The organism is Salinisphaera orenii subsp. halophila YIM 95161 (genome assembly GCF_003732545.1).
Lineage (GTDB): Bacteria > Pseudomonadota > Gammaproteobacteria > Nevskiales > Salinisphaeraceae > Salinisphaera > Salinisphaera orenii_A.
In genome coordinates this window covers 1-57671 of the sequence record NZ_AYKF01000063.1, presented here as the reverse complement: position 1 = coordinate 57671, position 57671 = coordinate 1, and the positions used below count along the sequence as shown (strand labels likewise).

The following is a 57671-nucleotide window of genomic DNA, read 5'->3' as shown; positions in this document are numbered from 1 at the left end:
GTACGCGCGGCGTCACCGCATCGACGAGATCGTGGTGACCATGGACGATCGTCGGCACCAGTTTCCGTCGGACGATCTCATCGACTGCCGTATCGCCGGCGTCAATATTGTCGACACGCTGACGTTTTACGAGCGCCAGACCGGCAAGGTGAAGACCGAGCTGCTGCAGCCGAGCTGGATCATCTTCTCGCACGGTTTCCGGCGCAGTTTCGCGCAGGATGCGGTCAAGCGTCTGCTCGATCTGGCCGTCGCCTCGGTGCTGCTCGCGATCGTCTGGCCGATCATGCTCGCTACCGCAATCGCGATTCTCGTCGAGGACGGGCTGCGCCAGCCCGTGTTGTTTCGGCAACGACGCGTCGGCCTGAACGGCGGGATCTACTGGATATACAAATTCCGGAGCATGCGCACCGATGCCGAGACGCCCGGCGTGGCCCAATGGGCCAGCGTCGACGACCCGCGGGTGACGCGCGTCGGCTTCTACATTCGCAAATATCGGCTCGACGAACTGCCGCAGCTGTGGAACGTCTTCAAGGGCGACATGAGCCTGGTGGGCCCGCGGCCGGAGCGCCCCGAGTTCGTCGATCAGCTGGCCGATACGCTGCCTTACTATCGAGTGCGCGAATGCGTCAAACCGGGCATTACCGGGTGGGCGCAGCTCGGTTATCCCTACGGCGCCTCGGAAGAGGATGCCAACGGCAAGCTCCAGCACGATCTCTACTACGTCAAGAATCGCAGCTTCTTCCTCGACCTGCTCATCCTGATGAACACGGTCGAAGTCGTGCTTTTCCGCAAGGGCGGACGCTAGCGTCCGCCGGCGGCCCCGATCGCGCTGCCTACATCCGTGTTTCCCGAGCTGACCTCGATCGAGCTGTGGGTGGTATCCAACGGTATCGGGGCCGTTGCCTTCGCCCTGCTCACGCTGTTTCTGGTGCTTATCGAGCCGCATCATTCGGCCGTGCGGCCGCTGGCGGCGGCCTGCGGCGTCAACACACTGTGGCTCGGCCTGCTCGCCGCGGCGCCGCTCATCGGTGCCGGCGGGCCGGTGCTCGATCTGGCGGAGACGACCCGCAACGGCATGTGGCTGGTGCTGGCCTCCTCGCTGCTGCCGAGCTTTCCGGGGCGGGCGACGCGGCCGCTGCTGATCGGTGTCGCGCTCGGGTTACCCCTGCTTCTGCTGGTCTACCTCGCCTGGCGCCTTGCCTCGACGAGTGTCGTGGGCTCGCCGATGTCCGGCCACAGCTTCCTCTTCGCAGTCGGTGCCACGCTCACGAGTTTCTGGGCGCTGGTGCTCGTGGAGCAGACCTGGCGCGTCGGCGGCACGGATCGGCGCTGGGCCATCAAGTATCTGTGTCTGGCGCTGATGACCTTGTTCGTCTACGACTTTCTGATGTATTCGTTCGCGCTAGTCTACGCGCATATCGATATCAACGTCTGGGACGCGCGCGGTGCGGTCAACGCGCTCGCCGCGCCCATGATCGCGATCGCGGCGATGCGCCATGCGAGCTGGTCGGCTCGCGTGGGCATGTCGCACCAGGCGGTCTTTCGCTCGGGCACGGTGCTCGCGGTCGGGGTCTATCTCGTGATCGTCGCACTCGGCAGCTATTACATCCGTCGATTCGGCGGCAGCTGGGGTTCGGTGGCCGCGGTCTTCTTTCTCGCGGCCACCACGATCGGCCTGTTCGTACTGCTCGCCTCCGCCCAGATCCGCGCACACCTGCGCGTGTTCATCAACAAGCATCTGTTCAGCTACAAGTACGATTATCGCGAGGAATGGCTGGCACTCACGCGACGCCTGAGCCACCAGGAGGCGGGCGTGGACCCTTACGGGCGCGCGATCCGCGCGGTGGCCCAGCTCCTCGATAGTCCGGCGGGGGCGCTATGGCTCGATCGCGATGACCGTTTCGTGGTCGTCGCCGAGTGGAACCTGCTCAAGGCGACGGAGATCGAACTGCCGGTGGATTCGGAACTCGCGACCTTTTTGCATGAAAGTGGCTGGATCGTCGATTTCCGGGAGTCGGGCGACGTCTCCGCAGCCGCGTCGGCGCTGGCTCTGACGCGGCCGTTCCGAGAGCTGCCGCGGGCACGGCTGCTGCTGCCGTTGTTCGCCGAAGAGCGCCTGCTCGGATTCATGGTGCTGGCCGAGCCCCGCGCGCAGTATCGTCTGGGCTGGGAGGAGCTGGATCTGCTCAAGACGCTCGGACGCCAGGTCGGCGTGTTCCTGGATCAGCAGGAGAGCAATCAGGCATTGACCCAGGCCCGTCAGTTCGAGGCGTTCAATCAGCTCACGGCGTTTCTCATGCACGATCTGAAGAACATCGCGGGCCAGCAGTCCCTGATTCTCCAGAACGCCGAACGCCACAAGCACAATCCCGCATTCGTCGACGACATGATTCTCACGGTCGACAATTCCGTTGCGCGGATGCAGGAGGTTCTGCGCCAGCTCGAGCGCGTCTCCGCCGGACCGCGCCAGGGCGGACGCGTGGCCATCGACGCGCTGGTGGCGGAGGTCCTGGACAACCTCGCCGGGACGTCGCCCGTGCCCGAGCGCCAGGACGACGGCTGCGAAGCGATCGTGATCGCCGATCGCGAACGCTTTGCCATGGTGCTGCGGCACGTCATAAAGAACGCGCAGGATGCGACGGGGCGTGACGGCTGGGTGGGGGTGCGCGCGACCGTCGAGGTCGGAACGGTGGCGATCGCTGTCAGCGACAACGGCGAGGGAATGACGCCCGCGTTCATTCGTGATTCTCTGTTCAAACCGTTCTTCAGCACGAAGTCGGCGCGGGGCATGGGGATCGGCGCGTATCAGGCCCGGGATTTCGCGCGGGGGGCCGGCGGCGATGTCGCCGTCGACAGTACGCCGGGCGTCGGCACGGTGTTTACACTGCGTCTACCGGTGGCCGAATCGGAGCATGGACCAAACGGCGAGTTGAACGGGGATACGGGGGGAGCGCAGCAGCCATGAAGACTCAAACCGAGCGTCTGCTCGTCGTGGAGGACGATCCGGGGCTGGCACGTCAGCTCCGCTGGTCGTTCGACCGCTACGAGCTGCTTTTCGCCGAGGACAGGGAGGGCGCCATAACGCACCTGCGCCGCAACGAACCGCAGGTGGTGCTGCTCGATCTCGGCCTGCCGCCGGAGGCCGACGGCGTCGGCGAGGGCATGAACGCGCTGGCCGAGATCCAGCGGCTGGCGCCGGGCACGAAAGTCATCGTGGTCACCGGGAACGGCGACGAAGACAATGCCCTCCGCGCCATCGGCATGGGCGCCTACGATTTCTATCAGAAACCGGTCGACACCGAGATTCTCGGTCTGATCATCGATCGCGCGTTTCACATCTGGCGTCTCGAGGCGCAGAACCGCGCCCTGCGACAGGACATCGCGCGCCCCCTCGAGGGGGTCATCGCGACCAGCGAACCGATGCTTCGCGTGGTCCGCCAGATCGAGAAGGTCGCCCCCACGAACGCGACCACGCTGCTGCTGGGCGACACCGGTTCCGGCAAGGAGGTCATGGCGCGCGCGCTCCACGGTCTGAGCAGTCGCGCCGAGGCGCGCTTCGTGGCGATCAACTGCGCCGCGATCCCCGAGCAGCTGCTCGAAAGCGAGCTGTTCGGCTACGAGAAGGGCGCCTTCACCGGCGCCAATCGCCAGACGCCGGGCAAGATCGAACTCGCCGAAGGCGGCACGCTCTTCCTCGACGAGATCGGCGACATGCCCGGCCAGCTCCAGGCCAAGCTTCTGCGTTTCCTCCAGGAACGGGTGATCGAGCGCGTCGGCGGACGCCAGGAGATTCCGGTCGACGTACGCGTGATATGCGCCACCCATCGGAATCTGCGGGAGCTGATCGATGCCGGCGATTTCCGTGAGGATCTCTATTACCGAATCGCCGAAATCACGATTCTCATCCCCTCGCTGCGCGAGCGTCCGGGGGACGCCACCGCCATGGCCAAGGTCTTTTTCGAGCGCGCGGTGACCGAGCATCAGAGTGGCCTTCGGGGGCTCGCGCCCGAGACGCTGGCCGCGATCGAGGCCCACGACTGGCCCGGCAACGTCCGCGAACTGGAGCACCGTGTCAACCGGGCGGTGATCATGGCGGATGGCAAACTGCTTACGCCCGAGGATCTCGGTCTGGTCGCCGTCGAAGACGGCGGGGAACAGCTCGAACTCAACCTGCGAAAAGTTCGCGACGACGCGGAACGCGGCGCACTCGAAAAGAGTCTCAAGGCCGCCGACGGCAACATCTCGCAGGCGGCACGCCTGCTCGGCGTGTCGCGTCCGGCCATCTACGATCTGATGCGAAAACATCACATGGCGTCGGACTCGGCCTAGGAGATACGGTGGATACCACGGACATGGCCGAGGGGGCCGAATAACGATAATGAAACATCATGCGTCCAGACGCCGTCTTGCGGCGATCATTGCAGCGGGCCTGGTGGGCCTGTCGGTCACCGCCTGCGGCCCCGGTACGACGACGGGTGAACGGATCGATCGTGCCGAGCAGAACCTCGCCGGCGGCGAATACCGCGAAGCCGAGGTCCGGCTCAAGCAGGTGTTGAGAGATAATCGAGATAACGGCAGGGCATGGCGCATGCTTGGTCGTGCCTCGTTGGCCCAGGGTCGCTACGAGGACGCGGTGCACCAGTTCGAGCGTGCGCGAGACAACGGTGAGCCGCTGGATACGTTCGCGCTCGCACTCGCGCAGGCTCATCTGGGCAGCGGCGAGGACGCGCAGGCACTGCAGGTGCTCGAGTCGTTTTCGCCGGACGAGAACGATGAACGCCTCCGGGCGCTCGTGGTCGAGGGCAACGCGCTCTCTCGTCTGGAGCGCAGTGATGAGGCCGGTGCCGCCTACGCCCGGGCGCTCGAAATCGATTCCGGCCATGCGCCGGCGCTCATCGGCCAGGCAGAGCTCGCCTCGGCCGCGGGCGACGATGATCGAGCCCGCAGTCTGCTCGAGCGCGCGGTCGAGGCGCAGCCGGACTACGCGCCCGCACTGGCCGCACTGGCCCGGCTGGAATACAGCGAGAATCGGTGTGATCAGGCAATTGCCGGCTTCAAAAAGGCGCTTGATCAGAGTGGTCCGGACGCGTTGCATGCGGGTCAGCAGTTTCAGCTGCGCACCTTTCTCGCCGACTGCCAGCTGCGCACCGGTCAGTCGGAGGCCGCCGCAGAGGTGATCGCCGGTCTGGTCAAGGCCGCGCCGGACAACCCCTACGCGAATTATCTGCAGGCCATCGTCGATCTGCGTTCCGAGCGCATCGACGATGCCGCCTCGCACCTGCAGCGCGTACTCAACGCCGACTCGAACAACGTCCGCAGTCTGATGCTGATGGCCTCGGTCAAGATCGCCCAGGGCGATCCTCAGACTGCGCAGACCTATCTCGACCGCGTCATCGCGCGCACGCCGGACAACACGGACGCGCTGCGCATGCGGGCGAACATCTATCTGCGTCAGGGCGAAGAGCAGAAGGCGCTCGACAGCGTTCGTAGCGCCTATGAGGAGAACGAGGATGCGCCGGGTGTACGCTCGCTACTGGCCGAGATCATGGCCGGGCTCGACGCCGAACGGGATTCCGCGGATGCCTCGGACGAGGGCAGTGATACCGCGCTTCAGATCGATCTGGCCGCCGCCCTGGCGCGGCAGGGCAACGATGCCGCCGCGCGCGCGGTGATGGAGGGGGTCACGCCCGGAACCGCAGACGAACGCGCCCGGCTGGCGCTGGTGCGCATCGGAACCGATCTGGCGGCTGGCCGGACCGCGGAGGCGGTCTCCGAAGCCGAGTCGCTGGTCGAGCAGAGTCCGGATAACACGCGGGCCTACCGTGCCCTCGCGCGCGCCTATGTGGCCGATGGCCAGGACGCGAGGGCGGCCGAGGCCCTGGGGCGCGCCGAGGAGCTGGCACCGGACGATGCCGGCGTCGCCCGTGACCAGGTTCGACTGGCCGTCCAGCAGGAACGCTATGACGATGCCGCACAGCGGCTGGAGGCGTTGCGGGCGGCCTCGCCGGACGACATACAGTTGACGCTGGACCTGGCCGGCGTCTATGCGGCGGCGGGCCGTACCGATGAACTCGTGTCGATGCTCACCCGGGCGCATGAAGACAAGCCCGACGAGCTGCGTATCGCGGTCGCGTTGACGAACGCTTATCTTGCTGCCGCGGACCCCGGACGTGCGGTCGCGCTCGCGGACGAACTGGTCGAGGCGCACGCCGACAACGCCGATCTGCGTCGCGTGCAGGGGGTGGCACGGCTGGCCGCCGAGCAGACCGATGCCGGGCTCGAGAGCCTGGCTCGGGCGGTGGAACTGGCCGATGACGGCCAGCCGGCCTATCGGTTCGACCTGGCCCAGGCGCAGCTTGGCGCGGGCCGTGTTGACGCCGCGGTGGAGACGTTGCGGGCCTTGCGCGAGCACGCGCCAGATTTCATGCCGGCCGTGCGGCTGCTGGCCGCGACCCTCGCGAGTCAGGGCCGCACGGACGACGCGTTGCCGCTGGTCGAGGTGCTGCGCGACAACGGCAATCCGGTTGCGGCGTCGATACTCGAAGGTGATGTCCGGCGGGCGGCCGGCCAGCACCGGGAGGCGGCCGCCGCCTACGAAACCGCCTATGCGGAGAGCCCCAGCGCGGAACTGGCGATCGGCCTGTTCGAGGTTCGCCGCCAGGCCGGCATCGACGCGCCACAGCGATCGCTCGAGGACTGGAACGATCGCCACCCGGGCAATACCGCGATCGCGCTGCGTCTCGGCCAGTGGTATCAGTCGAATGACGAGGACGAGGCCGCTGCCGAGCAGTATCGGCAGGTTCTGGACGCGCGGCCGGACAATGCGATCGCGTTGAACAACTTGGCCGTCATCTACCAGTCGCAGGACGACGAGCGTGCCCTCTCGGTGGCACGCCGTGCCCACGAGGCGGCGCCCGACAGTACGGCGGTCGCCGACACCCTGGGCTGGATCCTGGTGCAGGCAGGGCAGCTGGCCGAGGGGATCGACCTGCTCGAAACCGCCACGGAGGCCACCGAGCCGCCCGCCGGCATCCGTTATCATCTGGCCTACGCCCTGGCGCAGCGGGGCGATGCCGGCGACGAAGAGCGCGCGATCGATATCCTGCAGGATCTCGGCGACTCACAAGCGGCGTTCGAGGAACGGGACGAGGCGCGTCAGCTGCTGGAAAGACTCGCCGGCGACGGGACGCAGTAGATGGCGTCGGCTGGCACCGTTTACCGGCTGTTCATGGAAAACGGATACAATGCGCTGTTCGTCGTATGGAAGTGCCGTGCTGTTTCATGTTTGCGCGGCTGGGTATTCGAAGAATCGGCCGCGTCCCTGGCGCAGCCTGGCGTGGCGGGTGGGCCGCCACGAACACGAATCGATAACAAGGGGTGTTCACGTGCAACGTCATAATCCAATACCGGCGCTTCTGGCCGGCCTGATCTCGCTCGTCCTGCTCGCCGGCTGCGCGGCTTCGCCGCCCCCGGCAGCCGGTGATTCGCCCATCGAGAGCAGCTACCGCATCGGGCCGGGGGACGGCCTTCAGATCTATGTGCGCAACAATCCGGACCTCACGATGCAGGTACCGGTCCGCCCCGATGGCAATATCTCGATCCCGCTGGTCGAGAGCATGGCCGCAGCCGGCAAGACGCCGCAGGTGCTCGCGGACGATCTCGAGGAGTCGCTGGGGACCTATATTCGCGATCCGATCGTCACCGTGATCGTGACCAACTTCGTCGGCACCTATGCGGATCAGGTGCGCGTGGTAGGTGAGGCCGCACGGCCCCAGTCGATGCCGTACCGCGAGGGCATGACGCTGCTGGACGTGATGATCAATGTCGGTGGCCTCACGCAGTTCGCCGCGGGCAATCGAGCGAAACTCGTGCGCGAGACGGGCGAGGAGGGCGAGACTTCCTACGGCGTGAATCTCCAGGATCTGCTCAACGGCGAGATCGACAACAACGTGCCGGTCCATCCGGGGGACGTGATCATCATCCCGAGAACCTACTTCTAGCACGGCTACCGTGGGGCCGCACCTGACGTGCGGTGTTCGAATCCGACGAGCGACCGACCATGCAGGAACTCTTCTCCCTAGTCCTCGAGCAGTTGCGCAATATCTGGCGCTTCCGCTGGCTTGCGCTGGCCATCGCCTGGGTGATTGCCATCGTCGGTTGGGTGTATGTCTACAGCATGCCGAACGAGTATCGTTCGGAGGCACGCGTGCACATCGACACCAAGTCCGCCATCCGGCCGCTGTTGAGCGGCATGACCGTCATGCCGGACGTATCGCGCCAAGTCGAGTTGCTGATCGGTACCGTGCTCAGCCGGCCCCACCTGCGGGATATCGCCCGTCGTACCGGGCTGGATCTACAGGCCACCACGCCGGAGGAGGAGCAGGCGTTGCTCGATCAACTCGACCAGCGGATCCAGCTCACGAGCACCAATCGCAACACGGACGTCTACCGGGTTGCCTATACCGGGGGTGATGCCGAGGTGGCACAGGCCGTGGTCCAGCAGGTGCTCAACATCATGACCGACATGGCGGTATCGGATAACGCCAACGGCGAGGATTCGGCGAATGCCACGGCCTTTCTGAGCGAGGAGGTCGACAATTACGAGGAGCGACTCGCCGAGAGTGAACGTAAGCTCGCCGAGTTCAAGAAAGAAAACCCCGAACTGATCCCCGGTAGCGACGACTACGTCTCGCGCGTCAAGCGTGCGAACGCGCGGATTGACGAACTCAACGATCAGCTCGCCATGGCGCGCCAGCGCCGGTCGAGTCTGCAGCAGCAGCTCAGCGGCCGGGGCGGGTCGACTTCCGTCACCCCCGAGCGCAGCCAGCAGGTGCAGAGCATCGACGCCCGGATCACCGAGCAGCAGCGCAAGATCGAACAGCTGCTGACCAAGTACACCCCGGAGCATCCCGACGTCGCCTCGGCTCGGCGCGAGATCGAACGCCTGCGTCAAAGCCGTTCGGATACGATTGCGGAACTCAGGGCGAACCCGGGCCAGGCCGTTTCCGCATCAGCCGCAGGGGACAATACCAGCGTTCTGAGCCAGCAGCTGGATGCCGCGAATGTCGAAATCGAGACGCTGCAGTCGTCGATCGAGCGACAGCGTTCCCAGTTAGAGGGGCTGCGTTCGGGTGCCGACGAGATGACCGACGCCCAGGCGCAGCTGGCCAAGATGACGCGTAACTACAACGTCACTCAGGACCAGTATCAGAAACTGCTGACGCGTCTGTACTCGGCGCGGCTGTCGACCGATGTCCGTCAACACAATGACCCGCTCGAGTTCCGGGTGATCGATCCGCCGGAAGTGCCAGCTGAGCCGTTCGGCCCGCAGCGTGTGATTCTGCTGACCATGGCGCTGTTCGCCGCCGCCGCGGCTGGTATTGCCTTTGCGTTCTTCCTGGGCCAGATCCGTCCGGTGTTCATCAACCGCAAGTCGCTCACCGACGCCACCGGACTGCCTGTGGTCGGCTCCGTCTCCATGGCATGGAGCACGGGCCAGCGTGCCCAGCGTCATACCGGTCTCCTTCTGTTTCTTGTCTGCGCGGGCACGCTCATCGTGGGCTATGTCGGCGCGGTCGTGCTGGCCCCTGTCGGCGCGCGTCTGGTGCCGGCACTGTTCACAGGCCAATTGCTATGAGTATCGTCGAGAAAGCCGCGGAACGATTGCAGCGCGAGAAGGGGCGAGAGCAGCCGACGAATCGTACGTCGAACACGGAGCAAGCGCCGGAGGCCAGCGAGCGTCGCCCGACGGCCGTCGAACGTAGCGTGAGCCGAAAGACGCCGGAGTCGGCGCGTGCGGAGCATGCTGGCGAGCCGACTGCCGGCGGCGCCGTATCGTTGGACTGGGCTTCACTGCGCCGTAGCGGGGTGGTGCCGCCGAAATCGATGAGTGCCCAGCTGGGCCGTGAATTCCAGCGCATCAAACGCCCGATCCTCGCCGCCCTGAATCCGAACGACGGCGCGGCGCTGCCCAACGCGAATCGCCTGATGGTCACCAGCGCGCATCCCGGTGACGGCAAGACGTTCATGTCGATGAATCTGGCGATGAGCCTGGCGCGCGAGATGGATCACTCGGTTCTGCTCGTCGACGGCGACGTGGCCAAACCCGGCGTCAGTCGCAGCCTCGGCGTGTCGGACCGACCCGGCCTCATGGATCTTCTCGAGGACAGCGATGCGGTCGTTGAGGACGCGATCGTCGCCACCGACGTCCCCAATCTCTACGTGCTGCCGTCCGGCCAGCGCAGCGAGGAGGCGGCGGAGCGGCTGGCGAGTCGTCGCATGGCGTCGATCGTCGCCGAGCTGGCGGCCGATCCGGCGCGCATCGTCATATTCGATTCGCCACCGCTGCTGGCCACGGCCGAAGCCCAGTCGCTGGCGTTGTCGATGGGCCAGATTCTACTGGTCGTGCGCGCCGGCCGAACCGAGCGGCGCGCACTGGATTCCGCGCTGTCGCTTATCGAGCCGGCGAACGCGGCCATCAGCCTGGTGCTGAATCAGACCCGCAAGGGCTTCGGGGAGGACTACGATGGCTACTACGGCGTCTATTCGGGCGAGGGTGAGAAGTTTGGTTGAAGATCAGGCGATCGGTGCGGGCGTCGATAACGGCCCGTCGGCGTCGGCAATGACGTCGCGCTGCAGTGAGGCCATGCGCCTGCGCGCGGCCTCTGCGCTGCTGGCCGTTCCGGCATTCTGCTTCCCGCTGGCCCTGCACGCGCAGGACGGCGATGGCGGCTCGACCGCCGGCACGAACTCGGGCGCGAGCGGTGCACAGGGCGGCGACAGCGAGAGCGCTGCGGCTGCGTCGGGCGGCGCCAATCCGTTCACGCGTCTGTTCGGCGGCGGCGACGCCTCGGGTCTCCTGGGCATGAGCGGGCTGGCGTTCCGGCCAGGTTTCGGTGGGGGGTGCGTTGCGGCAGCCGGGTTCAGTGATGTCGGGGAACCGGGCGTCTACGACTCGCTGGAGTTGACGAGCGCGACCGCCGGCAACGACGGACGCTACGCGCAGTTGTCGGTTTCGGCCTCGGAGACCTACACCGACAACCTGAACCAGGAGCCCGACGATGAGGCGATGAGCGACTACATCACCGCGGTCTCGCCCCGTCTGGATGCCTGTTCGCAGACCGGCCGTATCCGCGGCCAGCTCAGCTATCAGCTCGAAGGGCTGATCTACGCCAACAACAGCCAGTACAACGACGTCTACAACGATATCCAGGCGGAGACCACGATCGAGCTGGTCCCGGGCCGGTTCTATCTCGACGCCGACACGCGTTACGGTCAGACGGTGGTCGATCCGTCGATCAATTTCTCGGCGTCGAACAGCATTCGCCCCGACCAGAACAAGACCACGGCCTGGGTCAGCAACGTCAGCCCGTATCTGGTGCAGTCGCTGGGGCCGGTCGGGCAGGCGATGCTGCGCTACCGCTACGGCTACTCGGACTACGGCGACCGCGACGTGCCGGACAGCACCGTCCAGGGCGTTTTTCTGAATATAACCAGCCCCGAGACACGGGAGCCCCTGAGCTACCAGTTCAGTGCATTGACGCAGCGCGTGGAACGCAGCGGCGGCGACGAGTCGCGTTTTCTCGACCGTTTTCCGGATGAGCTGCAGGATTCGCCGCTGCTGCCCGACGAGGAGGCGCTGGAGCGGGACCGGACGACGTATTTCGACCGTGTCATGCTCGATCTGGGCTATCGGCTCACGCCGACACTGCAGCTGGTGGGCGCCGGTGGTCTGGAGAACCGCTACAACCGCGACGGCACCACTGACCGTCTGGAGGAGCCGTTCTGGAATGGCGGGTTCCGCTGGGATTCGGCGCGTAATTCGCTTGAAGCCCGCGTCGGCGACCGCTACTACGGCACTTCGTACGAATTCAGCGCCTCGCATGATGGGCGCCTTTTCGACACCCAGGTCGGCTACGATGAAGAGACCACCAATCAGGCGCTGAACACACTCAACGGTGGCGGTTCCATCGGCTCCTCGGGTGGTGGCTTCGGCGGCTTCGGCGGCTTTGGCGGCACGACGTCGTCGCAGTTCGATCGCGGCGTGTTCGTGCAGAAGCAGCTGTCGGCCTCGGTGGACTTCGACACGGCGCTGACGGAGACAAGGCTGACCGCCTCCCAACAGGAGCGCGAATATCAGGACAGCGACGAACCCGACGAGACGTACAAGCGGCTGGATCTGGAGACGCGTTACAACGTCACCCGCCGCATGACGTTCGTGCCGCGCGCGCGCTGGCAGAACCGCGAGGGTTCGTCCCGTGGCGGCGAGTACGACACCTACGCGGTGGGCACGTCGCTGATCCGTTCGCTGACCCCGACCTCCCAGGGCGCGGTCGGCTATGTGCGCAGTTGGCGCGACGACGACTCGGACGCGTCCGAGTACGAGGAAAATCGGATCGTCGTGCAGTTCCGCAAGAGTTTCTAGCCGCATGTACGAACGTTTCTACAAGCTGAAGGGGCGCCCCTTCCAGCTCATGCCCGATCCGCGGCTGCTGTTCGAGAGCCGCAATCACACGCGGGGCCTGTCGTATCTGATCTACGGCGTGGAGCGCAACGAGGGGTTCGTCGTCATCACCGGCGATGTCGGCACCGGCAAGACCCTGCTGCTGCAGACGCTGCTCAATCAGCTGCAGACCCAGCATCTGTCGATTGCACGCGTGGCCATGGCCAACGTGGACGGCGATGCGGTGCTGCCGGCGGTGGCCGGCGCGTTCGGCGTGGCGTACAAGGCGCGCTCCAAGTTCGAACTGCTGGACGCCCTGGTGGCGAAACTGGCGCCGAATCGGTCGCGGGGATCGCTGCTGATCGTCGACGAGGCCCAGACCTGCAGCCCCGAGGCGCTCGAGGAGCTGCGGGTGATCTCCAATCTGCAGGCCGATGGCCAGGCGCTGCTGCAGGTGATTCTGATCGGCCAGACCGAATTGCGCAGCGTGCTCTCGCGCCCGTCGATGGCGCATCTGCGTCAACGCATCGTGGCCTCGTACCATCTCACGCCGCTGGATGCCGACGAGATCGCCGGCTATATCGAGCATCGTCTGGAGAAGGTCGGCTGGCGGTCCGGGCAGCCGTCGTTCGAGCAGGGCGTCTATGCCCGGGTGCACGAGTGGGCGGGCGGCATTCCGCGCCGCATCAATCTGATCATGGATCGACTGCTGCTCTACGGCTATCTCGACGAGCGGATGATGCTCACGGTCGAGGACCTCGAGGTCGTCATCCAGGAGTTCGAGGACGAGTTCGCCAGCGACGATCTGGCACTCGACGATGCGCCCGCGCCGAGCGGCACCAACAGCGTGGTATCGACGGGCACGAACACATCGGTCACCGCGCTGACCGACCGCGTCGCGGGGCTCGAGCGGGCCTTGCGTCGCCAGTACGGCGATGCGCGCGCCGATACCCTGCTGGCCGAGCATGCGGCCAGCGCGGAACAGCGGGCACTGGTGGATGCGCTGTTGCGGGTCGAGCGTCTGGAGACGCTGCTGTCACACGCGCCCGATGCCTCGCAGACGCCTCGAACCGATGACGACGCGGCGCAGCCGGCGGATGCCGAAACCCCGGCCGAGCCCGATGCGTCGGCGGCGCCGGCCGCCGAGATCGACGACGAGAAGCTGTCCTGGTCGTCGCAGTCGCGCTTCAGCGAGACCGAGGATTCGGCACTCACCCGCTATTTCCGCTGGGGGCGTCGCTATGAGTGACGCATTCGTCCCCGAGCCGTTGGCCGCGACGGACGCCAATCCGGTCAATGCCATGAGCGTCGACGTGGAGGAGTACTTCCAGGTATCGGCGTTCGAGTCGCATGTGCCCTTCGAACGCTGGGAAACCATTCCGGGGCGCGTGGAAGCGGCGATGGATCGTATTCTGGCGATGTTCGAGCTCGCCGGCGTGCGCGCGACGTTCTTCACGCTCGGCTGGATCGCCGAGCGCCATCCCGGGATGCTGCGGCGCGTGGTCGATGCCGGTCACGAGATTGCCAGTCACGGCATGCATCATGTCCGCGTGATCAACCAGGATCGCGCGACCTTCGCTGCCGACATCCGGCGGGCGAAGGGCGTGCTGGAGGACGTCACCGGGCAGCGTGTCCGGGGGTATCGCGCCCCCAGCTACTCCATCGGCCGCACCAATCTCTGGGCGCTTGACGAGCTGGCCGAAGCCGGTCACGTCTACAGTTCGAGCATCTTTCCGGGTGCGCACGACGCCTACGGCATGGCCGAGGCGCCGCGGTTCGCGTTCCGGGTCCAGGACAGCGGCCTCCTGGAGATCCCGGTGACCACGGTCGAGGCCGGCGGCAAACGTTTCCCCTGCGCGGGCGGCGGGTTCTTCCGGCTCTACCCGTATGCGCTGACCCGCGCGGCCCTGCGCCGCGTGAACCGGCGCGACGGCCGGGCGGCGCTGTTCTATTTCCACCCCTGGGAGCTGGACCCGGCCCAGCCGCGGGTGCCGGGCGTGAGCCTGAAGACGCGTTTTCGTCATTATCTCAACCTGCACCGCGTCGAGCCGCGCTTGGCGCGGCTGCTGGCCGACTTCCGCTGGGATCGCATGGATCGCGTGTTTCCGGTCGAGGGCGCTGCCTCGACCCATCGCGACGTGTTCGACAACCCGCCGTACAAGACTGCGAGAGCCTCATGACCGCCAGCACGCCCGTCGTTCACGTGCTCGATACGGATACCCATCGCTGGGATGCGTTCGTGGCCGAAGCGCCCGACGCCACCTTCTTTCACCAGGCCGGCTGGAAGCGCGTCATCGAGGGCGCGTTCGGCCACCGCTGCCACTTCCTGTACGCGGAAACGGACGGACGGATCGAGGGCGTGCTGCCGTTGGTGCACGTCAAGAGTCGTTTGTTCGCGAACGCGCTGATCTCGACCCCGTTCTGCGTCTATGGGGGCGCGCTGGCGGCCACCGAGCGTGCCGAGGCCGCGCTCTATGCCCATGCCTGCGAGCTGGCGCGTCGTCTCGGCGTGGACTATCTGGAGGCCCGCGAGCGCACACCGCGCCACGCCGACTGGCACGGCAAGGATCTGTATTACACGTTCCGGCGCGAGATCGCGGCCGACGACGAGGCCAATCTCCAGGTGATTCCGCGCAAGCAGCGGGCGGTCGTGCGCAAGGCGATGAAGCTCGGGATGGCGGCCGAGATCGACAGCGACGTCGAGCGCCTGTATCCGCTCTACGCCTACAGCCTGCGCAATCTCGGCACGCCGGTGTTCTCCAAGAAATACATGACGCTGCTGCTGGAGACCTTCGGCGACGCCGTCGAAGTGCTGACCATCACCCACGAGGGTGAGCCGGTGGCCAGCGTGCTGAGCTTCTATTTCCGCGACGAGGTGTTGCCCTACTATGCGGGCGCCGGCGAGCGCGCCCGCGAGCTCAAGGCCAACGACTATCTCTACTGGGCGCTGATGTCGCATGCCGCGGCTCGCGGCGTGCGGGTCTTCGACTTCGGGCGCAGCAAGCGCGAGACGGGCCCGTTTCACTTCAAGCGCCACTGGGGTTTCGAGCCGCAGCCGCTGGCCTACGAGTATTATCTGGTCGAGGCCGACAGCCTGCCCGACCTGAGCCCGGCCAATCCGCGCTACCAGCGTGTGATCCGGGCATGGCAGAAACTGCCGATCCCGGTCACACGCGTGATCGGGCCGTTGCTGTCACGCAATCTGGGCTGAGACTCCCGCCATGGGCGACATCCTCTTTCTCTGCCACCGCATTCCGTACCCGCCGAACAAGGGCGACAAGATTCGTGCCTATCACTGGCTGCGCGCGCTTGTGGCACACCACCGCGTGCACCTGGGCACCTTCGTGGACGATCCCGCGGACTGGTCGCATCGCGAGGCGCTGGATGGACTGTGCGCGGAGCAGTGCTATCGGCCGCTGCCGGGGCTGCGTGCCAAGGCGAGAAGCCTGAATGGTCTCTGGCGCGGCGAGGCCCTGAGTTTCGGCTACTACCGCGACCGTGCCATGACCCGCTGGGTGCGCCGCGTACTCGGCCAGCATCCCATCGACGCGGTGTTCGTGTTCTCGTCGACGATGGCGCCCTATGCCCTGGACGCGGGGAGCGATGTGCGCCGCGTGCTCGACTTCGTCGACGTCGATTCCGACAAGTGGCAGCAGTATGCCGGCAGCAGCCGCCTGCCGATGCGCTGGGTCTATGCGCGTGAGGCGAAGCGGCTGTTCCAGGGCGAGCGCGCGCTCGCGGCCCGGTTCGACGCCAGTGTTTTCGTTTCCGAGGCCGAGGCCGACTTCTTTCGCCGTGCCGCGCCCGAAGTCGCCGGGCGCGTGCATGCCCTCGGCAACGGCGTGGATGCGGACTATTTCGATCCCGGTCTCGGGTACGACAACCCGTACGGGAACGAGACGGGCTCGCAACTCGTGTTCACCGGCGCCATGGACTACGGTGCCAACGCCGATGCGATGGTCTGGTTCGTGGAGGCCGTGCTGCCCCGGATTCGGGAGACGCGGCCCGAGGCCCGTCTGAGCATCGTCGGCACCCGCCCGACAGCGCGTGTTCGTGCGCTGGCGTCGCACCCCGGGGTGCAGGTCACCGGCGCGGTGCCGGACGTGCGGCCGTATCTCGCGCATGCCGACGCCGCGATCGCCCCCATGCGGATCGCGCGCGGCATCCAGAACAAGGTGCTCGAGGCGCTGGCGATGGGGCGGCCGACGGTGATGACCGAGCAGGCCGCCGCCGGGCTGGTACCGGCGCCGGCTCAGGTGGCCCCGGTTGCCGGCACGGCAGACGACTTCGCCAGCGCGGTCGTCGAGATTCTCGGCCGCGAGACCGGCCGCGCCGAAACCGCCGGCCGCGCTCGGGATTACGTGCTGCGCCACTACGGCTGGGAAGCGCGCTTCGCCGAGTTGCGGTCGCTGGTCGGTGTCGGTGAGTCGGCCGGTGCGGCGATATCGGGCGCGACCGCGGGGTTGTCGGCATGAGCCGCGCCGGGACGACGGCGGGCACGATGTCGGGTACGACCGCGGCCGGTGCATCGGTCAACCGGGCCGTGCACGCGGGTTTCGTGCTGACCATGGCGGTCTATGTCGCGGCGTTCGCCTCGACCTATGCCTCGCTCGTCGCGACCTGGGGGCGTACCGGTACGTTCGAATACGCCTATCTCATCTTTCCGGTCTGTGCGGTCCTGGTCTGGGGGCGCCGCGCCTGGCTGGCGCGCGTGGCGGCCGAGCCGCGGCCGCGGGCATTGGTGCTCGCCCTGGGCCTCGGCGGGCTGTGGCTGGTCGGCGCGGCGTCGCGCATCAACCTGTTCCAGCACGTTGCCGTGGTGGCGATCTGGCCGGTGCTGATCTATGTCTTCTACGGGCGGGCCGTCGCGCGCGTGCTGGCGTTTCCGATGGGCTATGTGCTGTTCGCGATTCCGTTCGGCAATTTCATGGTCGAGCCGCTGCAGACGGTGACCGCGCATCTGTCGGTGTTCGCGCTCGGGTTCACCGATGTGCCGGTATTCATGAGCGGGCACATGATCGATACGCCGGTGTCGGCCTGGCATGTCGCCGAAGCCTGCAGCGGGATCAAGTTCTTCGTCGCCACGACCGCCTTCGGCGTGCTCTACGCCTATCTGTTCTATCAGAGCCTGCACCGGCGTCTGATCTTCATCGCGGCCTCGATGATCGTGCCGATCATCGCCAACGGTCTGCGCGTGTTCTTCACGATCCTCATCGGCGAATACTTCGGTCTCGAATACGCCACCGGAACCGATCACGCCATCTTCGGCTGGCAGTTCTTCGGCACGGTTCTGGTGTTGCTGTTCCTCGCGGGCTGGCCGTGGCACGAGCCGCCGCCCCGACCGCCGGCCGCGGCAGCCGCCGACCGGCCGGTGGCCGGCCGGCGGGCGATCGTGGTCACCGCTCTGGCGATGGTCGTGATCATCGTCCCCGCGGTCTGGTTCGGCGTCGCCAGCGCCATGGCGCATGCCGCGGACCGGACCGCGCCGACGCTGCCGCAGACGCTGGCCGGAAAGAAGGCTAACGACACCGGCCCGTGGGACGGGCCGGGAATGCCGCTGGCCTCCGAGCGCCCACATGTCAGCCGTGTCTATGGTGAGAGTCAGGGCGCGATTCGCGTCGACTATGTCCGCCTGGCGCCGGACGATGCTGCGGATCGCGTCCATGACGAGCAACGCTGGCAGGTGCTGCGGCAGGGCAGTGCGGCGTTGAAGGGCGACGCCGCGCCGACGTTCCGGCGGCTCGAACTTCAGCGGCGCAACGCCAGCCAGCGCTGGGAGATCTGGTCCGTGGCGCGCATCGGTGACCGCTGGCTCAACCCCGGGCCCATGCTGCGCGCATGGCAGGCGCTGTATATGCTCTTCGGCCAGTCCGGCGATGTGGCCGTGTTGCGTCTGGCACAGGCCTCCGCGGCGGCCGCGGATGACGACGCAGCGCTCGTGGATATGGCCCGGGCCGCGGTCGAAGCCGTCGAGCGCGAACGGTCGTGACCGGCATGCCGCGGACCCAGGCCCACGCCGAGCATCCGACCGCCGCGGCGCGACCGGTGATCGTGCATGTGCTGGACGAATTCGGTGTCGGCGGCATGGAGACGGTGGCGCTCACCGTCATTGCGCGAACCTGTGATCGCTATGCGCATCGCATCCTCTGCCTGCGTGGCCGGGGCGTGCGCGCCGATCGGGCCGAAGCCCTCGGCGTGCCGGTCGAGGCGCTGGGCAAGCGGCCGGGCAAGGACGTGGCCGCCTATCTGCGCCTGACGCGCCGGCTGCGTGCGCTGCGTCCGGCCATCGTGCACACCTACAATATCGGAGCGCTGGACGTGGCCTTCTGGGCCCGGCTCGCCGGGGTTCGACGGATCGTGCACGCCGAGCACGGGCGCGATGTCTCGGATCCTCAGGGCAGCAATCCCAGATATCGCTGGATGCGGCGGGTGCTGGCGCCGGCCATCAGCCGTTTCGTGCCGGTCTCCGCGGATCTGGAACGCTGGCTCGTGGACGAGGTACGGGTGGGGCGCGCGCGCACGCAGCTCATCTATAACGGGATCGATACCGCGCGCTACGCGCCGGCCGACACCGGGATCGGGACCGACCGCGCCGTACCGGATCTGGTTGCGTGCGATATATTGTTCGGTACCGTGGGGCGCCTCGACCCGGTGAAGGGCTTCGATACGCTGATCGACGCCTTCGCCGAAGCCTGCGCGGCCGAGGGCGATCAGCGGCTGGGACTCGTCATCGTCGGCGACGGCCCGGCGCGGGCCGCACTCGAGGCGCGGGTGGCCGAATACGGTCTCGCGGACCGGGTCCGGCTGCCGGGTTCGCGCGATGACGTCGAGGCGGTGCTGCGCGACCTGGACATCTACGTCTGCTCGTCGGTGGCCGAAGGCGTGGCGCTGACGATCCTCGAAGCCATGGCCAGCGGCCTGCCGGTGGTGGCCACGGCGGTGGGCGGCAACCCGGAGCTGGTGGCCCCGGAATGCACCGGCATGCTCGTGCCGTCCGGCAACGCCTCGGCGCTGGCCGAAGCGATGCGGTCGCTCGCCGCGGCACCGGAGACCCGGCGCGCCTACGGCGAGGCCGGTCGGGCCCGCGTGTGCGAGGCGTTCAGCGTGGCGGCCATGACCGACGGCTACATACGCCTCTACGACCAGTTGCTCGGAGACTAGCACTCGACGCTATGTGTGGATTGACAGGCATCATCACCGCCGACGGACGCGCGCCCGAACGGGCGACCCTGGAGGCGATGAACACGGCGCAGGCTCACCGTGGGCCGGATCAGCACGACTGCGCGCTGCTGGCCGGGGCGGGGCTCGGTCATCGTCGGTTGACCATCATCGACCCGGCCAGCGGCGAGCAGCCGATGCGCAGCGATGACGGCCGCTACACGCTCGTCTACAACGGCGAAATCTACAACTACCGAGCGCTCAACGCCGAGCTCGAACAGGCGGGTTATCATTTCGACGGCCACTGTGACACGGAAACGCTGCTGCGGGCCTGGCAGCACTGGGGCGAGTCCTGCGTCGATCATCTGCGCGGCATGTTCGCCTTCGCGATCTGGGACGCGCAGACGCAGCGCGTTTTTCTCGCCCGCGACCGGCTCGGCATCAAGCCCCTGTACTACGGGCTGACGGCCGACGGCGATCTCGTCTTCGGCTCCGAACTCAAGACCTTGATGGCGCACCCGCGGGTCGGGCGCAGCGTCGCGCCGCGGGCACTGGAATGCTATCTCGCGCTCGGCTACGTGCCCGAGCCGTACGCGATCTTCCGCGACACCTTCAAGCTGGCCGCCGGGCACACGCTGTCATGGCAGCCCGGTGCGGCGCCGTCGCCGACGGCCTACTGGGATCTGGACTTCGAGACCCGGCAGAGCGACGCGCCCGAGGCCACGGCCACCGAGCTGCACGAGCGGCTGGACGAGGCGGTGCGCATGCGTCTGGTCGCGGACGTGCCGCTCGGGGCGTTTCTGTCCGGGGGCGTCGATTCCAGCGCGGTGGTCTCGCTCATGGCCGATGCCTCCGACGAGCCGGTCAAGACCTGCGCGATCGGCTTCGACCATGCCGACTTCGACGAATCCGACCACGCCCGTCAGGTCGCGCGTCAGTTCGGCACCGATCATCGTGAGCATCGGATCGCGAGTCAGGAATTCGGCCTCATCGATACGCTGGTCGACGTCTACGACGAACCCTTTGCCGACAGCTCCGCGCTGCCGACCTATCGCGTCTGCGAGCTCGCCCGGCAGCAGGTGAAGGTCGCACTGTCCGGCGACGGCGGCGACGAGAACTTCGCCGGCTATCGTCGCTATCGGCTGCACTGGAACGAATCGCGTGCGCGCGCCAGGCTGCCGGCCTCGATCCGCAAACCGGTGTTTGGCGTTCTTGGCGCGCTCTATCCGAAAATGGATTGGGCGCCGCGCGTGTTCCGGGCCAAGACCACCTTCCAGTCGCTGGCCATGGACACGGCGGAGGCCTACTGCCACAGCGTCTCCGTGATTCCGCAGGATCTGCGCGAGCGCCTGTACAGCACGGCGTTCAAGTCCGAACTCGACGGTTATCGCGCGCGGGATCTGTTCCGCGCGCACGGCGATAACGCCGGCACCGAGCACGCGCTCTCGGTCGCCCAATATCTGGATTTCAAGACCTGGCTGCCGGGCGACATTCTCACCAAGGTCGATCGGGCCAGCATGGCGCACGGTCTCGAGGTGCGCGTGCCGCTGCTGGATCACGAGTTCGTGGGGTGGTCCGCGAGCCTGCGCCCCGACCTCAAACTGCATCGGGGACAAGGCAAGTACGTGCTCAAGAAGGCCTTTGAGGGGCACCTGTCGGACGACATCCTGTACCGCCGCAAGCAGGGGTTCTCCGCGCCGATCGCGGACTGGTTCCGCGGGCCGCTGCGCGACGCCGGCGAAGGCGCGCTCACGGCGGGGCCGCTGGTCGACTGCGGCGTGTTCGACCGCAGCGCACTCGCCGACCTGTGGGAACAGCACGTCTCCGGGCGGCGTGATCACGGCCCCGCGATCTGGTCGCTGCTGATGCTCTCGCGCTTTCTCGCGCGTCAGCTCGGTGGAGCGACGCACGACGTCACGACGACGGCGGAACCGGCTCATGCCTGATCGGGATACCGTGACGGGCGATGGCTGCATCCTGTTGTTCGGCATGCCCCGGTCGGGCACGACCTGGATCGGCAAGCTGTTCGACAGCCATCCGGACGTGCTGTATCGGCACGAGCCGGACAGCTGGTCGCCGCTTGCGATGCCGCGCGATCCGTCTCTCGATGATGCCGCGGACCATGCCCGGGAGCTGCAGGAGTTCGTGGCGCGCCTGCCCGATATCCGCGCGCAGCGGGTGGCCGGCAAGCGCCCCCTGTTCGCCAAGGCCTATATGTCGACGCCGCGCGCACGGCTGATGGATGTCGGCGTCGAGTTCGCGCGCGTGGTCAGCCGCTTCTACCCGGATTTCCCCGTCCTGTTTCACGTCAACGCCCGTCGGTACGCCGATCGCCGGATCGTGTGGAAGTCGATCAACTCCCTGGGCCGTCTGGGCACCGCGCTCACGGTGCTACCGGAGGCCCGGGGTGTGCATCTCTTGCGTCACCCCTGCGGCTATATCGCATCCGTGAACCGCGGTCTGGCGGGTAACAGCTTTTCGAGCGCGAACTCCAACAGCGAGGACTACGGGATCTTTGCCGCGGTCGAGGGCACGCCGCTCGGTGAGCGCTACGGCATTGCCATCGATCGCATGAAGACGCTGACGCCGGTCGAGCGTCTCGCCTGGCGCTGGGTGCTGATCAATGAGAAGGCGTGGCGTGACAGCCGTGATACCGGACGCTATCACTGCGTCTATTACGAGGACGTCTGTCGCGCGCCGGAAACGCGGTTGCGCGCCTTGTTCGACGCATGCGGCCTGTCCTGGAACGAGCAGACGGCCGATTTCGTCGCGCAGAGTACGCGCAGTGCGCGCTCCGGGTACTACAGCGTGTACAAGGACCCGGAAATCTCCGCCTGGCGCTGGCGTGAGGAACTCGATGCGGACACGGTCGAGAAGGTCATGGCGATCGTCTCCCGCAGCGAGATCGGCGCGCCGTACATGACGATGCAGCCGCCGGCCGAGCACGCCCGATGACGCGTGCGGAGAGGCGCCCGACGCGGGTTGCGGTGGTCACCGGTCTGTATCCGAACAGTCGGCAGCCGCGCCACGGCATTTTCGTGGAGGAGCGCCTGCGTCAGCTGGCGGCTACCGGCGAGGTCGAGGCGCGCGTGGTCGCGCCGGTGCCGTGGTTCTTTTCCACGCACGAACGTTTCGGCCGCTATGCGCGCATGGCGGCGGTGCCGAAACGGGAAGTGCGCCACGGCATCCTCGTCGAACATCCGCGCTATCTCGTCGTGCCGAAGGTCGGCATGATGCTGTCGCCATTGACGATGGCCCGATCGGTCCGCGCGACGCTGAAACGCTGGCGGCGCGAGGGGTTCGATTTCGATCTCATCGACAGCCACTATTTCTATCCCGACGGCGTGGCCGCGGCCTGGCTTGCCGGCTGGTTTCGCCGGCCGTTCGTCGTCACGGCCCGGGGTGCGGACCTGAACCAGATCGCCGGCATGCGAGGCCCCGGGCATCAGATCCGGCGCGCCGCACGCCGGGCGAGCGGTCTGGTGACGGTTTCACGCTCGCTGGCGGCTCGGCTCGAAGCGTTGGGCATCGACCGTGATCGCATCAGCGTGCTGCGCAACGGCGTCGATCTGACGCGTTTCGCCCCGCGGGATCGCGACGCCGACCGTGCAGCGCTTGGTGTGGACGGCCCCGTGTGGCTGTGTGTCGGCCACTTGATCGAGCGCAAGGGCGTGGATGTCGCGATCGACGCGCTCGTGCACGTGCCGACGGTCACGCTGCTGATCGCCGGCGACGGGCCGCTGGAAGACCGTCTGCGCGATCAGGCGAGCCGGCTGGGCGTTGTCGACCGCGTACGTTTTCTGGGTGCGATCGAGCACGACGACCTGCCGATGTATTACAGCGCCGCCGACGCGCTGGTGCTGGCGGCGCGTTCGGAAGGTATGCCGAATGTGGTGCTCGAGGCGATCGCCTGCGGTACCGCGGTCATCGCGACCGACGTCGACGGCATTCCGGAGGTCATCACCGGTGCGCCGGCCGGCGTATTGATCGAGGCTCGAACGGGTGCTGCCGTGGCTCGCGCCTGGGCCGAGCTCGACGGCGAGGCGATCATGCCCGAGGGTCGGCGACGGCGGCGGCGTTACGCCGAGGACTTCGGCTGGGACACCACGACGCGCGGTCAACTGCGCATGTTTCGGAACATTCTCGATCACGGCGCGGCCTCGAAGACGAGCCGCGCGACCAACGGAGCGGCGGACTGACGCATGCGGATAGTGCACGTACTCGATCATTCCGCGCCGCTGCACAGCGGTTACACCTTTCGCACGCTGGCGCTGATGCGCGAGCAGGTCGCGCTGGGATGGGAGCCGGTGCTCATGACCGGTCCCAAGCAGGACAGCGGCGATTGTCTGGAGGCGGATGCCGATGGTTGGCATTTCCATCGAACGCCGTCGCCGCGTGGCCGCCTCGCGCAGGCACCGATCGCAGGGGAGCTGGCCGTCATGCGCGCCATCGAGCGCCGGCTGGAGCGGCTGGTCGAAACCACCCGGCCCGCGCTCATCCACGCCCATTCGCCGGTGCTCAACGCACTGCCGGCCTGGCGCGTGGCGCGGCGTCACGGCCTGCCGCTGGTCTACGAGATCCGTGCGTTCTGGGAGGACGCCGCGGTGGAACATGGCAGCTGCCGCGAGGGCGATGCGCGCTATCGCGCGACACGAGCGGCCGAGACCTTTGCCATGCGGCGCGCCGATGCGGTCACGACGATCTGTGACGGGCTGCGCGGCGCGATCGCCGAGCGCGGCGTGGCAGAGGATCGCATCACCGTGATTCCCAACGCGGTCGATGTCGAGCGATTCACCACGCACCTGCCCGAAGATGCCGAGCTGGCGTCGTCGCTGGGTCTGTCGGACGACTATGTCCTCGGTTTCGCCGGTTCGTTCTATCGCTACGAGGGCCTCGATATCGCGGTGCGGGCCATGGCGCAGCCGCCGCTGCGCGACGGGCGCTTCAAGCTGCTTCTGGTCGGTGGCGGCCCGGACGAGGCGGCACTGCGCTCGCTCGTGTCGGCGCAGGGTCTCGAGGACCGCGTGATCTTCACGGGCCGCGTCCCGCACGACCAAATCGAGCGCTATTACGGGCTCATGGATCTGCTGGTCTTCCCGCGGCTGCGGCATCGGCTCACCGAGCTCGTCACCCCGCTCAAGCCGCTGGAGGCCATGGCGCAGGCGCGTCTCGTCGCCGCCTCCGACGTGGGCGGGCATCGGGAACTGATCCGCGATCGTGAGACCGGATTCCTGTTCGAGCCCGAATCTCCGGCGGCGCTGGCCGAATGCGTGGCACAGCTGGCTGCCGCACCCGAGGCGCAGCTGGATGACGTCCGCGCCGCGGGGCGCCGGTTCGTCGAACAGGAGCGTACCTGGCGCGCCAGCGCGGCGCGCTACGCGCCGTTGTACGAGTCGTTGCTGGGCGAGAATCGTCGCGATACGGCGCGCTCGTGAGCAGGGCAAGCCACAACGTGCCGGCGGTGATCGTCGGGGCCGGCTTGAACGGTCTGGGCGTGCTGCGAAGTCTGGCGGCCGCCGGCGTACCCAGCGTCGTCGTCGGCACGCATGGCGATGAGCCCGCGATGCGCAGCCGTCACGGTCGCAAGGTGTTTTATGACGCCGCCGGTGGCGGCGAGGCGCTGCTCGCAACGCTGGAGCGTGTGGCGGCCGGCGCGGCGGACCGGCCGGTGCTGATACTGACGATGGAGGAAAGCGTCGTCCACGTCATGGCGTATTACGCCCGTCTGGCGACGCGTTTTCGAATGACGCTGTCGGCGCCCGACACGCTGGCGCCCCTGTTGAACAAGGATGGCGTGCGCGCTGCCGCCGAGGCCGCGGGACTGGCGATACCCAGAACGCTGAGAATCCAGAGCGCGGCGGATGTGAGCGGACTCGACGCGCTGACGCCGCCGCTGATCGTCAAACCCGCCCGACGGGATGCGGGCTACGAGGCGGCCTTCAGCAAGGCGTATCGCTTCGACACGCACGCCCCGGCCCGTGAGCTGGTCGAGCGCATACTGCCGGTGCTGCCCGATGTGATCGTTCAGGAGTGGATCGAGGGGACCGATTCGGATCTATACTTCTGTCTTCAACACCTGCCGGCCGATGGGGCGGCGCCGACGAGCTTCGTCGGGCGCAAGATCCGTTCCTGGCCGCCGCGGGTGGGGGGCACGGCCAGTTGCGGGCCGGCGCCGGAGGCGGTCGAAATCATCGAATCGACCACCGCGTTCTTCCGGCAGGCCGGTGTGCATGGGCTGGCGAGCATGGAGTACAAGCGAGATCCGCGCAGCGGCCGATATGTGGTCGTGGAGCCGACGGTGGGACGCACGGATTTCCAGGAGGAGGTGGCCACGCTCAACGGCGTGAATCTGCCGCTCGCCGCCTATCGGAGCGCCTGTGGTCTGGCCTCGCCGCCGGGCGGCGGCAGTGCGGCGGGGCGAATCTGGCGCGAGCGGATGTCGGACACCCAGTCGGCCGAGCGTACGCCGGCCGAGGAAACCCGGACGATCGAGGGTGCGCGCAGTGTGGATGCCCTGTGGCGCATCGACGATCCGGGGCCGGAACTCGCTCGGCTGGCCTCGCGTGTTCGGGTACGCTTGAAGCGACTATTGCGGAGTGATCGTTGATGGGTCTTGTATCCGGTTTGATCCGACGGATGGGCGGTGGCCGCCCGGTGCTGGCGTCGTTGCGGCCGGGGCTGGACGCGGCCGCGGAATGGCTGGCGCGAGCGCAGGATGCGACGCCTGACGACGGCGTGGCGGCCTACTATGACGTGCTAAAAAAGCAGTGGGCGGCGTCGTATCCGGAAACCACGGGCTACATCATCCCGACGCTCTACGATTACGCTCATCTCACCGGCCGGGCGGAATTCGCCGAACGTGCGACTCGCATGGCGGTGTGGGAATCGGAGATCCAGCTGGCCGATGGCGGCGTGCGTGCAGGGAACATGGACGCGCCCAAGGTCGTGCCCACGATCTTCAATACCGGGCAGGTGCTGTTCGGCTGGGCGGCCGCCTACGAGCAGACGGGCGAGGCGCGATTCGCCGAATCGCTGCGTGCCGCCAGCGACTGGCTCGTCGCCGCCCAGGACGACGACGGTGCGTGGCGGCGGTTCGGATCGCCGTTCTCCCATGCGGGCGTCAACGTCTATAACACGCGCGTGGCCTACGGCCTGGCGCTGGCCGGGCGCACGCTCGGTGAGCCGCGTTACATCGACGCCGCCTGCGCGAACGTCGACTGGGCGTTGACGCAGCAGCAGCCCAACGGTTGGTTCGCACACAACGATCTCGAGCACAACGATCGCCCGCTGACCCATACCATCGCCTATGCCACACGCGGTGTTCTGGAAGTCGGGGCGATCGCCGGGGTCGAGGCCTACGTCGATCGGGCGCGTACGGTCGCGGCTGCGGTCGCCGCAGGTCAGCGGCGCGACGGCGCGCTGCCCGGCCGACTCGATGCCGACTGGCGTTCGGCCGCTCGCTGGTCCTGCCTGACCGGCAATGTCCAGATGGCGATCGTCTGGCTGCGTCTGGTGGAACTGGGTGCGTCGGCGGACGAGCCCGACTGGCTCGAGCATGCCCGTGGCTGCATCGCCTTCGACCAGAGTCGTCAGTCGCTGGAGCATGCCTGCGGCGCGCGGCGCGGCGCCATCGCGGGATCGGCGCCGATGCGGGGCGAGTACATGCGCCATCGCTATCCGAACTGGGCCGCCAAGTTCTACATGGATGCCGTCATGCGCTACATGGCCGCGACCGGGGCCGACTGATGCGTGCGCTCGCGCTGCTGATGTTCGTTGCCGCCACCGTGCCCATGGCGTTCATGCGGCCGGTGATCGGTCTGATGCTGTGGATTCTGTTCAGTTACATGAATCCGCACCGCATCGCCTACGGCTTCGCCACCGCCTTTCCCTGGGTGATGATCGTCGCCGTGGTCACCATGGTCAGCACGATGGCCCATTCGCAGCAGCGCCAGGCGCTGCGCATGACGCCGTTGATGATTCTGATGACGCTGTTTCTGCTCTGGACCGGGTTGTCGACACTGGATGCGGTCGTGCCTGACCAGGCCGAGATCGAGTGGGTGCGCTTCTTCAAGATCATGCTGATGGTCTATTTCACGGCGATCCTGGTGACCGACAAGCAACGCCTGCACTGGGTGCTGTGGACCATCGTGCTCTCGTTCGGCTTCTGGGGGTTCAAGGGCGGCTTCTTCACGCTGATCACCGGTGGCGGGTACAACGTCATGGGGCCGATCAAGAGCTTCTACCGTGACACCAACGGTTTCGCGCTCGTGATGTGCATGTGCCTGCCGCTCATGCGCTATCTGCAGTTGCAGGATCATCGCAAGTGGGTTCGGCTCGGACTCTGGGGGCTCATGGGTCTGACCGCCGTCGCCATCGTCGGTACTTATTCGCGTGGCGGTCTGCTGGCGCTGGGCATCACGGTGCTGATGCTGATCTACAAGAGCCCGCGTCGGGCCTCGCTTTTCCTGGTCATTCCGATCATGGCTGTGCTGGTCGCGTCGTTCATGCCGCAGGAGTGGTACAGCCGCATGAACACGATCGACGAGTACCAGCAGGACAAATCCGCTCAGGGGCGTATCAATTCATGGACATTCGCCGTGAATGTCGCACTGGACGATCCGCTGCTCGGCGGCGGGATGCGGGTCTGGTCCAGCGACGCCATGTGGGACACGCACGGGCCGCCGGATGCGGTGCATCGTGCGATCCACAGCATTTTCTTCCAGGTGCTCGGCGAAGCCGGCTTCGTGGGGTTGGCGTTGTTCGTCGCCATGCTCGCGGGGGGCTGGTTCGGGCTCGCCCGCATTCGGCGCAAGGCGCGGGCGGGTCCCGATACCGCCTGGATGGCGGATCTGGCGAGCATGATGCAGGTGAGCCTCGTCGCGTATGCGGCGGCGGGATCACTTTTGCCGATGCCGTATTTCGATCTGTTCTATCAGATCCTGGCGATGACGACCGTACTCCATATGCTGTTGCTGCGTGCCGAAGCGGGCGGCGAGCAGCGGACCGTGGCGGAGAGTCCCTCGGCGGCGGCGACCCATCGTCACCCCGTGGGTCGGCGAAGGCCGGCGATCGGACGACCGCTGCGCCCGGACACGCAGGGTGGCGGTCAGCAGGATCTGCCGTGGTACTGATCCGGATGAGGAACCTCGCTCGTGAGTGACGAACACGATGATGCCGCGGCCCCCAACGGGGGCGATCGAAGGGTTCTGCTGATCGCGTTCCATTTTCCGCCGGATGCGTCGTCCACGGGTCGTCTGCGCACGCTCGCCTTCGCCCGGCATCTGCGCGGATGCCACTGGAACCCGTGGGTTCTCGCCCCCCATCCCCGGGTTTACGAGCGGCTCGATACGCAGGGACTGGAAGACATACCCGCCGATGTCCACGTCGAGCGCAGCCAGGCGTTGGACGCGCGTCGGCATTTGGGCTGGCGCGGGCGCTATCTTTCGGCGACCGCCATTCCGGATCGCTGGATATCGTGGTACCCGAGCGCGCTGCGGGCAGGTCTGCGATTGATTCGCCGACAACGCATCGACGCGCTCTGGTCGACCTATCCCATCTCGACGACCCATCTCGTCGGCGCTTCTCTGGCTCGATTGTCCGGTTTGCCGTGGATCGCCGATTTTCGTGACCCGGTGGTGCCGGCTGGAACATCCGCGCAGAAGCGCGCCACGCGTGCCATGGAACGCTGGACGATCGAGCGTGCGGATCGGATCGTATTCACGACGCCGGGGGCGCGCTCGCGCTACGCGGAGCGGTTTCCGGATGCGGCGAGCCGAATGCATGTCATTCCCAATGGATTCGAAGGGGAAACGGTGGCAACCGTTCCCTCTCCGAGCCGTGGAGCCGGCGGCCCGGTGAGGCTGGTCCACAGTGGCCTGCTGTATCGTGAAGGTCGAAACCCGGTGCCTTTTTTCGAAGCCCTCGCACGGCTTCGCGAAGCCTCGGTCATAACGCCGGACACGCTGGAAGTCGTCCTGAGAGCCAGTGGTCACGAAGCGGCGTACGCCGAGGAACTGACTCGCCTCGGGATCGACGATATCGTCACGCTGGCGCCCCCGGTGGGCTACAGGGAAGCGCTAGCGGAACAAGCCGGCGCACACGGCCTGCTCCTGTTTCAGGGCGGCGAGTTCAACGCGCAGATTCCGGCCAAGGTATTCGAATACCTCCGGATCGGGCGCCCCGTCATTGCGCTGACGCCGACTGACAGCGATACGGCTGAGCTTCTGCGCACCACCGGCGGGGCGCTGCGTGCGCCCATCGACGACGTGGACAAGATCGCAGCCGTACTCCGCGATTTCATGATTCGGCTGGACGGTGACGACATGCCCGCGATCGATGTCGAAGCCCTGAGCGGCTACACGCGCAAGGCCGGCGCCATGAAACTGGCCCGATTGCTGGACGAACTGACGGGGACAGAACGATGATAAGAACTTCCGTGACGTGGCGGCGTCTACCGTCGGGCCTGAATACCGTGACGCGCGTTGCTGTACTCGCCTTCGCCGTGGTCCTGCTGGGAGCTTGTGCGGGGAGCGTGGCGCCGGCACGAGCACAAGCGGCTTTCGCAGCGCCGGCCGATGCGCCGCCCGGCACGATTACGTGGATACATCTCGAGAAACTGACCGGGCAGGACTGCGACACCGCCCCCGTAACGTTTGGACAGGTGTTTCGTCCCGGCGATCTGCCCGGTGAAGCCATGCTCGTGGCCAAGTACGAGGGCCGCGCGCTCCCTACTCAGGTTGACGCCCGTGCGACGAACGACGACGGCTCGATCCGGCACGCTGTCGTGACCGTTCGCGCCCCCTGTGATGCCGACGGTGCACCGATCGCCCTGGTCAAGACGGAAGACGGGAGCAGCGGGGATGATCCCAAGGCCGTGGGGCTGAACGATGTCGCGGCAACCGAGTTCGACGCCCGGTTAAGTCTCGATCGCTCGGGTCAGACGTGGAGTGCCTCGGCGCGGGATCTCGTGCAGCGCGTGCACGAAGCCGGCGGCTGCGACGGCGTCGATTTCTTCTGCCGGCGGCGGCTTTCCGGCCCGCTGGTCTCCGAATGGATCGTCGGCGAACCGGTGTCGGGCCCCGATGGAGAGGCGCACCCGCACCTGGCGAGCTATTTCGCCATACGCGCCTATGGTCCGACGCCGGTACGGCGGGTCCGCGTTGATGTGGTCACCGAAAACGCCTGGGCGTACGTCGACGGCGTGCGCAACTACGACTACGATGCCCGTATCGATGTGCCCGGCCAGGCGCCGACCGTTCACGAAGACGTGAGGCACTATCGACAGGCACGCTGGCACGAGGTCCGGTGGTGGGGCGCCAGCGATCGTGCGCCGTTCCATGCAGCTCAGGAGCCCGCGTATCTCCAGTCGACCCCCGCCGTGCCCTCGTACGGTGAGTTCGAACTGTCGAAAAAGATGCTCGCCGATGTCAGGCAGGATTGCCCGCCCATGCGCGCCTGCGACATCTACAAGCAGATGCAGACGACGGGGGCGCAACCGCAGATCGGCCCGTTGCCGCGATGGAGCAGTGCCTACGCGATCGACACGGGCCATCGTGTCTTTCGCTGGATGCTGGCCAACAGCGATGCGATGGGCGCATACGGCGTTCACTATCGTGACAAGAAAACCGGAAACGCCCTGTCACTGAAAGCCCACCCCTGCGCGACAACGCTTTGGCCGGCTCGTACCGCCGACTGTCCGGTGGAACCGCATGGCGATGATCGTTTACCCAGTTGCGGCGGCGAAGGCAAGGCGGCCTGCAAGAGCCCGCTGAACGCGGACGCAGCGCACCACCCCGCGCCGACGTATATGGCCTATCTCGCCACCGGCGATTGGTTCTACGAGAGCGAGATGCGGTTCTGGGCCAACTGGGCGTTGTTGTGGCAGAACCCGAAGTACCGCGACTATGCCGACGGGCTGGTGCACAACACCCAGCTCAGGGGGCAGGCTTGGATGCTGCGTTCGCTGGCCTATGCCGCCTATCTGTTGCCGGACGAGGCCTCGCACAAGGCATATTTCAACGACGTCGTGCGCCGCAATATCGACTGGTACAACGAGAAGTACACGCATAATCCGAAAGCGAACAAGCTGGGCGCTGTGGCGAGCTACCATTCGGTGATCTACCCGAGCGGCGGCCAGCAGCGGACGGGCTACGCTACGTGGCAGCATTCCTTCTTCGCGTGGTCCGCGGGCAATATGGCTGACTTGGGATTCGACGGCGCCGAGGCGCTGCGCGACTGGGTCAGTCAGTTCCAGATCGGGCTGATGACGGCACCGGGTTTCTGCTGGGAGCTGGCGTCGTCTTACCACGTTCGTCTACGCGACAAGCGCAAGTCGCCTTACTACACCAGTTTCGCCGAAGTCTATCGGAACTCGTTTCCCGATCTGGCGGATGCGGGATGCGAGCCGCAGGCGCTCAATCGTGCCCTGACACAAAGCAAGGGCAAGAAGCGGTTCAATTTTCCGCCGCGTACGATGGTCGGCTATCCGAAGTCGGCGACTGGTTTCGTCGCCAACTTTCAGCCCGGCCTTGCCGCTTCGGCGCGCGCGGATCGGCCCGGTGCGGAACAGGCCTGGCGCCGATTCATGGGTCGTACCCTGCCCATCGATTACGGTTCGAACCCACAGTTCGGGGTGGTGCCGACGGAGCCGAACAAGCCGTGAGCGAGTCGGGTATCGAGGGCGCACAGAGTCCTCGTCACGAAGGCCCTGAGCTGGCCGTGATCGTGCGGACGATGGCCGATGCGCATCGCGCGGATGCATTGCTGCGGGCCCTGGATACCATCGACAACCTCGAGAGCGTAGCCGCTTATCCGATCATCGTAGTCAACGGGCGGCGCTATGATCCCGATCTCGTCGATAGGCTTCGACGCCGCGACGGCAGCGTCTTCCATTACATGTCGCGCGCCTCGGCGGGTGCCGCGGTCGTTCAGGGCCGAAGGCTCGTCGAGAGCGAGTTCTTCATGTATCTGGATGACGATGATGAATTGCTGGCCGACGGCGTCGGTCCGGTACTGACGGAGCATGCGGCATCGCGCGACTGGGATCTGCTCGTCCTGAATGGAGAGCGGCGGTCTGCCTCGGGCGGTGCCCCGTGGGTGGAACAGTGGGCGGCACATACTGCCGATCCATTGCGCAGTCTGGTCGAAGAGAACTGGCTATCGCCCGGCAATACGATCTTTCGAGCCGCGACGGTGAACGGCGACGTGCTGGATGTCGATCGCGATCACCACGAGTGGACGTATATTGCGTATCGGCTGATGTTGGAAGGCTACAGGGTGACGTTTCACGACAAGAGCGTGACGCTCTACAACGATACCGAGGGCTCGTTATCGAAACGCGATACGCACGATCCTGGAGAGACAAGACTGCTCGAAGAGTTGCGGCGTGAAGCACGGCTGCCCAGTGATCTTCGTGCGTCCCTGGAAGCCAAGTACCGAAACCATCTTCACGTAATGGCGGAACGGAGTCGTTGCCAGAGGCGTTTCGCAGCGGCATGGCGTTATCATCTGCGCAGCCTGAAACCGCCGTTCACGCTTCGCTATCTGCCCTATACGCGAAAGCTGTTCGGCTTTTGAGCGGTGGCCGCGACGGATCGGGCCCGGAAACCGAACGACACGGGGCCCGGCTTGGCCTCGGCCGTCGGATGAGCAAAAGGCAGGGCGCGGCCGCATGGTGCCCGAAATGCCTTTCGCGAAGTTGTGAAAACCGGCGGCGTGGTTCAGACCGAATTCTATTTGCAAGATCGGTGATATAGATCACCGACTATTCCGTCTCTTGGTAGAGGCGCGCTGGACTGCGCCGACCGGCATACCCGCGATCAGGAGGCTCAATCGCTGGATGATACGAGCCACATTGATCATCTCGCCTGCGTGCCATTCGCGATGTGCGGTCCAGTAGAGGCCTCGGACCATGGCTGTCAGCGCGGCGCGGTCAAATCCCGTGCCGCCGCCGAGTCTGTAGAAGAACGTCGATGGCTTGGGAAGCGTCATATCCTCGATCTGGGTCATGCGCGCGATGAGTTCTCTCTCGCGCACCGTAAGCGGCCGGCTCCCACGCAGCGCATTCCACATCAGGAAATCATTCAGCGCTTCCTGGTATAGATTGTTGGAAGCCATGATCAGGCCTCTCTGGAGCGTGGCCTGTCGATGGAGCAGGGGTGTCAGCTGTCTCCCGGCTTGTTGTAGCGGCAAGTAGTCGCCGAGCGTTAGTTCGTCGTAAAGCCGGGAAAATATCTGTCGGCGGTAGCGCGCCCAGACCAAAGCACGTTCGGATTCGTCATGTCGATCGGCTCCGGCGCCACGCTCGCCGGCGTGGATTCGAAGCGCAAAAGTCGGCTGCTTCAAGTGTCCTGCCCGATACTGGTGTGCAAGCCGGAGAATCATGTCGTGATCCTGGGAGCGGCGCAGACTTTCGTCGAACGGTCCGACGGCCGTCAGGCACGCCTTGGGAATGAGCATGCCCTGCAGCATCGTGTGCATCGATTCCATCGTGCGGATGAAGAACTCATCCGATGGAATATCCGGTAGTTCAGGTACGGGCTGTGAATCGATGGCGCGCATCGAGAACTCACCACTGAACACGTATTTCGGGCTGTAGGTGAAATCGCATTCCGGATGGGCCCGGAGAAAAGACAGGTGTTGCTCCAGCGCCTCGGGCAGGGCGATGTCGTCGTCGTCGAATATCAGCACGTAATCGCAGTGAATGTCTTCGAGACCGCGGTTGAGCGCGCTCGCCTTGCCGCCGTTGGCCTGCGCCAGCAGACGAACGCGATCGCCGAAGGAGTGCACGATCTCGGCGGTATTGTCGGTGGCGCCGTCGCTTACCACGAGGATGTCATCGGGCAGGCGTGTCTGGTTGCAGAGGCTAGTAAGAGCCTGCTCCAGATAATCGGCTCGGTTATAGGTGGCGATGAGCACCGCCACCGTCGGTTCGGAAGGCATGACGGGTCGTTGAGTCGGCTTCATGAGTGCGCGCTTGTGCTATTTCTGATGACAGGCGCCCAGGGCGAGGAACGCCAGGCGCTGTAGGGACATGCGAAGGCTGTGTGGATCCCGCCTGCGCCAGAGGTCACGGCGAGCGCTCCAGTACAGGCCGCGCAGCAGCGGCGGCGCGATGGCCGGGTGTCTGCGGCATCGATGCCCGACCGCCCGATAATAGACCGTCGGTAGTGCGAGATCGGGCGCTTGCAGATAGGTGAGTTTCGAGATGAGCATCTGTTCCGCCCCGCTGGTCGCACGCTGATCGTCATCGCGTAGACGCAGATATGTATCGAGATCCGCCAGCGCGAGTTGATGCAGGCCGTGGATTGCCATGATGACACCGCGCTGCAGATAGCCGTAGCGCTCGATTGCCCGGGGCTCCGTGACCAGGGTGGCGGCAATATCCGTAGGCACATATTCGGCGATGTCGACACTTGCTCTGAGTTTCGTGAACACATGTTGCTTGTGCGCAGTCCATGCGGCGTAGCGTTCGTCGGCGTTGTGGCTATCGAAGCCTGGTCCACGCCGGCCCGAATGTTCACGAAGCGCCCAGAGCGCGTGCGGGATGCGGCGGGGCCGGAAACGACGTGCCAGACGCATCACCATGTCCCGATCCTGACTGCGGGTGAGCTCGACGTCGAACAGGCCGGTTCGTTCAAGACAGGCGCGGCGGATCAACATGCCCTGCATCGGCGTCGGCAGGAAGGGCGATTCCATTATCCAGTTGAAGAAACGGGGCGCGGATACGTCCGGAAGCGTCTTGACCGGTGTCCTGTCGACGGCGTCCGGGGACGTCGTATCGTCGAATACGTGATGCAGACAGTAGGTGAAGTCGACCTCGGGATGTGCGTCCAGTACCTCCATGTGAGTCGCCAGATTATTCGCCAACATGATGTCGTCATCGTCGAAGATGCAGACGTTGTGACTCCGGCTTTGGGGAATGGCGCAGTTCAATGCGGACGATTTGCCGCCGTTGCGCTGGGTTATGACGCGGATGCGGTCGCCGTAACGACGCAGCACGGCGGCCGTATCGTCGGTGGAGCCGTCATTGACCACGATCAGTTCGTCGGCGGGTCGGGTCTGGGCGAGTACGCTGTCGAGCGTCTCGCCAATGAGATGAGATCGGTTGTAGGTGGCGATAATGACCGCAATGCCGGGCGTGTCGTGTTGCGCCCCGTCAACGGCGGATCCGTTCTGCCTTCCTGTAACCATTGCTCTGGCTCCTGTTGCGCGTCAGCAACGGGCGCTTTAGTGGAACGGGTCCGTAGCGGCGTACGGTGATCATCGATGGCCGAGTCGTCAGCCGCCGGCGGCAGCGGCCTTGGTATCGCGTATTATAAGGCGCTTCGATTGGCCGCAGGCTGCGCCGGGGGCACGCGTTGCTTGCGATATCCTCGTAGAATACCGCGCTCGCGCGTGCCGCGTGGCACGTTCGTCATTGCCGATACAAGACGCGCCGAATGAAAAAAGCCAGTACCGAAAAGGGGAGTGGGGCGATGCCCTCCATTCGCCGCTCGCTCGTGCTCTCGTTCGCGCAGAAGTACACGACTCTGCTGATCTCGTTGCCGACCATCATGGTGCTGAGTCGCCTGCTCACACCCGCGCAGGTTGGCGTGTATTCCGTAGCCGTCGCGTTCGTGAATATCGTCCAGATGCTGCGCGACTTCGGCACCTCCGAGTATCTGGTTCAGGTGCGCGAGCTTGACGACGCGACGGCGCGATCGGCGTTCACCGTCACCTTCGTGATCGCCTGGGCCTTGGGCGTCGCTCTTTTCCTGTGCAGTCCGTTGATCGCCTCTTTCTTTAACGAGGAAGGGCTGCGGCTGGTGCTGGAAGTGATGAGCATCAACTTTTTCCTGTTGCCATTCGGTTCGACCATCAACGCGTTGTTGATGCGTTCGATGCAGTTCGGCATCCGCTACCGGATCGCCACGACCGCGCAGCTCGCCCAGAGCGCGGTGACGTTGACCTTGGCGTGGCTCGGTTACGGCTACATGAGTCCTGCGTGGGGTTCGGTGGCCGGTATGGTGGTCAACGTTCTGGGTTGTCTGAGCTGGGGCCGCGACTATCGAATCCGTGGTGTGGGCCTGGCCCACTGGCGACCCGTGGCCAGTTTCGGCGTTCAGAAGACGTTCGGCAGCATCGTCAACCGCGTCGGCATGAGTGCGCCGGATTTCATCATCGGCCGCATGCTCGGTTTCGCCGAGGCCGGGCTCTTCAGTCGTGGCAACGGGCTCGTGCGCATGTTCCGCGAGAACATTATCGGGGCGATCGGCAGCGTGGCCTTCTCCGCGTTCTCGCAACGGCATCGCGACGACGAGAGACCCGGGGATCTTTTCCTCAAGTCGATCACCTTCGTGACCTGTATAAGCTGGCCGTTCTTCGCATTTTCGGCGCTCATGGCATTCCCCGTGATGCGAATCATGTTCGGCGACCAGTGGGATGCCACCGTTCCGATCCTGCAGTTTCTTGCCATTGCGGGGCTGATCAATACAAGTCTTTCGCACAATAGCGAGCTGTTGACCGCCACGGGCCGAATCGGCGTGGCAACGACCCGCATCACTGTCCTGCAATCGGTTCGGGTCGCCGCGATGATCGCTGCCGCGTTCTACAGCTTGAATGCGGTCGCCGCGGTCCAGGTTCCGGTGGCGTTGTTCGGATTCGTCTACACGGCGAATGCCCTGGTTCGATATTCGGGGATCACCTGGCGTGACCTGTTCCGTGCCCTGGCACCGACGATCCCGGTCACGATCGCGACAATGATCATTCCGGCCCTGGTGTATCTGCTCGATACGCCATCCGGTGATAATCTCTGGTCGCCGCTGCTCGGCAGTATGGCGGGTGCGGCGTTCGGGTGGCTGTTGGGAATCTGGCTCGCCAAGCATCCGGTCTGGTTCGAACTCCGTGATTTTCTGTCGGTCCGGCTCAATGCGCGATTAGGTCGAGCTTAGTCGTGCCTTGTCGGGGCGATCGTCGATGCGAGCGCTGATGAACAGGGCGTGACGCCGGCCTTGGTTCGGCAGAGATGGCTTGAACCGTTGTAGGCAATCTGATGCCAGCGGCGCATAATGCTGGCGTTTGAGGCCCCGGGTGTTTCTGCTGAACGCTGCAAACGCTCGTGGCCTGCAGGTAGGAACGAGAGGTTTCGTGAGGCCGTGACGCTGAACGGCATGGTGCGACTGTGCTGGCACGCGGTCCTGGATTATCGAGCATCCGGCTGTTGCTGCTCGCAACGAGCGTTTCTGTTGCAGCAATGCGGTCACGCCGTCCCGGTGTTCCGCGCCAGGGCGGGCGGCCTAATCTGCCGGCGAAGGCGCCATCGGTGCCTGCCGCAGAGCTGTGCGCTATGCGGGGCCCGTTGTGGAATGGAGCCAGTGCCCGGGGCATGACTGGCGGCCGATTTGAATTGGAGATTGTGGGCATTTGATTTTATTGATTCAGATCCTGGTGCTCGGCGCGTTGGCTTTGGCGCTCACGCAGTGGTTGCGCCACCTGCCTTATCCATCGCCTCTGGTGCGCCCATTGCTACCGTCGCGGCAGCGTTGGCCCGAGCTACAGATTCGGGAATGGCTGGAAACGACACGTTTCCATCCCGGTTACCTGCGTTTTTTCTACCGCGATCCGCCACGGATGCTGCCCGAAGAGAGCGGCATAATCGCGCCGGCGGACGGCCTGGTCACCAGTTACGATGCGCGCGCCGGTGTGCGTTATATCGTGATCGCGCTGTCTTTCTGGGACATGCACGTGCAGCGCAGTCCGCTGGACGGACGCGTGACGGACGTGACGCCGAGTGGCGATGCGCATATGGATGGAGAGGGGCGAGATTTCGCGTTTCTGCGAGACAAGTATTGCCCGGTCCAGACCCGTATCGCCTTGGAGACCGACATCGGCCCCGTCGCGATCCGGTTGATCACCAGCGTGGCCGCGCGGCGGATCGAGACCTGGGTCCAGTCCGGTGACCAGATCCGGCGCGGACAGCGCGTGGGGCGGATTCTTCTGGGCAGCACCGTCGTGCTTGAAGTGCCGGAGGAATATGTCTGTACGCGTGAACTCGGTAGCCACGTACGCGCCGGCGAAACGATCCTGGCTGCGAAGGCGATTGGGTGATCATGATGGATTGGTTCTGGCACGACGGGCACTTGAGCTGGCCGCTCTTCGCCGTCCTTGTTTACACGTCTCTGATCGTCCTTGGCGGCGATCTGGTGTGGCGGACGACCTCGGGCTCGACACGGAAACTCGCGCTGCTGGTGGCGTTGGTCTGGCTGCTTGGTGTGGTGTGCATATACGGATTGGCCGTTTTCTGACCCATCAGGCCTGGGGCAGGTGCGATGAAACCTGCGGTGCATCGACTGGCACATCCGGTCACCATCAAACGGGAGTGAGCGATGACCAGGTCGAACCGTATGGCGAGGGCGTCGGCTCGAACAAGCCGGCCGCCTCTGCGTTTCGATCTGCGGACGTTGCCGCGATTGATGTATCTGGCCACGCTCTGCCTCACGGTGATGGGGGCCGGGATCGTCGCCGCAAAGATGCTGTATCGTCCGGATGGCGTCTACGGGCTGTATGCGTTGGTGGATCTGAACGGCGACTCGAGCGTGCCGACCTGGTATGCCGCATTCACATTACTGCTTTGTGCGGGTTTGCTTGCGCTGCACGGGCATTACAGTCGCCAACGCGGGGATGCAAACGCGTTCCACTGGCGCCTCCTCGCATGGGTCTTCGCCTTGATGTCCGTGGACGAAGTCGCGCGGATACACGAAGTCGTCGGCTCCTTTCTGGGCGCCCAGATCAAGCCGGCGGTGGGCGAACTGAATGGGTTCTTTCATTTCGACTGGGTGGCCGCGGGCGTGGTATTCACGCTCATCGTTGCGTTGTTCTACATACCGTTCTTGCTGCGGTTGCCGCGCCGGGTCGCGGGCGGCCTGATGCTGGCCGGGGCCATTTTCGTCGGCGGCGCTTTGGTCGTCGAAATTTTCAATGCCAGAACCCAATATCTATTCGATGTGCACAGCGTCTACTATCAAATGGGGACCGTCGTCGAGGAATGCCTGGAGATGCTCGGAGTCGCGGTATTCGCCGATGTCCTCATTCGTCATCTCGCGGATTACACCAAAAACACTGATATAGAAGTGTTGTTTACGATTTCGGATTTCGACGGCCCGGGTGATTCACGACAAGCTGAAGACCGAGACGTTCGTGGTGAGTAGCCTTGGGCACGCTGCGTTCGATACGCATGTGTCCTGTAGCCGTCGAGCTACCCGACGGCCTCGCTATCCGATGAGTGCGGCCCTGGTGGCATGACGTACCGAGTTGCAATAGGGTTCGACTTCGAAAAATTCTGTCATTAGTGCCGATTGGTGGAATTGTTCCGTCTTTGCGCCTGGCTATGCGGTGGATTCCCTAGCGTTCAACATATGGAAGTACATGACGATCGCAACCAAAATCTCGAGCTTTACGACGCGTCTAGAGCACCTGTCACGACCGCGTATCAAGCGAATTCGCCAGCGCTTAGTCCGCCCGTTCAATGGCGATGCGCCGAAGCTGAATCTTTTCGTCGCGGGCGCACAGCGTTCGGGCACCAACATGGTCATGGATCTGCTCGAACGCTCTGCACAGACGGAGGTATTCCACGAGCGCGATCCGCGTGCTTTTGACAACTATGAGTTGCGGAGCGATGACGTCATTGAAAGCCTGGCACGGCGTTCACCGGCGCCGAAGGTCGTATTCAAAGCGTTGTGTGAGTCGCAGGACGTCGGCCGGCTGATACAGCGTTTTGCGCCGGCACAGGCGATATGGGTCTATCGAGACTATGAAGCCACGGTGCGTTCCCACGTTCGCAAGTGGACGGGCATGCCCTCGACGATGCGTATCATCGTCGAGGAGGGCGGTACCGATGGCTGGCGAGGCCGTGGGATGTCGGCTGAAACTCGAGAATTTATCGAAGGCTGCTACCACGACGACCTCAATAACGAATCCGCTTGTGCATTGTTCTGGTATATGCGCAACGTTCTATTCTTCGAACAGGCCCTGGAGCAAGACAGTCGGTGCCGCTTGGTTTCGTACAACAGACTCATGACTGAAACGAAAGCCAGCGCACGGGACATCTTCGATTTTGCTGGATTGCGCTTTCATCCCGGCTATTGTCGATTCGTGACGCCCGACCGTGCCGCCACTCGCGAGACAGATGCGTTACCCATCGATAGCCGTATACGCGAGGCATGCGACAATCTGCTTCTGCGGCTGGAGGCATCGCTCGTGCCATTGCGCGGCGATTAGGGCGATGAATTTCCGCTATCCCCGGCGGCGAGTTCGGGCACGGGCTTTTCGGATTTTCAGTATTACGGTTCTTGGCTCGGATGCAGGTGGACGAAGCCTTTGAACGGTGTTGCGCCGACATTCGGTTGCGACATGCCCGCGAAAAGGATCGGCTGACGACACTTTAGAATGCCGAGCCTCGGCCACGGACCAACGAACGATATCTCCGGATGACCGGACGGATGCATATGACGATTCTTCTCACCGGTGGTGCCGGCTTCATCGGCTCGCATACGGCTCTCGTGTTGCTCGAGGCGGGTCACGAGGTCGTGGTGTATGACAATCTATCCAATGCGTTCCGGGAGTCGCTCCTGCGGGTGGAGGCGCTGGCGGGGCGGTCGCTGGCGTTCGTTGAAGGCGATATTCGGGATACGGCCCGCCTGCGCGACACGCTGACGGGCCACGGTGTCGATGCCGTGATTCATTTCGCCGGCCTCAAGGCGGTCGGTGAAAGCGCGAGTCGGCCGGTCGCCTACTATGAGAACAACGTGGGCGGAACGCTGTCCCTGTGCAATGCCATGGACGCCGCGGGCGTGAAGACGCTCGTGTTCAGCTCCTCGGCGACCGTTTATGCGGAGTCGGGCACGATGCCGCTGGCCGAGTCGGCGCCGACCGGCCGCCCGACCAATCCCTACGGCAGTTCCAAGCTGATGATCGAGTGGCTGCTCGAGGATCTGCAGCGTGCCGATCCGGCGTGGTCCGTGGCACTGCTGCGCTATTTCAACCCGGGCGGCGCGCACGAGAGTGGAAAGATCGGGGAGGATCCGAATGGTCTGCCCAACAATCTGCTGCCGTTCATTACTCAGGTCGCGGTCGGTCGCCTCGAATCGCTATCCGTTTACGGCAACGACTATCCGACGGCGGACGGGACCGGCGTGCGCGACTATATTCACGTCATGGATCTGGCGGCGGGGCACCTGGACGCCCTGCGCGTGATCGCGGACACCCGCGGCCTGTACACCTGGAATCTCGGTACCGGCCGCGGGTACTCGGTGCTGGAAGTCATCGAATCCTTCGAGCGGGTGACCGGCACGACCGTGCCCTATGCCATCGCGCCCCGGCGCGCCGGGGATTTGGCCGAGTGCTGGGCGGACGCGAGCCGCGCGAACGACGAACTGGGTTGGCGGGCAACGCGCGGGCTGGACGACATCCTGGCCGACGCCTGGCGGTGGCAGCGCCGCAACCCGGCGGGCTACCGCGGCTGACCGGGCCGGGGCCCGATCTCGACGGGTGACGGCGTCGCCGATTGCGCGTCTTCGCGTGGCGTTGCCGGGTCCGCGGTGGCTCAGTGCATCTCCTCCGCATAATCGTCGACATCGATATCGTAGGTGCCCGGCTGCAGCACCCGGGCGATACGGAAGCTCGGAAATCGTGACAGATCGCGCACCCGCTGCGGATAGTAGCGGCGCTTACGGTGGTCGAGGACGATAAGCACGACCGGCTCATCCGCGCCGACCGAATCCGGCAGGATGAGCCCCACCTCGCCGGTATTGAGCTCCACGACGCTGCCGGGTGGATGCACGCCCATGGTCTGTTCGAACACGCGCAGCATACGGCCGTTGAATTCACGGTCATCGGTGCCGTGCATCAGCGTGAGCGCTTCGGCGGGCGTGCGGCCCTTCTGATAGACGCGGTCGCTGGTAACCGCGTCGTAGACATCCGCGATGGCCACGATCTGGGTATAGGTGGATAGTTGGGCCCCGGCCAGGCCGTTCGGATAACCACTGCCGTCGAGGCGTTCGTGATGGGACAGTACGATCTCAAGGCTGGCCGGCGTGAGATCGGGCGAGTCGCGCAGCATGTCCACACCGTATTCCGGATGTCTGCGCATGAGTGCGAATTCCTCATCGGTCAGCCGACCGGGCTTGTTGAGGATCGCCAGCGGGATGCGGATCTTGCCGACATCGCGCAGCAGGGCGCCGACACCCATCTCCTGGACATCGGCTTCGTCCAGATCGAGTGCCGAGGCCAGCGTGATCGAGAGCATGCAGACGTTCAGGCTGTGCAGCGCGGTGTAGGCGTCGCGGTTCTTGAGCTGCGTGAACCAGAGCAGGGCGTCCGGATGACGCGCCACGCTGTCGATCATCTCTGCGACGACCTCCCGCGCGCCGCGCACGTCGACCGTACGTCCGGATTCGATGTCCGCATGCACGGTCGTGATCAGGTCCCGCGCCTGCTCGCGCAGCATGCGCGCCCGCGGTAGCTCCTCGCGAAAACCGCGCGGCGTGCGCTCGCGTATCGCGTTATCACTGCTCGACTCACGGCCCGCGTACGCGCCCCTGAAAGTCGAGCGGCGGGCGTCTTCAGCGCCTGGCTGCGTCGGCTCGTCCAGTGTCGCCGGGCTGACATAGACATGTCGGCACAGCGCGCGCAGACGCTCGATTTCGTCGGCCGTGTCGACGCGCATGCCCTGGAAGGCGAAATCGGTCTCGGTCCACGGCCGATCCAGCGCCTCGACATACATGCCGGCGCGTAGCTCTTCGACCGCTATTTTTCTTCCATAACGTGACATCGCCACCTCGCCGCATGCCCGCTCGCCGCCCCGGCATGATTATGAGGCAGGTGCGTCCGCTGTGCGCACCTCGTTGGCATGGCGGGTAAAAAAATCGCGAGCGGGGTGGACCAAAGCCGCATTGTCGACGGTCGACCTTTCATGATTAGCTTACGCAACCTCTGGCTGAGGTCATTCAATCATCTGCGTCGGCGTGCCGGAGGAGGCAGTCGGCCGAGCCAATTCGGGATCCACAGGGAAGACGCTATGACTTCAATCTTGATGTCGCTTCTGGCATTCACACCGCTAGTGCTGGCCGGTGTGATGCTGATCGGCTTTCGAATGCAGGCACGCACGGCCATGCCGGTCGTGTTCATCGTGACCGTACTGATCGCACTCCTGGCGTGGGACATGACGTTCACGCGCGTGGTGGCCTCCAGTCTTCAGGGGCTGATGCTCACGATATCGATCCTCTGGATCATCTTCGGTGCTATCCTGCTGTTGAACACGCTCAAGCATTCGGGGGGTATCGCGGCGATTCGCAACGGCTTTTCCGGAATCAGCCCGGATCGGCGCATTCAGGCGATCATCGTGGCGTGGCTGTTCGGCTGCTTCATCGAGGGGGCTTCGGGTTTCGGCACGCCGGCGGCGGTCGCCGCGCCCCTCATGGTCGCGCTCGGTTTTCCCGCGCTGGCCGCCGTCGTGGTGGGCATGATGATCCAGTCCACGCCGGTGTCCTTCGGCGCGGTCGGCACGCCGATCATCGTGGGTGTCAGCGGTGGCCTGCACAAATCGGGCATCACCGAGGAGCTTGCGGCCAACGGTTCATCCTGGGATGCCTACTTCCAGCTCATCACCTCGCAGGTGGCGATCACGCACGCGATCTGCGGCTTCCTCATGCCGTTGATCATGGTGACCGTGATGGCGCGCTTCTTCGGTGAGCGCAAATCCTGGGGCGACGGGATGGCCGTGGCGCCGTTCGCGCTGTTCGCCGGGGTGAGTTTCGTGGTGCCCTACGCCCTGGCCGGCGTATTCCTCGGACCCGAGTTCCCGTCGATGATCGGCGCCATGGTGGGCCTGGCGATCGTCGTGCCGGCGGCGCGGCGCGGTTTTCTGATTCCGAAACAGCCCTGGGATTTCCCGCAGTCGAGCCAGTGGCCGGCGGAATGGGTCGGCAACATGGAGATCAAGGCCGATCACGTGGCCGGGCGTACGCCGCTCACGCCGCCCATGGGCTGGGCGCCGTACGTGCTGCTGGCCATTCTGCTGGTCATCTCGCGCACGATCGAACCGATCACCGACGCGCTCAAATCGGTCGCGATCAGCTGGAGTGACATCCTGGGGCAGACCGACGTCTCGGGTTCGTTCGAGCCGTTGTACCTGCCCGGCGGCATCATCTGCATCGCCGTGCTCATCACGTTCTTCCTGCATCGGATGCGCGCGAGTGCCATGGGCGCCGCGTTCAAGGAGTCGACCAACACGATTCTGGGTGCCGGCTTCGTGCTGATCTTCACGATCCCGATGGTGCGCATCCTGATCAACTCGGGTACGAACGAGTCCGATCTGGAGTCGATGCCGGTGGCCATGGCGCAGCTCGTCGCCGACGGCGTGGGCCATATCTACCCGCTGTTCGCGCCGGCCGTGGGTGCGCTGGGTGCGTTCATCGCCGGTTCCAACACGGTCTCGAACCTCATGCTGTCGGACTTCCAGTTCAACGTGGCCGCCACACTCGGCCTGTCGACCGCGATGATGGTCGCTCTGCAGGCTGTCGGCGCGGCTGCCGGCAACATGATCGCCATCCACAACGTGGTGGCGGCTTCGGCGACGGTCGGACTGCTGGGCCGTGAAGGCACGACCATGCGCAAGACGATCCTGCCGACGCTCTACTACTGCCTGTTGAGCGGCATCATCGGCCTGATCGCCTTCTACGGCATCGGTGTGGTCGATGGCCTGATGGCCGGCGGCGGATAACCGCCACTCCTTAGTATCCGGCGTTGACGGCGGCCCTCGCGGCCGCCGTTTTTCGTTCGTGAAACCGGTTCGGCCTTCGGTAGAATGCAGGTCGTTCCAGACACCGATTCCAAGGACTGTTCCCATGCAAGACAAGACCGTGCTCTCGCTCGCCGACGCCGAACGCATCCTCGATGCGGCCCAGAAAGAAGCCGAAAGCCAGGGCTGGAAGGTGGCCATCGCCGTAGTCGACGACGGCGGTCACGCGCTGGCCCTGCGGCGCCTGGACGGCTGTGCGCCGATGGGGGCCTACGTCGCGACCGAAAAGGCGCGCAGCGCGGCGCTCGGCGGCAAGGAAACCCAGGCGTTCGAGGACATGATCAACGGCGGCCGCGCGGCCTTCCTGTCGGTGCCCGAACTCAAGGCCACCATGACCGGCGGCGTGCCGGTCATGGTCGGCGGTGGGCTGGCCGGCGCCGTCGGCGTCTCCGGCGTCAAGCCGGAGCAGGACGCCCAGACGGCCAAGGCCGGCGTCGCCGCGATCTCGGACTGACCGAGGCCGCCTCGGTTTTCGGGCCTGGCAGGCCGGGGCGGCGCTCGCCGGGCTAGCGTTGCGTGTCCGCCGTATCCGTGCCGTAACCGAAACGTGCGGCGACCGGGGCCGTGAAGTCCCGGATCGTCGCGTATTCCGCGTCGCTGAAGCCGGGGCGATAGTAGCCCGGTAGCCGCAGGCGCGCCGCCGCGCGTGAAAGCTCGTCGTCGCTGATGTCCAGCGCGCAGTGTGCGTGCACGTGGCGCAGCGTGGCTTCGGCGTCGCCGCACAGATCCTCGTAGCGGACCACCAGACAGGCGTCGCGCAGTGCGGCGTCGGCGTCGAGTTGATCGGCCAGCGCGCCGTAGACCGTGGCCCAGTAGTGCGCCCAGCCCGCGACCTCGTGGCCGTCCGCCCAAAGCTGGCGTATGCGTTCGGCTGCCGCATCGTCCCCGGTATGAATCGCGCGTCGGTCGAGGCCGAACTCGAAATGGCCGACGCGACGCATGTGCTCGAGTGCCCGCGGATGGGCGGTCTCGCCCGCTTCGAACAGGGTCTGCTGCTTGATCAGCGAGGCGATGTGCCAGACCGGATCGCGGACCAGCACGATGAAGCGTGCATCGGGGAAAAGCGTCTGCAGGTAGGCCAGCCGCATCAGGTTGTAGTTGCCTTTCGAGGCATAGCGGCGGGCGCCGCGAATCGCCAGCAGCTTGCGGATGTGCTCGCGGTAGAAGCGCTCGAATTCGGGATTCGAACTCGTGCGATCGAGCACGTTGCTCCGCTGCGGGTCGTGGATGGCGTCGAAGAACGCCATCCAGACGACTTCCTCGAATGCCTCCGGGCTGCGCGACGTCACGGCGATGCCGTCGCCATGCGCCCGCTCGGCCGCGGTTTCGGCGCGCTGCGGCACCCGCGCGAGCCAGCGATGCCAGAGCCAGGGGATCATCACCGGCGGGAAGTCGCGGTATTGGTGGGTGCCCACGGCGGGGTGTGCCGCCAGCGTCTCGAGGACGATCGTGGTGCCGGCCCGGGCGATGCCGGCGATATAGATCGGCCGGTCGACCGATATCCGCGCGATGGCCTCGCCCGCGACACGGGTGTCGAAATTGCCGAGCCGGATCGCAGCCCGCGGATGACGATGCTGCCAGCCGCCGAGGCGATGCATCCAGGTCGGTACGGCGAACCCGGCAACCGCGCTTTCGTCGGGACGGGATCGGGGCGTGCGCGTTGTATCCGGTCGCGTGTTCATTCGATTTTCGCCCATCGGTAGATGGCCAGCGAGACGATGAACATCACCGGAATGAAGATCGCCAGCCAGCCGCGCATCCAGTCGGGGCCGAACGACAGATAGTGCCGCTCCGGCAGGTGGATGCGAATCTGCTCCACGGCGGCGTCGTCCGGCAGATAGCCGAGTGGATTGGCCGCCAGCCAGTGCCACCAGGGTTGTTTGGTGACCACGCCCACCGGCGCGATCATGGTGATATCGGCGACCGTCTCGCCGTTTCGGGTCACGCGCACATGCGGCGGCTCATCGGCGGCTTGCCATTCGCCGGTGAAGCCCTCCGCGGGCGTGATGATGATCGCCGGTGCCTGGCCGGGTTCGGGCAGCGCCTGGCCGTAATGCGTCTCGGCCCAGAGCAGCAGGCACAATAAAGGCAAAATGGCCAGCATCGTGCCCGGAACCACGAGGCCGACATGACGGAACGCGCTCGCGAACTGATCGCGGATCAAGGGCCCGGCATCGGCGAAATCGCCGTCGAAGGCGTTCAGCCGCTGGCGTGCCGCCTTCGCCCGGCGCTTGGCTTCGCCGATGCGAGCCTGCGGCGAGAGCATTTTGTAGAGCAGCATGGTTCCGATCGCGCCGATCGCGGCCCAGACCGCGAGGCGGACCGCGGCCGGCAGTACGCCTGCCATGCCGGCGTCGACGAAATTGAACAAGGGCGCGGGCAGATTGAACAGCCCCATCGGTATCTCCGAGTATGTCGGGCACGCGCCGCGTCGCCGTTTTGACCGTGGCGCGCGCTGGCGCGGCCCGATGTCGTTACGAGTGGTGCGACGACTTCGAACGGTCGTGCGGCTCCGCGCCGGGGGCCGTATCGTCGGGCCTCGACTGGCGTTCGGCCGTCTCCCGTCGGCGCTGCATCATGCGCCGCAGCGGCCAGAGGACGACGAACAGCAGCGCGGCGCCGATGGCTGCGATCACCCCCCAGAGCGCACCGAGCAGGCTCAGCCCGGCGCCAGGGCCGACATAGGCCTGCGCCGCCAGCGGCGCGAGCATGATGGCGAGGGTGAGCGGGGCGCGTAGATATCTGACGTGCTTGCCGTGGGAACGATTCTGATCCATGACATGCCTCCTAGGGAGTGTTGAGTCGGGCACGGAAGGCCGGGTCGAGCGCGTCGGGCTTGATGCGCTGGCCGGATGAAACCACCGGTATGTACTGATCCCGATCCCCCTCCCGGACCGGATTGACGAATTCCCAGACGATCTCGCCCTCGGGGGTCACCTCGAACAGCCGGCCGCCGTCGGATTCGGTGACCAGATGATTGCCGTTGGGCAGAATCGTGTTCGCGCCGCGCAGCCGGCTTTCGAAGGGTTGATCGCGGGTGCCCTGATAGCGCCATGCGATTTCATCGTTGCCCGGATCGACCTCGAGCAGGCGGGTGGTATTGCCCGGCTCGAAGTTGCCGATGTTGTCGAATAGCGTGAAGTTGCCGTTCGGCAGGGCGCGAGCGAAGTGCTGGCCCAGCCACGAGCCGCGTGTCGCCCAGGTCATCTGCCCGCTGTCCAGATCCACGAGCCCCGGCGCGCCGGGATGACGGAAGGACAGCAGCACCTGGTTGCCGCGACCCTTGGCCGGGCCGAAGCGGTCGGCCAGACCCTGGTCGATGTACTGCACGCTGTTGGTGTGCAGCGGGTCCTCGACCGCGAAGCTGGGAATCGCGGTCACCAGCGGCCGAAAGCGGGAGTCGTAGAACGCGTCGAACAGCGAGATCCTGCGCTGCTCCTCGCCGGTGTCGCCGTCGAGGACGACCAGGAAATCGTTCAGCCACGGTCGGGCCAGCGTCGGGAAATCGGGGAATTCGCGGTAGCTGAACTCGTGCGTCAGGGTGATCACGCGGCCGTCCGGCGCGATGTCGATATCGTGATGAGTCGCGCCCTTGTAGCGCCAGATCACGTTGGAATCGGCATCGAGCCTGACGAGGCCGTAGCCCCAGGGCGTGTCGCCGGCGGCGATGTACATCGCCAGCAGATCGCCGTCGGGGTACATGATGGCCTTGCGCCAGTAGATCAGGTCGTCGGACCGGGCCGCCCGGCCGCTCGGGTTCGTGTCCCAGACCTGGCTGAACGGTAGCGCCCAGCGATGCACTTCGCGCCCGTCCATGTCGATCAGCGAGGCGTAGGCGCCGCCGCCCGAGGTGTATAGCGTGTAGCCGTTATAGGCGCGTTCGGGATCGTGGATGGTCGTGCCGCGCTCGGTCGTGCGGGCGAGGCGCCACTGGTCGGTCTGCGTGTAGCGATCATCGATCGCGCCTTGGGCGATCAGCGCGTGGGCCGCCTTGTAGGCGTCGTTGATGTGCTGATAGGGGAATACTTGCGTCAGCACGATCAGCGTGCCGCCGATAAACGCCAGGAAAAGGCACGCCAGAAAGAACCCAGCGAATCCGACGCGATCGATTGTATTCATGCTGCGACCCGTTCCGGGTCCCCCACAAGCCGACGCCGATGGTTCGGCGTCAGTGCGCTCGGCCTTACAGAGACACGATCATACGATAAAAGTTTCGATCGCGTAGTGGTGGCGACAAGAAAAGATTACGGGGCGCCAGCGCCGCTATCCAGGCTGTGCCGCGGATCGATACGCCCCGGGCCGCGTTGCCGAAGTGCCCCTAACCCCGGCCCTCAACGCGGTAGTGCCAAAGCGCTCGGGCCGCGATCGTCGGTCCAGGCGAGGATGCGGCGGGCCAGCACGCGCAGCAGAACGCCGTACAACGGCACGAACAACCCCAGGCTGATGACGAGCTTGAACGCATAGTCGACGCAGGCGATCTCGAACCAGTGCTCGGCCATGAAGGGGTTGCGGCTGCCCATGAAGGCGATCGAGAAGAACAGCAGCGTGTCCAGCATGTTGCCGAACACGGTGGAGGCGGCCGGGGCGACCCACCAGCGTTTGAGCCGGCGCAGACGGCTGAATACGACGATATCCAGGAGTTGCCCGTACAGATAGGCGGCGAAGCTGGCGATGGCGATGCGGGCCACGGGGACGTCGAATACGGTGAGCGCCGCCCAGCCCGCGAAACGCGCGTCCACGAACAGCACCGACAGCAGATACGACACCGCCAGGGCGGGCAGCATCACCCAGAAGATGATGCGGCGGGCGAGCCCGGCGCCGAACAGGCGAACGGTGAGGTCGGTCGCGAGGAATATGAACGGGAAGGTGAACGCGCCCCAGGTGGTGTGGAAACCGGCCAGCGTGAACGGCAGCTGCACGAGGTAATTGCTGGAGGCGATCACCGCAACGTGAAACGCCGCCACCACGGCGAGAACGCGCCGCGCCTGACGTGTGGACAGATCGAGCATGACGGGCCTTTTTTCTGGCGGGGTGAGGGAACCCGCATCGCCGCGCGAGCCGCGCCGAGCGATACAGCATGAACCGGCGAAAGTATAACAATCCGCCGGCGGGTCCGATCAGGCGTCGGCGTCGTCCGGCGGATCGTAGGCGCCCGCCGCGATCGCCTCCAGCTCGGCGATCAGCGGGGCCTGGCCCTTCATGCTGCGCAGGATCCAGTACAGACCGCTGAGGGTGCGCATCAGAAAGACCAGCTCCGGTGCGGCGTTGAAGCGTTTCCAGTGACGCAGCGACTCGCGGATCTCGGCGTGGATCGACTGGATCAACCCGTCGTCGTCGAAGACATAGTCGGGCTGGGCGCGCAGCGGTTCGAGCGTGGCCTCGGCATGCCGTCGATAGATCTCGGCGTAGGTGCGGCCGTGGTCCGCCCAGCTGTCCGCCGGGACCACGCCGAGACGCTCCAGGGCGTCGTGCACGCCGTGCCAGTCCGCGATCAGGGCGGCAGCGACCACATCGCGCAGCGCGTCGCGGGTCGCCCGGTCGAAGTATTTCACGCAGCCGAAATCGAACAGGGCGATGCGTTCGTCGTCGGTCACGCCGAAATTGCCGGGGTGCGGGTCGGCGTGCAGGGCGCCGAAGGTGAACACCTGGCGGCAGATCGACGACACCACGGCCGCGCCCAGCCTCGGCGGCGCTTCGGCGATCGGACGCGACGCCACGTGCGTTGTCACGAGCACCGCCTCGGTACACAGCTCGGATACCGGTTCGGGCAGCACGTAGCCCGGCAGCGTCATCGCCCGAAGCGTCTGAAGATTGGCGAGCTCGTGGCGGTAATCGGTCTCCTCGATGAAGCGCAGCCGCAGTTCCTCGAGCACGGCGTCGATGTCGCTGCCGCGCACGGGCAGAAAACGCGAGAGCTTGAGCAGGCGGGCGAGGTTGTCGATGTCGGCGTCGACCGCGTCGGCCACGCCGGGGTAGCGAATCTTGACGACGACGTCGCGGTCGTCGTCCAGCCGGCCGCGGTGGACCTGGCCGATCGACGCCGCGGCGATGGCCTCGGTGTCGATCTCGACCAGGCGGGCGCGCTGGGCTTCGCTCCAGGTCGCATCCAGCACCGGGGTGAGTCGCGCGTAGTCCCAAGGCTCGGCGTTGCGCTGCAGGCGCGAGAGCTGATCGACCAGCTGTTCCGGCAGGAAGTCGCGATACTGCGACGCGATCTGGCCGAGCTTCATCGCCGCGCCCTTGAGCGAGCCCAGCGTGTCGTACCAGTCCTGGCCGGTCTTCTGCCAGCTGCGGGCACGATCGTAGCCGGGCATCGTATGCAGCATGCTGCGGCCGAGCGTGCGTACGCCGGCGCCGAACATGCGCCGGCGCCGACGGCGTTGTTCGCTGTTATCCGACGCCATGGCCGTCCATTCCGGTGGCGTTGCGCAGCCAGCCGTGGAGTTGCTGGGCCTCGCTCGGCCGTACTCGCGTGTTGGGCAACACGGCCGTGGGATGCGGCCGGCGGTCGAAGAAGAACTCGCCATTGATTCGACCCGCGGCCCGCGATGCCCCCAGCCACACGGCGGTATCCGCGCCCATTCGGGCATCCCGCAGGAAGCGGCCCAGCGCGCGGTTGAAGCCCGGCAGCGACTGGGCCACGCCTGCGGTCGCGACCCAGCCGGGATGCATGGCGTTGAAGGTCACGCCGGTCTCGGCGTAGCGCCGTGCCCAGTGTCGGGTCAGCGCGACCAGGCCGCGCTTGGCGCGGGCGTAGGCCTTGGTCCCGTCGAAGCGGCCCTCGGCGAAATTCAGGTCCGCCAGGACCAGCGGCTGAAGATACATGCCGCCGCTGGACATGTTCACCACGCGGCCGCGGGCCGCGCCGAGCGCCGGCATCAGGCCCTCCGTCAGCACGAACGGCGCGACCAGGTTGATCGCGAGCGTGCGCTCGAAGCCGTCCGCCGTGGTCGCGCGTTCGACGAACAGGGCGCCCGCGTTGTTGACGAGCACGTCGATGCGCGGATGCGCGGCCACGAGTGCGTCCGCGGCCGCGCGGGTCTGGGCGAGATCCAGCAGATCGGCTTCGACGGTGGTCACGCGCTCGGCCGCGCAGCCGGCGAAATCGCGCACGCGCGTCGCGGCCGCCGCCAGACGCTGCGCGTCCCGGCCCACGATCACCGTGGTCGCGCCCAGGCGGGCGTACTCCGCGGCGATGGCTTCGCCGATCCCACCGGTGGCGCCGGTGACCACCACCACGCGGTCGTCCATGAACTCGCTGTGGGCCTTGTCGTCCAGCGCCAGATAACCGCGTTCGGTGAAGCTCGGTGCGGCGGCGATCAAGCTGCGGTCGGCGATGTAGTCTCGCCACCCCTGGCGCGGCGGGGTCGTGTCGATTTCGAGCGCGTCGCGCAGACCCGCGAGCGCCGCCCCGGTCATGCGCTCGACCAGCGCCCGGGCGGCCGGCTTAGACCAGCCGAGCAGGCCCGTCAGCGTGAAGTCGGCCCGGTATTCGACGGTCGTCGCATCGCCATCGGCGACCAGTTCGATCCGCTCCTCGGAGACCATGCCGGCACCGGTGCCGCAGAGCACGATGGCCGTGCCGGGCGCCAGGGATTCGATGCGATAGCGTAGCTCGCGCCGACGGCCGAACAGCGAGACCGTGACGTCGAATTCGGTGCCGACGCCGGGCGCGCCGGGGGTGCGCTTGGCGGCCCGGTAGACCGCGGGGTCCCATTGCTCGCTGGTCGAAAAATCAACGAGATAGCGATAACAGTCGGCGACGCCGCGGGCGACGCGGATACTCTTCCGGATACGGATCATGGGGACAGGCGTGTGTCGTGTACCCAGTATGACACCAGTTTGTGCAGTGCAGTGCCCGGCTGCAAGGCGCGTTTTTCGGCAGGCGGTTCGGCGCCGCGCTGCAGGCTGGTTACACTGGCGGACATGAATGTGTTCGACCGCATCTACGCGCTGCATCGCCAGCTGGCCGGCGCGCGCCGGCCGATCCCGAAGGCCACGCTGGAAGAGCGCCTCGAATGCTCGCCGGCCACGGTCAAGCGCATCATCCGCGACATGCGGCTGTATCTCGATGCGCCGATCGAATACGACCGCGAGTATAACGGCTACTACTACGCGCTGGCCGACGGCGCCTCGCCGGACGCGCATTTCGAACTGCCGGGGCTGTGGTTCAACGCTTCCGAGCTGGTCTCGCTGCTGGCCATGGATCAGCTGCTGGAGACCGTTCAGCCCGGTCTGCTCGCCGCCGATCTCGACCCGATCCGCAAGCGCCTCGAGCGGATTCTGGAAAGCCGGGCCATGGGCACCGGCGAACTGGCGCGCCGGACCCGCATCCTGCGCGCCAGCGCCCGCCGGCCCGGCGCCGCCTTCGCGGACGTCGCGGGGGCGCTGGCGATGCGGCGCCGGCTGGATATCCGCTATCACGGCCGCGCCCGCGACACCGAGAGCCGGCGCACCGTCTCACCCCAGCGGCTCGTCTACTATCGCGACAACTGGTATCTGGACGCCTGGTGCCACGACGCCGAGGGCCTTCGCAGCTTCTCGCTGGACCGGATCCGTCGGGCGGAGATCACGGAGGCGACGGCGATCGACATGGACGCCGCGGCGCTGGACCGCGAACTGGGCAGCGGCTACGGCATCATCTCCGGCGCGGCCACGCAGATCGCCGTGGTCCGGTTCTCGGCCCGCGCGGCCCGCTGGGTGGCCGACGAACAGTGGCATCCGGATCAGAGCGGCCACTGGCACGACGACGGCGGCTACGAGCTGCGCGTGCCGTATGCGGCCGCCGAGGAACTGCTGCAGGACGTGCTCGCCTATGGTCCGGAGGCCGAGATCATCGCGCCTGCGGCGCTGCGCGAAGCCGCCGCCGATCGGCTGCGGCGCGCCGCGGTGCGCTATGCCGATACGGCGGTGAATATCGAAAAATTGTAGATTCATACAGCGGCGGGTCGCCGATTGACCCACCGCCGCGGCCACCCTGTGCTCGACGCCAACACAGGGAGTCGAGCATGACCACATCGAATACCGCCGGCACGCTGATTCACCCCGCCCACGGCACGCTGTACCGGGCGGCCCGCGACGAACGCCGTCGTCTGGCCCGCGCGCTGTCGATCGAGGCGGACTGGCGCTTCCACGACGGCCCCGAGTGGGCGGCGCGCTACTGGGCCGCCTTCGGCGACCTGCGCCGCGACCGCGCCAGCGCGCCGGAAATGCGCATGGCCGCCGCCCAGGCCGAACGCGAGCACTGGTCGACACTGACGGCGACCGAGGCCGCCGTGGCCCGCGACAGTTTCCGTGCGCTGCTCGCGCTGCTGCATCCGCGGGTGGTGCCGCAGGCCGCCGCCGCGGACGGCGACGGTCTCTGGCCCCGCGCGATGGCGGCCTATCGCCACGGCGACCGCGAAACGCTGGCCCGGCTGCTGCCCGAGGCCCGACCGCTGGCGCGTCACGCGCGCCTGCCGCAGGCCGTGGTGGCCCTGCGCCGGGAGCATGACCGGCTGCGCGCGGCGCGTGAACACGCGGACCGGCGTCTGGCCGAGCTCAGCCAGCAGTTTCCCTTCTGTCTGCGCGACCGGCTGGCGGATGCCGACTGGATTCGTCGGCAGCGCCTGGCCCTGCGGCAGGCGCTCGCACTGACGGCCGCGCCGCAGTCTGGGGTGGTCCCGCGCAAACGGGTATCCTGAGGCGCCCGCCCACGAAGCCAACGGTACGCATGGCCGGAGCCGAACAGCAGCGACTCGATCTCGACGACGACGATCCGCAGGCCCGAGCCGTCGAGGCCACCGCGCACTGGATCATGCGAGCGCGCGAGATCACCGGCGCCAGCGCCGCGCGGCTGCCGGTACCGGCGGTGCGTTTCGATCTGCGCGGCCGGGCCGCGGGCCAGGCGATTCTCGCGCGTCGCCGCGGCGACTGCGCCATCCGCATCAACGCCGCGCTGCTGGCCTCCCACCCGAGCGAGATGCTCGCCGAGACCGTGCCCCACGAGGTGGCGCACGTCGTGATCCATCGGCTGTGCGGCCGTCGCGCAAAGCCGCATGGCGCGGAATGGAAAGCGCTCATGCGAGCCTTCGGCGTCGAGCCGGCGCCGTGCCATACGCTGCCCGCCGAGCCGACACGGCGGCTGACGCGTCATCGCTATCGATGTCGCTGCGATGAACCCGCCTGGTTGACCAGTATCCGCCACAAGCGGGCGCAGGCGGGCACGACCTACCTGTGCCGCCGGTGCGGTGAGACGCTCGTCGCCGCGCCCGAGGCCGGCTGAGCGATCCCGATTTTCAGACGGTCCTGCGGCCCCTGTTGGTTCCTCTGTCCGATGAACGGATTCATGCCAACTACGAGACGCTCGCCGCACGCGCCGGGCATTTCGAACTTTCGGAAGACGAAAGGGCGGCAATGCTGCCGAGCGGTCAGCAGTCGGTATTCGTGAATCGTGTGGTGCGGGCCCAGGTGCATCTCAAGGCGTGGGGCGGCCTGATCGATTTGCCGGCGCGCGCCGGCTATCGCATCACGCCGGCGGGCCGGGCGGCCTCGTCGAGGAAAAGAACGAATCGATCTTGGATACCGCAAGCGCTTTGAGCCGTATCGGCACTTCCGCGGGCCGAGTGAAAGAAACAGCCGTCGACGAACCAAAACGGAAAACGGCGACGCTGTAGCCGAGTCAACGACCCGTGCGATTAGATCGAGCAGCGCGATCCACGCATGCGAGACGCGCTCGAAGTCGAACTTCTGGACAAAGTGCTGGCTGGCTCGCCGGCCCTTTTCGAACGGCTGGTCGTCGAGCTGCTGGTCGCGATGGGCTACGGCGGCTCGCGCCGCAGCGCCGGTCAGACGTTCGGCCAGTCGGGTGACGGTCGCGTGGACGGCGTGATCAAGGAGGATCGGCTCGCGCGGGACGCGATCCATGTCCAGGCCAAGCGCTGGTCGAGCGTGGTGGGGCGGCCCGAGATACAGAAGTTCGCTGGCGCCCTGCAGGGCAGACGCGTACGCAAGGGCGTCTTGATCACCGCTTCGGATTTCAGCGGTGAAGCGCGGGCGTACGCCGGGGCGATCGATACGCGGATCATCCTCGTGAACGGCGCGGAACGGGCCGGCTACATGATCGATTTCGGCGTTTGTGTGGCGCGCGTCGCGACCTGAAGGTCAGCGACTCAATCACGACGACTTCGAATTCTAGAGTGCGTCGTCGGCTGAAAATCGCCCCGCCCAGTCGCGGGCGAACTGTTCTGCGGTGCGCCCGGAACGATTGCCCCGCGCCAGCGCCCACTGCAGCGCTTCGCGCTCCCAGGGCTGGTCGATGCCGACTTCGGCTTCGATGCCGTGGGCGGCGAGATGGCGGGCCGCGATCGCCAGGTAATGGCTCTGATCAAAGGGGTAGAACGATAGCCACAGCCCGAATCGTTCGGACAGCGAGATCTTTTCCTCCACCGCCTCGCCGTGATGGATTTCGCCACTGGCCGCGTCGACCGTGCGCGAGGCCTGATTCTCGGACTGGTACTCCGGCAACAGGTGGCGTCGATTGGACGTCGCGTAGATCAGGACGTTCTCGGGGGCTGCGGCCAGCGACCCGTCGAGCACGGCCTTGAGCGCCTTGTAGCTGCCGTCGCCCGCTTCGAACGATAGATCGTCGGAGAAGACGAGAAAGCGCTCGCTGCGCCCGGCCAGCGTGGCCACGAGGTCGGGCAGATCGACCAGCCGGTGGGCCGGCACCTCGACGATGCGCAGGCCGTCGTCGGCGAATTCGGGCAGCAGCGCACGCACGAGCGACGATTTGCCGGTCCCGCGCGAGCCCCAGAGCAGGGCGTTGTTGGCGGGCCGGCCGGCGACGAACTGGCGCGTGTTCGCGAGCAGCCGCGCCTTCTGGCGGTCGATACCGTGCAGCCGGTCGAGTGGCATCGTGGCCGGCGCGGGAATCGCCTGCAGGCGGCCGTCGTCGCGCCAGCGGAACGCGCGCGCGGACCAGTCGATATCACCGCCGACCGCGCGCCGTTCGTCGGCGAGCCGGGCTTCGTCGATATCGGCCAGCCGGGTCAGCTGGGTGAGTATTCGTTCCAGGGTGTCTGTATTCTGCATCCGGCCAGTCTAGCCAATGCAGCGCCGGCCATGAAGCGCCGATCGTCTTGCTCCGGCGTGGTGACGGCATATGCCCGGGCTGTTGCAGCGTGAGGCGCGTGCGGTCGCCGAGCCTCGACGGTAGCCGGGCGTCGGCCATCGCCAGCCGGACACCGGGGCGCGATT

Annotated in this window: 48 protein-coding genes (1 of these 48 running past the window's edge); 37 read left to right on the top strand and 11 right to left on the bottom strand. The window is 66.1% G+C overall.

Annotated features, from left to right (window positions below; all coding sequences use genetic code 11):
• The 24 genes from SAHL_RS04150 to SAHL_RS04035 all read left to right on the top strand — a co-directional run.
• Window positions 1-805, top strand: the 3' portion of a protein-coding gene (locus tag SAHL_RS04150) for a TIGR03013 family XrtA/PEP-CTERM system glycosyltransferase (RefSeq protein ID WP_184947338.1). It extends 602 nt beyond the left edge of the window; 805 of the gene's 1407 nt are visible here — the last part of the coding sequence; the start codon falls outside the window, past its left edge; it ends in the stop codon at window positions 803-805.
• Window positions 806-841: 36 nt separating this feature from the next.
• Entirely contained in the window at window positions 842-2965 is a 2124-nt protein-coding gene (gene prsK, locus SAHL_RS04145; protein WP_184947335.1) for an XrtA/PEP-CTERM system histidine kinase PrsK, read from the top strand.
• Entirely contained in the window at window positions 2962-4329 is a 1368-nt protein-coding gene (prsR, locus tag SAHL_RS04140; protein WP_123590137.1) for a PEP-CTERM-box response regulator transcription factor, read from the top strand. The genes prsK and prsR overlap by 4 nt, the downstream gene beginning before the upstream one ends.
• Window positions 4330-4378: 49 nt before the next feature.
• The gene (prsT, locus tag SAHL_RS04135; RefSeq protein WP_123590136.1) at window positions 4379-7195 is read left to right on the top strand and encodes an XrtA/PEP-CTERM system TPR-repeat protein PrsT; all 2817 of its coding nucleotides are present in this window, start codon (window positions 4379-4381) and stop codon (window positions 7193-7195) included.
• Between the two features lie 190 nt (window positions 7196-7385).
• Complete coding sequence (locus SAHL_RS04130; RefSeq protein WP_221177825.1) at window positions 7386-8000, top strand: XrtA/PEP-CTERM system exopolysaccharide export protein; 615 nt, start codon at window positions 7386-7388, stop codon at window positions 7998-8000.
• Between the two features lie 59 nt (window positions 8001-8059).
• On the top strand, window positions 8060-9637 hold the full coding sequence (locus SAHL_RS04125) for an XrtA system polysaccharide chain length determinant (protein ID WP_123590134.1): 1578 nt from the start codon (window positions 8060-8062) through the stop codon (window positions 9635-9637).
• Window positions 9638-9885: 248 nt separating this feature from the next.
• Window positions 9886-10572, top strand: coding sequence for an AAA family ATPase (locus tag SAHL_RS17745; protein ID WP_184947332.1), 687 nt, complete (start codon window positions 9886-9888; stop codon window positions 10570-10572).
• Window positions 10573-10621: 49 nt separating this feature from the next.
• Entirely contained in the window at window positions 10622-12424 is a 1803-nt protein-coding gene (locus SAHL_RS04115; protein WP_184947330.1) for a TIGR03016 family PEP-CTERM system-associated outer membrane protein, read from the top strand.
• A 4-nt stretch (window positions 12425-12428) separates the two neighbouring features.
• Complete coding sequence (locus SAHL_RS04110) at window positions 12429-13691, top strand: ExeA family protein (RefSeq protein WP_184947327.1); 1263 nt, start codon at window positions 12429-12431, stop codon at window positions 13689-13691.
• Entirely contained in the window at window positions 13684-14622 is a 939-nt protein-coding gene (locus tag SAHL_RS04105) for an XrtA system polysaccharide deacetylase (RefSeq protein ID WP_221177824.1), read from the top strand. The genes SAHL_RS04110 and SAHL_RS04105 overlap by 8 nt, the downstream gene beginning before the upstream one ends.
• Window positions 14619-15653 (top strand): FemAB family XrtA/PEP-CTERM system-associated protein, encoded by a 1035-nt coding sequence (locus tag SAHL_RS04100; protein ID WP_123590130.1) that lies wholly within the window; start codon window positions 14619-14621, stop codon window positions 15651-15653. The genes SAHL_RS04105 and SAHL_RS04100 overlap by 4 nt, the downstream gene beginning before the upstream one ends.
• A 10-nt stretch (window positions 15654-15663) precedes the next feature.
• Entirely contained in the window at window positions 15664-16917 is a 1254-nt protein-coding gene (locus SAHL_RS04095; protein ID WP_123590129.1) for a TIGR03087 family PEP-CTERM/XrtA system glycosyltransferase, read from the top strand.
• 26 nt (window positions 16918-16943) lie between these two features.
• Window positions 16944-18431, top strand: a complete 1488-nt coding sequence (gene xrtA / locus SAHL_RS04090; RefSeq protein ID WP_184947324.1) for an exosortase A — start codon at window positions 16944-16946, stop codon at window positions 18429-18431.
• A gap of 5 nt (window positions 18432-18436) precedes the next feature.
• Window positions 18437-19603, top strand: a complete 1167-nt coding sequence (locus SAHL_RS04085) for a glycosyltransferase (protein WP_148045476.1) — start codon at window positions 18437-18439, stop codon at window positions 19601-19603.
• 11 nt (window positions 19604-19614) lie between these two features.
• Complete coding sequence (locus SAHL_RS04080) at window positions 19615-21546, top strand: XrtA/PEP-CTERM system amidotransferase (RefSeq protein ID WP_123590126.1); 1932 nt, start codon at window positions 19615-19617, stop codon at window positions 21544-21546.
• Complete coding sequence (locus tag SAHL_RS04075) at window positions 21539-22555, top strand: sulfotransferase family protein (RefSeq protein ID WP_123590125.1); 1017 nt, start codon at window positions 21539-21541, stop codon at window positions 22553-22555. The genes SAHL_RS04080 and SAHL_RS04075 overlap by 8 nt, the downstream gene beginning before the upstream one ends.
• Window positions 22552-23799, top strand: a complete 1248-nt coding sequence (locus tag SAHL_RS04070; protein WP_123590124.1) for a glycosyltransferase family 4 protein — start codon at window positions 22552-22554, stop codon at window positions 23797-23799. The genes SAHL_RS04075 and SAHL_RS04070 overlap by 4 nt, the downstream gene beginning before the upstream one ends.
• 3 nt (window positions 23800-23802) lie before the next feature.
• The gene (locus tag SAHL_RS04065; protein WP_123590123.1) at window positions 23803-25035 is read left to right on the top strand and encodes a TIGR04063 family PEP-CTERM/XrtA system glycosyltransferase; all 1233 of its coding nucleotides are present in this window, start codon (window positions 23803-23805) and stop codon (window positions 25033-25035) included.
• The gene (locus SAHL_RS04060) at window positions 25032-26207 is read left to right on the top strand and encodes a carboxylate--amine ligase (protein WP_123590122.1); all 1176 of its coding nucleotides are present in this window, start codon (window positions 25032-25034) and stop codon (window positions 26205-26207) included. Before SAHL_RS04065 ends, SAHL_RS04060 begins: the two co-directional genes overlap by 4 nt.
• Entirely contained in the window at window positions 26207-27346 is a 1140-nt protein-coding gene (locus tag SAHL_RS04055) for a prenyltransferase/squalene oxidase repeat-containing protein (RefSeq protein ID WP_148045475.1), read from the top strand. Before SAHL_RS04060 ends, SAHL_RS04055 begins: the two co-directional genes overlap by 1 nt.
• A complete protein-coding gene (locus SAHL_RS04050; protein WP_123590120.1) occupies window positions 27346-28731 on the top strand; it encodes a putative O-glycosylation ligase, exosortase A system-associated in 1386 nt (461 codons plus the stop codon). Before SAHL_RS04055 ends, SAHL_RS04050 begins: the two co-directional genes overlap by 1 nt.
• A 21-nt stretch (window positions 28732-28752) precedes the next feature.
• Entirely contained in the window at window positions 28753-30024 is a 1272-nt protein-coding gene (locus SAHL_RS04045) for a glycosyltransferase (protein WP_123590119.1), read from the top strand.
• Entirely contained in the window at window positions 30021-32261 is a 2241-nt protein-coding gene (locus SAHL_RS04040; RefSeq protein WP_148045474.1) for a hypothetical protein, read from the top strand. The genes SAHL_RS04045 and SAHL_RS04040 overlap by 4 nt, the downstream gene beginning before the upstream one ends.
• On the top strand, window positions 32258-33175 hold the full coding sequence (locus SAHL_RS04035) for a hypothetical protein (protein ID WP_148045473.1): 918 nt from the start codon (window positions 32258-32260) through the stop codon (window positions 33173-33175). Before SAHL_RS04040 ends, SAHL_RS04035 begins: the two co-directional genes overlap by 4 nt.
• 180 nt (window positions 33176-33355) lie before the next feature.
• On the opposite strand, the gene SAHL_RS04030 is transcribed toward SAHL_RS04035, so the two are convergent.
• On the bottom strand, window positions 33356-34540 hold the full coding sequence (locus SAHL_RS04030) for a glycosyltransferase family 2 protein (RefSeq protein ID WP_184947321.1): 1185 nt from the start codon (window positions 34538-34540) through the stop codon (window positions 33356-33358).
• A gap of 39 nt (window positions 34541-34579) precedes the next feature.
• A complete protein-coding gene (locus tag SAHL_RS04025) occupies window positions 34580-35791 on the bottom strand; it encodes a glycosyltransferase family 2 protein (RefSeq protein ID WP_123590115.1) in 1212 nt (403 codons plus the stop codon).
• A 248-nt stretch (window positions 35792-36039) separates the two neighbouring features.
• On the opposite strand from SAHL_RS04025, the gene SAHL_RS04020 reads away from it, so the two are divergent.
• The 6 genes from SAHL_RS04020 to galE all read left to right on the top strand — a co-directional run bounded on the left by SAHL_RS04020 (window position 36040) and on the right by galE (window position 42099).
• Window positions 36040-37530: a lipopolysaccharide biosynthesis protein gene (locus tag SAHL_RS04020; protein ID WP_123590114.1), complete on the top strand. Its 1491-nt coding sequence runs from the start codon at window positions 36040-36042 to the stop codon at window positions 37528-37530.
• 472 nt (window positions 37531-38002) lie between these two features.
• Window positions 38003-38686, top strand: coding sequence for a phosphatidylserine decarboxylase (locus tag SAHL_RS04015; protein ID WP_123590113.1), 684 nt, complete (start codon window positions 38003-38005; stop codon window positions 38684-38686).
• A gap of 5 nt (window positions 38687-38691) precedes the next feature.
• Window positions 38692-38883 carry a hypothetical protein gene (locus SAHL_RS04010; protein ID WP_184947318.1) on the top strand — a complete coding sequence of 64 codons (192 nt, stop codon included), beginning with the start codon at window positions 38692-38694 and terminating at the stop codon, window positions 38881-38883.
• Between the two features lie 81 nt (window positions 38884-38964).
• Complete coding sequence (locus SAHL_RS04005; RefSeq protein ID WP_148045472.1) at window positions 38965-39786, top strand: hypothetical protein; 822 nt, start codon at window positions 38965-38967, stop codon at window positions 39784-39786.
• 217 nt (window positions 39787-40003) lie between these two features.
• A complete protein-coding gene (locus SAHL_RS04000) occupies window positions 40004-40855 on the top strand; it encodes a sulfotransferase family protein (RefSeq protein ID WP_123590110.1) in 852 nt (283 codons plus the stop codon).
• A 227-nt stretch (window positions 40856-41082) separates the two neighbouring features.
• Window positions 41083-42099, top strand: a complete 1017-nt coding sequence (galE, locus tag SAHL_RS03995) for a UDP-glucose 4-epimerase GalE (RefSeq protein ID WP_123590146.1) — start codon at window positions 41083-41085, stop codon at window positions 42097-42099.
• A gap of 80 nt (window positions 42100-42179) precedes the next feature.
• On the opposite strand, the gene SAHL_RS03990 is transcribed toward galE, so the two are convergent.
• Complete coding sequence (locus SAHL_RS03990; RefSeq protein WP_123590145.1) at window positions 42180-43406, bottom strand: HD-GYP domain-containing protein; 1227 nt, start codon at window positions 43404-43406, stop codon at window positions 42180-42182.
• 246 nt (window positions 43407-43652) lie between these two features.
• Here SAHL_RS03990 and SAHL_RS03985 point away from each other — a divergent pair, with 246 nt between their 5' ends.
• Window positions 43653-45356 carry an L-lactate permease gene (locus SAHL_RS03985; RefSeq protein ID WP_123590109.1) on the top strand — a complete coding sequence of 568 codons (1704 nt, stop codon included), beginning with the start codon at window positions 43653-43655 and terminating at the stop codon, window positions 45354-45356.
• A gap of 124 nt (window positions 45357-45480) precedes the next feature.
• On the top strand, window positions 45481-45888 hold the full coding sequence (locus SAHL_RS03980; protein ID WP_123590108.1) for a heme-binding protein: 408 nt from the start codon (window positions 45481-45483) through the stop codon (window positions 45886-45888).
• Between the two features lie 52 nt (window positions 45889-45940).
• Here SAHL_RS03980 and SAHL_RS03975 read toward each other — a convergent pair whose 3' ends face one another.
• From SAHL_RS03975 to SAHL_RS03945, 7 genes are all read right to left on the bottom strand, one after another.
• Entirely contained in the window at window positions 45941-47116 is a 1176-nt protein-coding gene (locus tag SAHL_RS03975; protein ID WP_245968382.1) for a sulfotransferase family protein, read from the bottom strand.
• The gene (locus SAHL_RS03970; RefSeq protein ID WP_123590106.1) at window positions 47113-47832 is read right to left on the bottom strand and encodes a hypothetical protein; all 720 of its coding nucleotides are present in this window, start codon (window positions 47830-47832) and stop codon (window positions 47113-47115) included. The genes SAHL_RS03975 and SAHL_RS03970 overlap by 4 nt, the downstream gene beginning before the upstream one ends.
• 76 nt (window positions 47833-47908) lie before the next feature.
• Window positions 47909-48211 (bottom strand): hypothetical protein, encoded by a 303-nt coding sequence (locus SAHL_RS03965; RefSeq protein ID WP_221177823.1) that lies wholly within the window; start codon window positions 48209-48211, stop codon window positions 47909-47911.
• Between the two features lie 10 nt (window positions 48212-48221).
• A complete protein-coding gene (locus tag SAHL_RS03960; RefSeq protein WP_123590105.1) occupies window positions 48222-49553 on the bottom strand; it encodes an arylsulfotransferase family protein in 1332 nt (443 codons plus the stop codon).
• Between the two features lie 212 nt (window positions 49554-49765).
• Window positions 49766-50443: a 7-cyano-7-deazaguanine/7-aminomethyl-7-deazaguanine transporter gene (locus SAHL_RS03955; protein WP_123590104.1), complete on the bottom strand. Its 678-nt coding sequence runs from the start codon at window positions 50441-50443 to the stop codon at window positions 49766-49768.
• 108 nt (window positions 50444-50551) lie between these two features.
• Window positions 50552-51838, bottom strand: a complete 1287-nt coding sequence (locus SAHL_RS03950) for an ABC1 kinase family protein (protein WP_184947314.1) — start codon at window positions 51836-51838, stop codon at window positions 50552-50554.
• A complete protein-coding gene (locus tag SAHL_RS03945) occupies window positions 51825-53237 on the bottom strand; it encodes an SDR family NAD(P)-dependent oxidoreductase (protein WP_184947311.1) in 1413 nt (470 codons plus the stop codon). Before SAHL_RS03945 ends, SAHL_RS03950 begins: the two co-directional genes overlap by 14 nt.
• Before the next feature lie 123 nt (window positions 53238-53360).
• Here SAHL_RS03945 and SAHL_RS03940 point away from each other — a divergent pair, with 123 nt between their 5' ends.
• The 5 genes from SAHL_RS03940 (at window position 53361) to SAHL_RS03920 (ending at window position 56573) form a co-directional block, all read left to right on the top strand.
• On the top strand, window positions 53361-54365 hold the full coding sequence (locus SAHL_RS03940) for a helix-turn-helix transcriptional regulator (RefSeq protein WP_123590102.1): 1005 nt from the start codon (window positions 53361-53363) through the stop codon (window positions 54363-54365).
• Between the two features lie 77 nt (window positions 54366-54442).
• Window positions 54443-55117, top strand: coding sequence for a hypothetical protein (locus tag SAHL_RS03935; protein WP_123590101.1), 675 nt, complete (start codon window positions 54443-54445; stop codon window positions 55115-55117).
• A 29-nt stretch (window positions 55118-55146) separates the two neighbouring features.
• Window positions 55147-55698 carry a SprT family zinc-dependent metalloprotease gene (locus SAHL_RS03930; protein ID WP_123590100.1) on the top strand — a complete coding sequence of 184 codons (552 nt, stop codon included), beginning with the start codon at window positions 55147-55149 and terminating at the stop codon, window positions 55696-55698.
• Complete coding sequence (locus tag SAHL_RS03925) at window positions 55695-56012, top strand: winged helix-turn-helix domain-containing protein (RefSeq protein ID WP_123590099.1); 318 nt, start codon at window positions 55695-55697, stop codon at window positions 56010-56012. The genes SAHL_RS03930 and SAHL_RS03925 overlap by 4 nt, the downstream gene beginning before the upstream one ends.
• A gap of 123 nt (window positions 56013-56135) precedes the next feature.
• Entirely contained in the window at window positions 56136-56573 is a 438-nt protein-coding gene (locus tag SAHL_RS03920; RefSeq protein WP_123590098.1) for a restriction endonuclease, read from the top strand.
• Between the two features lie 33 nt (window positions 56574-56606).
• Here the strand turns inward: SAHL_RS03920 and SAHL_RS03915 are convergent, their stop codons facing one another.
• Entirely contained in the window at window positions 56607-57506 is a 900-nt protein-coding gene (locus SAHL_RS03915) for an ATP-binding protein (RefSeq protein WP_123590097.1), read from the bottom strand.
• Between the last annotated feature and the right edge of the window lie 165 nt (window positions 57507-57671).

Bases quoted from the DNA above. Each gene is read 5' to 3' on its own strand.
- prsR (WP_123590137.1), top strand. From the start codon at position 2,962: ATGAAGACTCAAACCGAGCGTCTGCTCGTCGTGGAGGACGATCCGGGG.
- prsT (WP_123590136.1), top strand. From the start codon at position 4,379: ATGAAACATCATGCGTCCAGACGCCGTCTTGCGGCGATCATTGCAGCG.
- SAHL_RS04125 (WP_123590134.1), top strand. From the start codon at position 8,060: ATGCAGGAACTCTTCTCCCTAGTCCTCGAGCAGTTGCGCAATATCTGG.
- SAHL_RS17745 (WP_184947332.1), top strand. From the start codon at position 9,886: ATGAGTGCCCAGCTGGGCCGTGAATTCCAGCGCATCAAACGCCCGATC.
- SAHL_RS04115 (WP_184947330.1), top strand. From the start codon at position 10,622: ATGACGTCGCGCTGCAGTGAGGCCATGCGCCTGCGCGCGGCCTCTGCG.
- SAHL_RS04110 (WP_184947327.1), top strand. From the start codon at position 12,429: ATGTACGAACGTTTCTACAAGCTGAAGGGGCGCCCCTTCCAGCTCATG.
- SAHL_RS04105 (WP_221177824.1), top strand. From the start codon at position 13,684: ATGAGTGACGCATTCGTCCCCGAGCCGTTGGCCGCGACGGACGCCAAT.
- SAHL_RS04100 (WP_123590130.1), top strand. From the start codon at position 14,619: ATGACCGCCAGCACGCCCGTCGTTCACGTGCTCGATACGGATACCCAT.
- SAHL_RS04095 (WP_123590129.1), top strand. From the start codon at position 15,664: ATGGGCGACATCCTCTTTCTCTGCCACCGCATTCCGTACCCGCCGAAC.
- xrtA (WP_184947324.1), top strand. From the start codon at position 16,944: ATGTCGGGTACGACCGCGGCCGGTGCATCGGTCAACCGGGCCGTGCAC.
- SAHL_RS04085 (WP_148045476.1), top strand. From the start codon at position 18,437: ATGCCGCGGACCCAGGCCCACGCCGAGCATCCGACCGCCGCGGCGCGA.
- SAHL_RS04080 (WP_123590126.1), top strand. From the start codon at position 19,615: ATGTGTGGATTGACAGGCATCATCACCGCCGACGGACGCGCGCCCGAA.
- SAHL_RS04075 (WP_123590125.1), top strand. From the start codon at position 21,539: ATGCCTGATCGGGATACCGTGACGGGCGATGGCTGCATCCTGTTGTTC.
- SAHL_RS04070 (WP_123590124.1), top strand. From the start codon at position 22,552: ATGACGCGTGCGGAGAGGCGCCCGACGCGGGTTGCGGTGGTCACCGGT.
- SAHL_RS04065 (WP_123590123.1), top strand. From the start codon at position 23,803: ATGCGGATAGTGCACGTACTCGATCATTCCGCGCCGCTGCACAGCGGT.
- SAHL_RS04055 (WP_148045475.1), top strand. From the start codon at position 26,207: ATGGGTCTTGTATCCGGTTTGATCCGACGGATGGGCGGTGGCCGCCCG.
- SAHL_RS04050 (WP_123590120.1), top strand. From the start codon at position 27,346: ATGCGTGCGCTCGCGCTGCTGATGTTCGTTGCCGCCACCGTGCCCATG.
- SAHL_RS04040 (WP_148045474.1), top strand. From the start codon at position 30,021: ATGATAAGAACTTCCGTGACGTGGCGGCGTCTACCGTCGGGCCTGAAT.
- SAHL_RS04030 (WP_184947321.1), bottom strand. From the start codon at position 34,540: ATGCCTTCCGAACCGACGGTGGCGGTGCTCATCGCCACCTATAACCGA.
- SAHL_RS04025 (WP_123590115.1), bottom strand. From the start codon at position 35,791: ATGGTTACAGGAAGGCAGAACGGATCCGCCGTTGACGGGGCGCAACAC.
- SAHL_RS04020 (WP_123590114.1), top strand. From the start codon at position 36,040: ATGAAAAAAGCCAGTACCGAAAAGGGGAGTGGGGCGATGCCCTCCATT.
- SAHL_RS04010 (WP_184947318.1), top strand. From the start codon at position 38,692: ATGGATTGGTTCTGGCACGACGGGCACTTGAGCTGGCCGCTCTTCGCC.
- SAHL_RS04005 (WP_148045472.1), top strand. From the start codon at position 38,965: ATGACCAGGTCGAACCGTATGGCGAGGGCGTCGGCTCGAACAAGCCGG.
- SAHL_RS04000 (WP_123590110.1), top strand. From the start codon at position 40,004: ATGACGATCGCAACCAAAATCTCGAGCTTTACGACGCGTCTAGAGCAC.
- galE (WP_123590146.1), top strand. From the start codon at position 41,083: ATGACGATTCTTCTCACCGGTGGTGCCGGCTTCATCGGCTCGCATACG.
- SAHL_RS03990 (WP_123590145.1), bottom strand. From the start codon at position 43,406: ATGTCACGTTATGGAAGAAAAATAGCGGTCGAAGAGCTACGCGCCGGC.
- SAHL_RS03985 (WP_123590109.1), top strand. From the start codon at position 43,653: ATGACTTCAATCTTGATGTCGCTTCTGGCATTCACACCGCTAGTGCTG.
- SAHL_RS03980 (WP_123590108.1), top strand. From the start codon at position 45,481: ATGCAAGACAAGACCGTGCTCTCGCTCGCCGACGCCGAACGCATCCTC.
- SAHL_RS03975 (WP_245968382.1), bottom strand. From the start codon at position 47,116: ATGAACACGCGACCGGATACAACGCGCACGCCCCGATCCCGTCCCGAC.
- SAHL_RS03970 (WP_123590106.1), bottom strand. From the start codon at position 47,832: ATGGGGCTGTTCAATCTGCCCGCGCCCTTGTTCAATTTCGTCGACGCC.
- SAHL_RS03965 (WP_221177823.1), bottom strand. From the start codon at position 48,211: ATGGATCAGAATCGTTCCCACGGCAAGCACGTCAGATATCTACGCGCC.
- SAHL_RS03960 (WP_123590105.1), bottom strand. From the start codon at position 49,553: ATGAATACAATCGATCGCGTCGGATTCGCTGGGTTCTTTCTGGCGTGC.
- SAHL_RS03955 (WP_123590104.1), bottom strand. From the start codon at position 50,443: ATGCTCGATCTGTCCACACGTCAGGCGCGGCGCGTTCTCGCCGTGGTG.
- SAHL_RS03950 (WP_184947314.1), bottom strand. From the start codon at position 51,838: ATGGCGTCGGATAACAGCGAACAACGCCGTCGGCGCCGGCGCATGTTC.
- SAHL_RS03945 (WP_184947311.1), bottom strand. From the start codon at position 53,237: ATGATCCGTATCCGGAAGAGTATCCGCGTCGCCCGCGGCGTCGCCGAC.
- SAHL_RS03940 (WP_123590102.1), top strand. From the start codon at position 53,361: ATGAATGTGTTCGACCGCATCTACGCGCTGCATCGCCAGCTGGCCGGC.
- SAHL_RS03935 (WP_123590101.1), top strand. From the start codon at position 54,443: ATGACCACATCGAATACCGCCGGCACGCTGATTCACCCCGCCCACGGC.
- SAHL_RS03930 (WP_123590100.1), top strand. From the start codon at position 55,147: ATGGCCGGAGCCGAACAGCAGCGACTCGATCTCGACGACGACGATCCG.
- SAHL_RS03920 (WP_123590098.1), top strand. From the start codon at position 56,136: ATGCGAGACGCGCTCGAAGTCGAACTTCTGGACAAAGTGCTGGCTGGC.
- SAHL_RS03915 (WP_123590097.1), bottom strand. From the start codon at position 57,506: ATGCAGAATACAGACACCCTGGAACGAATACTCACCCAGCTGACCCGG.